Source organism: Promicromonospora sp. AC04, from assembly GCF_003058225.1.
In the GTDB taxonomy this organism is placed as follows: Bacteria; Actinomycetota; Actinomycetes; order Actinomycetales; family Cellulomonadaceae; genus Promicromonospora.
In genome coordinates this window covers 457,827-513,452 of sequence record NZ_QBUG01000002.1, presented here as the reverse complement: position 1 = coordinate 513,452, position 55,626 = coordinate 457,827, and the positions used below count along the sequence as shown (strand labels likewise).

At 69.1% G+C, this 55,626-nt stretch carries 61 protein-coding genes (2 of these 61 running past the window's edge); 53 read left to right on the top strand and 8 right to left on the bottom strand.

Annotated features, from left to right (window positions below; translation table 11 throughout):
- From rpoB to rplQ, 37 genes are all read left to right on the top strand, one after another.
- Window positions 1-2,286 carry the 3' portion of a DNA-directed RNA polymerase subunit beta gene (rpoB, locus tag C8K30_RS07815; RefSeq protein WP_108492307.1) on the top strand. Its footprint begins 1,227 nt before the window's first position, so only the last 2,286 of its 3,513 coding nucleotides appear in the window; its start codon lies beyond the left edge, outside the window; it ends in the stop codon at window positions 2,284-2,286.
- Window positions 2,287-2,364: 78 nt separating this feature from the next.
- Window positions 2,365-6,249 (top strand): DNA-directed RNA polymerase subunit beta', encoded by a 3,885-nt coding sequence (locus C8K30_RS07810; protein WP_108492306.1) that lies wholly within the window; start codon window positions 2,365-2,367, stop codon window positions 6,247-6,249.
- 427 nt (window positions 6,250-6,676) lie between these two features.
- Complete coding sequence (rpsL, locus tag C8K30_RS07805) at window positions 6,677-7,051, top strand: 30S ribosomal protein S12 (protein ID WP_108492305.1); 375 nt, start codon at window positions 6,677-6,679, stop codon at window positions 7,049-7,051.
- A complete protein-coding gene (gene rpsG / locus C8K30_RS07800; RefSeq protein ID WP_020016110.1) occupies window positions 7,051-7,521 on the top strand; it encodes a 30S ribosomal protein S7 in 471 nt (156 codons plus the stop codon). Before rpsL ends, rpsG begins: the two co-directional genes overlap by 1 nt.
- A 92-nt stretch (window positions 7,522-7,613) precedes the next feature.
- On the top strand, window positions 7,614-9,716 hold the full coding sequence (gene fusA, locus C8K30_RS07795) for an elongation factor G (protein WP_108492304.1): 2,103 nt from the start codon (window positions 7,614-7,616) through the stop codon (window positions 9,714-9,716).
- 122 nt (window positions 9,717-9,838) lie between these two features.
- Window positions 9,839-11,035 (top strand): elongation factor Tu, encoded by a 1,197-nt coding sequence (gene tuf / locus C8K30_RS07790; protein WP_108492303.1) that lies wholly within the window; start codon window positions 9,839-9,841, stop codon window positions 11,033-11,035.
- A gap of 528 nt (window positions 11,036-11,563) precedes the next feature.
- Entirely contained in the window at window positions 11,564-11,872 is a 309-nt protein-coding gene (gene rpsJ, locus C8K30_RS07785; RefSeq protein WP_019146773.1) for a 30S ribosomal protein S10, read from the top strand.
- A 14-nt stretch (window positions 11,873-11,886) separates the two neighbouring features.
- A complete protein-coding gene (gene rplC / locus C8K30_RS07780) occupies window positions 11,887-12,540 on the top strand; it encodes a 50S ribosomal protein L3 (protein WP_108492302.1) in 654 nt (217 codons plus the stop codon).
- A gap of 5 nt (window positions 12,541-12,545) precedes the next feature.
- Window positions 12,546-13,238 carry a 50S ribosomal protein L4 gene (gene rplD, locus C8K30_RS07775; protein WP_108492580.1) on the top strand — a complete coding sequence of 231 codons (693 nt, stop codon included), beginning with the start codon at window positions 12,546-12,548 and terminating at the stop codon, window positions 13,236-13,238.
- On the top strand, window positions 13,235-13,537 hold the full coding sequence (rplW, locus tag C8K30_RS07770; protein WP_020016115.1) for a 50S ribosomal protein L23: 303 nt from the start codon (window positions 13,235-13,237) through the stop codon (window positions 13,535-13,537). The genes rplD and rplW overlap by 4 nt, the downstream gene beginning before the upstream one ends.
- A gap of 31 nt (window positions 13,538-13,568) precedes the next feature.
- Window positions 13,569-14,405 carry a 50S ribosomal protein L2 gene (gene rplB / locus C8K30_RS07765; RefSeq protein ID WP_108492301.1) on the top strand — a complete coding sequence of 279 codons (837 nt, stop codon included), beginning with the start codon at window positions 13,569-13,571 and terminating at the stop codon, window positions 14,403-14,405.
- A 14-nt stretch (window positions 14,406-14,419) separates the two neighbouring features.
- Window positions 14,420-14,701, top strand: a complete 282-nt coding sequence (gene rpsS, locus C8K30_RS07760) for a 30S ribosomal protein S19 (protein ID WP_108492300.1) — start codon at window positions 14,420-14,422, stop codon at window positions 14,699-14,701.
- A 67-nt stretch (window positions 14,702-14,768) separates the two neighbouring features.
- A complete protein-coding gene (rplV, locus tag C8K30_RS07755; protein ID WP_108492299.1) occupies window positions 14,769-15,128 on the top strand; it encodes a 50S ribosomal protein L22 in 360 nt (119 codons plus the stop codon).
- Window positions 15,128-15,964: a 30S ribosomal protein S3 gene (gene rpsC, locus C8K30_RS07750; protein ID WP_108492298.1), complete on the top strand. Its 837-nt coding sequence runs from the start codon at window positions 15,128-15,130 to the stop codon at window positions 15,962-15,964. Before rplV ends, rpsC begins: the two co-directional genes overlap by 1 nt.
- Before the next feature lie 2 nt (window positions 15,965-15,966).
- Window positions 15,967-16,383, top strand: a complete 417-nt coding sequence (gene rplP, locus C8K30_RS07745) for a 50S ribosomal protein L16 (RefSeq protein WP_108492297.1) — start codon at window positions 15,967-15,969, stop codon at window positions 16,381-16,383.
- Window positions 16,383-16,622, top strand: coding sequence for a 50S ribosomal protein L29 (rpmC, locus tag C8K30_RS07740; RefSeq protein WP_108492296.1), 240 nt, complete (start codon window positions 16,383-16,385; stop codon window positions 16,620-16,622). The genes rplP and rpmC overlap by 1 nt, the downstream gene beginning before the upstream one ends.
- A 4-nt stretch (window positions 16,623-16,626) precedes the next feature.
- Window positions 16,627-16,917, top strand: coding sequence for a 30S ribosomal protein S17 (gene rpsQ / locus C8K30_RS07735; RefSeq protein WP_108492295.1), 291 nt, complete (start codon window positions 16,627-16,629; stop codon window positions 16,915-16,917).
- Window positions 16,918-17,053: 136 nt separating this feature from the next.
- The gene (gene rplN, locus C8K30_RS07730; protein ID WP_108492294.1) at window positions 17,054-17,422 is read left to right on the top strand and encodes a 50S ribosomal protein L14; all 369 of its coding nucleotides are present in this window, start codon (window positions 17,054-17,056) and stop codon (window positions 17,420-17,422) included.
- 2 nt (window positions 17,423-17,424) lie between these two features.
- Window positions 17,425-17,766, top strand: coding sequence for a 50S ribosomal protein L24 (gene rplX / locus C8K30_RS07725; RefSeq protein WP_108492293.1), 342 nt, complete (start codon window positions 17,425-17,427; stop codon window positions 17,764-17,766).
- Complete coding sequence (gene rplE, locus C8K30_RS07720; RefSeq protein ID WP_020016125.1) at window positions 17,766-18,338, top strand: 50S ribosomal protein L5; 573 nt, start codon at window positions 17,766-17,768, stop codon at window positions 18,336-18,338. The genes rplX and rplE overlap by 1 nt, the downstream gene beginning before the upstream one ends.
- Window position 18,339: 1 nt before the next feature.
- The gene (locus C8K30_RS07715) at window positions 18,340-18,525 is read left to right on the top strand and encodes a type Z 30S ribosomal protein S14 (RefSeq protein ID WP_021480434.1); all 186 of its coding nucleotides are present in this window, start codon (window positions 18,340-18,342) and stop codon (window positions 18,523-18,525) included.
- Window positions 18,526-18,598: 73 nt separating this feature from the next.
- Complete coding sequence (rpsH, locus tag C8K30_RS07710) at window positions 18,599-18,997, top strand: 30S ribosomal protein S8 (RefSeq protein ID WP_026365832.1); 399 nt, start codon at window positions 18,599-18,601, stop codon at window positions 18,995-18,997.
- A 21-nt stretch (window positions 18,998-19,018) separates the two neighbouring features.
- Window positions 19,019-19,555 (top strand): 50S ribosomal protein L6, encoded by a 537-nt coding sequence (rplF, locus tag C8K30_RS07705; protein ID WP_108492292.1) that lies wholly within the window; start codon window positions 19,019-19,021, stop codon window positions 19,553-19,555.
- Between the two features lie 2 nt (window positions 19,556-19,557).
- The gene (gene rplR / locus C8K30_RS07700) at window positions 19,558-19,929 is read left to right on the top strand and encodes a 50S ribosomal protein L18 (protein WP_108492291.1); all 372 of its coding nucleotides are present in this window, start codon (window positions 19,558-19,560) and stop codon (window positions 19,927-19,929) included.
- Window positions 19,930-19,960: 31 nt separating this feature from the next.
- Window positions 19,961-20,617 (top strand): 30S ribosomal protein S5, encoded by a 657-nt coding sequence (gene rpsE / locus C8K30_RS07695; protein ID WP_108492290.1) that lies wholly within the window; start codon window positions 19,961-19,963, stop codon window positions 20,615-20,617.
- Window positions 20,617-20,799 carry a 50S ribosomal protein L30 gene (rpmD, locus tag C8K30_RS07690; protein WP_020016131.1) on the top strand — a complete coding sequence of 61 codons (183 nt, stop codon included), beginning with the start codon at window positions 20,617-20,619 and terminating at the stop codon, window positions 20,797-20,799. The genes rpsE and rpmD overlap by 1 nt, the downstream gene beginning before the upstream one ends.
- 2 nt (window positions 20,800-20,801) lie before the next feature.
- Window positions 20,802-21,254, top strand: a complete 453-nt coding sequence (gene rplO / locus C8K30_RS07685) for a 50S ribosomal protein L15 (protein WP_108492579.1) — start codon at window positions 20,802-20,804, stop codon at window positions 21,252-21,254.
- Window positions 21,255-21,468: 214 nt separating this feature from the next.
- The gene (secY, locus tag C8K30_RS07680) at window positions 21,469-22,770 is read left to right on the top strand and encodes a preprotein translocase subunit SecY (protein ID WP_108492289.1); all 1,302 of its coding nucleotides are present in this window, start codon (window positions 21,469-21,471) and stop codon (window positions 22,768-22,770) included.
- Between the two features lie 80 nt (window positions 22,771-22,850).
- A complete protein-coding gene (locus C8K30_RS07675) occupies window positions 22,851-23,408 on the top strand; it encodes an adenylate kinase (protein ID WP_108492578.1) in 558 nt (185 codons plus the stop codon).
- Window positions 23,409-23,411: 3 nt separating this feature from the next.
- Complete coding sequence (gene map / locus C8K30_RS07670) at window positions 23,412-24,299, top strand: type I methionyl aminopeptidase (protein WP_108492288.1); 888 nt, start codon at window positions 23,412-23,414, stop codon at window positions 24,297-24,299.
- A gap of 54 nt (window positions 24,300-24,353) precedes the next feature.
- Window positions 24,354-24,815 carry a hypothetical protein gene (locus tag C8K30_RS07665; RefSeq protein ID WP_146197380.1) on the top strand — a complete coding sequence of 154 codons (462 nt, stop codon included), beginning with the start codon at window positions 24,354-24,356 and terminating at the stop codon, window positions 24,813-24,815.
- A gap of 295 nt (window positions 24,816-25,110) precedes the next feature.
- Complete coding sequence (gene infA / locus C8K30_RS07660) at window positions 25,111-25,332, top strand: translation initiation factor IF-1 (protein ID WP_020016137.1); 222 nt, start codon at window positions 25,111-25,113, stop codon at window positions 25,330-25,332.
- A 128-nt stretch (window positions 25,333-25,460) separates the two neighbouring features.
- The gene (gene rpmJ / locus C8K30_RS07655; protein ID WP_003956441.1) at window positions 25,461-25,574 is read left to right on the top strand and encodes a 50S ribosomal protein L36; all 114 of its coding nucleotides are present in this window, start codon (window positions 25,461-25,463) and stop codon (window positions 25,572-25,574) included.
- Window positions 25,575-25,757: 183 nt separating this feature from the next.
- Window positions 25,758-26,132 carry a 30S ribosomal protein S13 gene (rpsM, locus tag C8K30_RS07650; RefSeq protein WP_108492286.1) on the top strand — a complete coding sequence of 125 codons (375 nt, stop codon included), beginning with the start codon at window positions 25,758-25,760 and terminating at the stop codon, window positions 26,130-26,132.
- A 75-nt stretch (window positions 26,133-26,207) separates the two neighbouring features.
- Complete coding sequence (gene rpsK, locus C8K30_RS07645; protein ID WP_020016139.1) at window positions 26,208-26,612, top strand: 30S ribosomal protein S11; 405 nt, start codon at window positions 26,208-26,210, stop codon at window positions 26,610-26,612.
- Between the two features lie 181 nt (window positions 26,613-26,793).
- Complete coding sequence (locus tag C8K30_RS07640; RefSeq protein WP_108492285.1) at window positions 26,794-27,810, top strand: DNA-directed RNA polymerase subunit alpha; 1,017 nt, start codon at window positions 26,794-26,796, stop codon at window positions 27,808-27,810.
- Between the two features lie 55 nt (window positions 27,811-27,865).
- The gene (rplQ, locus tag C8K30_RS07635; RefSeq protein WP_108492284.1) at window positions 27,866-28,402 is read left to right on the top strand and encodes a 50S ribosomal protein L17; all 537 of its coding nucleotides are present in this window, start codon (window positions 27,866-27,868) and stop codon (window positions 28,400-28,402) included.
- 69 nt (window positions 28,403-28,471) lie between these two features.
- Here the strand turns inward: rplQ and C8K30_RS07630 are convergent, their stop codons facing one another.
- A complete protein-coding gene (locus C8K30_RS07630) occupies window positions 28,472-29,233 on the bottom strand; it encodes an ROK family protein (protein ID WP_108492283.1) in 762 nt (253 codons plus the stop codon).
- A 38-nt stretch (window positions 29,234-29,271) separates the two neighbouring features.
- On the opposite strand from C8K30_RS07630, the gene truA reads away from it, so the two are divergent.
- Window positions 29,272-30,189, top strand: a complete 918-nt coding sequence (truA, locus tag C8K30_RS07625) for a tRNA pseudouridine(38-40) synthase TruA (RefSeq protein WP_108492282.1) — start codon at window positions 29,272-29,274, stop codon at window positions 30,187-30,189.
- Window positions 30,190-30,269: 80 nt separating this feature from the next.
- Here the strand turns inward: truA and C8K30_RS07620 are convergent, their stop codons facing one another.
- Entirely contained in the window at window positions 30,270-30,695 is a 426-nt protein-coding gene (locus C8K30_RS07620) for a DUF5709 domain-containing protein (protein WP_108492281.1), read from the bottom strand.
- A gap of 282 nt (window positions 30,696-30,977) precedes the next feature.
- Between C8K30_RS07620 and rplM the strand changes: the two genes are divergently transcribed.
- The 4 genes from rplM (at window position 30,978) to C8K30_RS07600 (ending at window position 34,459) form a co-directional block, all read left to right on the top strand.
- Entirely contained in the window at window positions 30,978-31,427 is a 450-nt protein-coding gene (gene rplM, locus C8K30_RS07615; protein WP_108492280.1) for a 50S ribosomal protein L13, read from the top strand.
- A gap of 44 nt (window positions 31,428-31,471) precedes the next feature.
- Window positions 31,472-31,957, top strand: coding sequence for a 30S ribosomal protein S9 (rpsI, locus tag C8K30_RS07610; RefSeq protein ID WP_108492279.1), 486 nt, complete (start codon window positions 31,472-31,474; stop codon window positions 31,955-31,957).
- A 214-nt stretch (window positions 31,958-32,171) separates the two neighbouring features.
- Window positions 32,172-33,536 carry a phosphoglucosamine mutase gene (gene glmM / locus C8K30_RS07605; RefSeq protein ID WP_108492278.1) on the top strand — a complete coding sequence of 455 codons (1,365 nt, stop codon included), beginning with the start codon at window positions 32,172-32,174 and terminating at the stop codon, window positions 33,534-33,536.
- Window positions 33,537-33,718: 182 nt separating this feature from the next.
- Complete coding sequence (locus C8K30_RS07600) at window positions 33,719-34,459, top strand: DedA family protein (RefSeq protein ID WP_108492277.1); 741 nt, start codon at window positions 33,719-33,721, stop codon at window positions 34,457-34,459.
- Here the strand turns inward: C8K30_RS07600 and coaA are convergent, their stop codons facing one another.
- Window positions 34,460-35,455 carry a type I pantothenate kinase gene (gene coaA, locus C8K30_RS07595; protein WP_108492276.1) on the bottom strand — a complete coding sequence of 332 codons (996 nt, stop codon included), beginning with the start codon at window positions 35,453-35,455 and terminating at the stop codon, window positions 34,460-34,462.
- A gap of 123 nt (window positions 35,456-35,578) precedes the next feature.
- On the opposite strand from coaA, the gene glmS reads away from it, so the two are divergent.
- The 3 genes from glmS (at window position 35,579) to C8K30_RS07580 (ending at window position 38,848) form a co-directional block, all read left to right on the top strand.
- Window positions 35,579-37,480 (top strand): glutamine--fructose-6-phosphate transaminase (isomerizing), encoded by a 1,902-nt coding sequence (gene glmS, locus C8K30_RS07590; RefSeq protein WP_108492275.1) that lies wholly within the window; start codon window positions 35,579-35,581, stop codon window positions 37,478-37,480.
- A gap of 65 nt (window positions 37,481-37,545) precedes the next feature.
- Window positions 37,546-37,911 (top strand): pyrophosphatase, encoded by a 366-nt coding sequence (locus C8K30_RS07585; protein ID WP_108492274.1) that lies wholly within the window; start codon window positions 37,546-37,548, stop codon window positions 37,909-37,911.
- Window positions 37,912-37,981: 70 nt separating this feature from the next.
- A complete protein-coding gene (locus tag C8K30_RS07580; RefSeq protein WP_199230392.1) occupies window positions 37,982-38,848 on the top strand; it encodes an alpha/beta fold hydrolase in 867 nt (288 codons plus the stop codon).
- 368 nt (window positions 38,849-39,216) lie between these two features.
- Here the strand turns inward: C8K30_RS07580 and C8K30_RS07575 are convergent, their stop codons facing one another.
- The gene (locus tag C8K30_RS07575) at window positions 39,217-40,845 is read right to left on the bottom strand and encodes an RNA-guided endonuclease TnpB family protein (RefSeq protein WP_158280957.1); all 1,629 of its coding nucleotides are present in this window, start codon (window positions 40,843-40,845) and stop codon (window positions 39,217-39,219) included.
- Between the two features lie 118 nt (window positions 40,846-40,963).
- Between C8K30_RS07575 and C8K30_RS07570 the strand changes: the two genes are divergently transcribed.
- The gene (locus tag C8K30_RS07570; protein ID WP_108492272.1) at window positions 40,964-41,314 is read left to right on the top strand and encodes a holo-ACP synthase; all 351 of its coding nucleotides are present in this window, start codon (window positions 40,964-40,966) and stop codon (window positions 41,312-41,314) included.
- Between the two features lie 141 nt (window positions 41,315-41,455).
- On the opposite strand, the gene C8K30_RS07565 is transcribed toward C8K30_RS07570, so the two are convergent.
- Window positions 41,456-42,508: a TIGR03560 family F420-dependent LLM class oxidoreductase gene (locus C8K30_RS07565; protein WP_108492271.1), complete on the bottom strand. Its 1,053-nt coding sequence runs from the start codon at window positions 42,506-42,508 to the stop codon at window positions 41,456-41,458.
- Between the two features lie 96 nt (window positions 42,509-42,604).
- On the opposite strand from C8K30_RS07565, the gene C8K30_RS07560 reads away from it, so the two are divergent.
- The 4 genes from C8K30_RS07560 (at window position 42,605) to C8K30_RS07545 (ending at window position 51,836) form a co-directional block, all read left to right on the top strand.
- Complete coding sequence (locus C8K30_RS07560; RefSeq protein ID WP_108492270.1) at window positions 42,605-44,356, top strand: bifunctional ADP-dependent NAD(P)H-hydrate dehydratase/NAD(P)H-hydrate epimerase; 1,752 nt, start codon at window positions 42,605-42,607, stop codon at window positions 44,354-44,356.
- Between the two features lie 413 nt (window positions 44,357-44,769).
- Complete coding sequence (locus tag C8K30_RS07555; protein ID WP_146197379.1) at window positions 44,770-47,031, top strand: helix-turn-helix transcriptional regulator; 2,262 nt, start codon at window positions 44,770-44,772, stop codon at window positions 47,029-47,031.
- Between the two features lie 363 nt (window positions 47,032-47,394).
- Entirely contained in the window at window positions 47,395-50,340 is a 2,946-nt protein-coding gene (locus tag C8K30_RS07550) for a choice-of-anchor G family protein (RefSeq protein ID WP_146197378.1), read from the top strand.
- Window positions 50,341-50,471: 131 nt separating this feature from the next.
- On the top strand, window positions 50,472-51,836 hold the full coding sequence (locus C8K30_RS07545) for a copper amine oxidase (RefSeq protein WP_108492267.1): 1,365 nt from the start codon (window positions 50,472-50,474) through the stop codon (window positions 51,834-51,836).
- A 15-nt stretch (window positions 51,837-51,851) separates the two neighbouring features.
- On the opposite strand, the gene C8K30_RS07540 is transcribed toward C8K30_RS07545, so the two are convergent.
- Both C8K30_RS07540 and C8K30_RS07535 read right to left on the bottom strand, forming a co-directional pair.
- Window positions 51,852-52,613 (bottom strand): class I SAM-dependent methyltransferase, encoded by a 762-nt coding sequence (locus tag C8K30_RS07540; protein ID WP_108492266.1) that lies wholly within the window; start codon window positions 52,611-52,613, stop codon window positions 51,852-51,854.
- A gap of 90 nt (window positions 52,614-52,703) precedes the next feature.
- A complete protein-coding gene (locus C8K30_RS07535; protein ID WP_158280956.1) occupies window positions 52,704-53,180 on the bottom strand; it encodes a GNAT family N-acetyltransferase in 477 nt (158 codons plus the stop codon).
- A 168-nt stretch (window positions 53,181-53,348) separates the two neighbouring features.
- Between C8K30_RS07535 and C8K30_RS07530 the strand changes: the two genes are divergently transcribed.
- Window positions 53,349-53,627, top strand: a complete 279-nt coding sequence (locus C8K30_RS07530) for a hypothetical protein (protein ID WP_108492264.1) — start codon at window positions 53,349-53,351, stop codon at window positions 53,625-53,627.
- A gap of 74 nt (window positions 53,628-53,701) precedes the next feature.
- Here the strand turns inward: C8K30_RS07530 and C8K30_RS07525 are convergent, their stop codons facing one another.
- Window positions 53,702-54,184 (bottom strand): glutathione peroxidase, encoded by a 483-nt coding sequence (locus tag C8K30_RS07525; RefSeq protein ID WP_108492263.1) that lies wholly within the window; start codon window positions 54,182-54,184, stop codon window positions 53,702-53,704.
- A gap of 79 nt (window positions 54,185-54,263) precedes the next feature.
- Between C8K30_RS07525 and C8K30_RS07520 the strand changes: the two genes are divergently transcribed.
- Both C8K30_RS07520 and alr read left to right on the top strand, forming a co-directional pair.
- Window positions 54,264-55,331: a pseudouridine synthase gene (locus C8K30_RS07520; RefSeq protein ID WP_108492262.1), complete on the top strand. Its 1,068-nt coding sequence runs from the start codon at window positions 54,264-54,266 to the stop codon at window positions 55,329-55,331.
- Between the two features lie 52 nt (window positions 55,332-55,383).
- Window positions 55,384-55,626, top strand: partial view of an alanine racemase gene (gene alr, locus C8K30_RS07515; protein WP_108492261.1) — the beginning only. It continues 993 nt past the right edge of the window; only the first 243 of its 1,236 coding nucleotides appear in the window; its start codon is at window positions 55,384-55,386; its stop codon lies beyond the right edge, outside the window.

The following is a 55,626-nucleotide window of genomic DNA, read 5'->3' as shown; positions in this document are numbered from 1 at the left end:
AACATCCGTCCGGTCGTCGCGTCGATCCGTGAGTTCTTCGGCACGTCGCAGCTGTCGCAGTTCATGGACCAGAACAACCCGCTGGCCGGCCTGACGCACAAGCGTCGCCTGAACGCGCTGGGCCCGGGTGGTCTGTCGCGCGACCGCGCCGGCATGGAGGTCCGTGACGTCCACCCGTCGCACTACGGCCGCATGTGCCCGATCGAGACCCCTGAGGGTCCGAACATCGGTCTGATCGGCTCGCTCGCGTCGTTCGGTCGCATCAACCCGTTCGGCTTCATCGAGACGCCGTACCGCAAGGTCGAGAACGGCAAGGTCACCGACAACATCGAGTACCTGACGGCCGATGACGAGGACCGCTACATCATCGCGCAGGCGAACACGCCGCTGCTCGAGGACGGCACCTTCGTCCTCGACCGCGTCCTGGTCCGCACCAAGGGTGGCGAGACCAATGACATCCCGGGCGCCGAGGTCGACTACATGGACATCTCGCCGCGCCAGATGGTGTCGGTCGCGACGGCCCTGATCCCGTTCCTCGAGCACGACGACGCCAACCGCGCCCTCATGGGTGCGAACATGCAGCGCCAGGCCGTGCCGCTGGTGCGGTCCGAGGCCCCCGTGGTCGGTACCGGCATGGAGCGCCGTGCGGCGGTCGACGCCGGCGACGTCATCGTGGCGACCAAGCCCGGTGTGGTCACCGAGGTCTCGGCCGACCTGGTGCTCGTGGCGAACGACGACGGCACGACGGGCTCGTACCGCGTGCACAAGTTTGTGCGCTCGAACCAGGGCACGAGCTACAACCAGCGCGTGCTGGTCGACGAGGGTGCGCGGGTCGAGGTCGGCTCCGTCCTCGCCGACGGCCCGGCCACGGACGAGGGCGAGCTCGCGCTCGGCCGCAACCTGCTCGTCGCGTTCATGTCGTGGGAGGGCCACAACTACGAGGACGCGATCATCCTGTCGCAGCGCCTCGTGGAGGACGACGTCCTCTCCTCGATCCACATCGAGGAGCACGAGGTCGACGCTCGCGACACCAAGCTCGGCCCCGAGGAGATCACGCGGGACATTCCGAACGTCTCCGAGGAGGTCCTCGCGGACCTCGACGAGCGCGGCGTGATCCGCATCGGTGCCGAGGTCGGCGCGGGCGACATCCTGGTCGGCAAGGTCACCCCCAAGGGTGAGACCGAGCTGACCCCGGAGGAGCGCCTGCTGCGGGCGATCTTCGGCGAGAAGGCGCGCGAGGTGCGCGACACCTCGCTCAAGGTGCCCCACGGCGAGTCCGGCACGGTCATCGCGGTGCGCGAGTTCAACCGGGAGGACGGCGACGAGCTGCCCGCCGGCGTGAACCAGCTGGTGCGCGTGTACATCGCGCAGCGCCGCAAGATCACGGTCGGTGACAAGCTGGCCGGCCGCCACGGCAACAAGGGCGTCATCTCGAAGATCCTCCCGCAGGAGGACATGCCGTTCCTCGAGGACGGCACGCCCGTCGACGTCATCCTCAACCCGCTGGGTGTGCCGGGCCGCATGAACGTGGGCCAGGTGCTGGAGACCCACCTCGGGTGGATCGCCAAGCAGGGCTGGGACGTCTCGCTGGCCGACGACAAGGGCGGGGAGTGGCTCGAGAGCCTCCCCGAGGTCGCTCACACGAGCGAGCCGGGCCGCCCCGTCGCCACCCCGGTGTTCGACGGCCTGGAGGAGGTCGCGCTCCGCGGTCTCTTCGGGGCCACCCTGCCGAACCGGGACGGCCAGCGCATGGTCAACCAGGACGGCAAGGCGATGCTCTTCGACGGCCGCTCCGGCGAGCCGTTCCCGGAGCCCGTCTCCACCGGCTACATGTACATCCTGAAGCTGCACCACCTGGTCGACGACAAGATCCACGCGCGCTCGACCGGCCCGTACTCGATGATCACGCAGCAGCCGCTGGGTGGTAAGGCGCAGTTCGGTGGTCAGCGGTTCGGTGAGATGGAGGTCTGGGCACTCGAGGCGTACGGCGCCGCGTACACGCTCCAGGAGCTGCTCACCATCAAGTCCGACGACGTCCCGGGCCGTGTCAAGGTCTACGAGGCGATCGTCAAGGGCGAGAACATCCCCGACTCGGGCATCCCGGAGTCCTTCAAGGTGCTCCTCAAGGAGATGCAGTCGCTGTGCCTGAACGTCGAGGTGCTCTCGAGCGACGGTGTCTCCATCGAGATGAAGGAGTCCGACGACGAGGTGTACCGCGCCGCTGAGGAGCTCGGGATCGACCTCTCGCGGCGGCCCAACGCCGCCTCCAGCGTCGACGAGATCTGACACCGGTCCGCGCCCGTTGCACCGGGCGCGGACCTGGACACCACGAGGATTTTCGAGAACTTCAGGAAGTAGGACATCTTGCTCGACGTCAACGTCTTCGACGAGCTGCGTATCGGCCTCGCCACGGCCGAGGACATCCGTGCCTGGTCGCACGGTGAGGTCAAGAAGCCAGAGACCATCAACTACCGCACCCTCAAGCCGGAGAAGGACGGGCTCTTCTGCGAGAAGATCTTCGGTCCCACCCGCGACTGGGAGTGCTACTGCGGCAAGTACAAGCGCGTGCGCTTCAAGGGCATCATCTGCGAGCGCTGTGGTGTTGAGGTCACGCGCTCCAAGGTGCGCCGTGAGCGCATGGGCCACATCGAGCTCGCCGCGCCCGTCACGCACATCTGGTTCTTCAAGGGTGTGCCGTCCCGCCTGGGCTACCTGCTGGACCTGGCACCGAAGGACCTGGAGAAGGTCATCTACTTCGCGGCCTACATGATCACGTCGGTCGACGACGAGGCCCGCCAGGAGGACCTGCCCAACCTGCAGAACGAGATCGATCTCGAGAAGAAGGAGATCTCCGACCGCCGGGACAACGACATCAACACCCGCGCCCAGAAGCTCGAGGCCGACCTGGCCGAGCTCGAGGCCGAGGGTGCCAAGGCCGACGCGCGCCGCAAGGTGCGCGACTCCGCCGAGCGCGAGATGGCTCAGCTGCGCAAGCGCGCGGACCAGGAGCTGGACCGCCTCGAGCAGGTCTGGGACCGGTTCAAGAACCTCAAGGTCGCCGACCTCGAGGGCGACGAGATGCTGTACCGCCAGCTCCAGGACCGCTACGGCACCTACTTCGAGGGTGCGATGGGCGCGAACGCGATCCAGCAGCGCCTGCAGAACTTCGACCTGGACGCCGAGGCCGAGTCGCTGCGCGAGACCATCCGCTCGGGCAAGGGCCAGCGCAAGACCCGCGCCCTCAAGCGCCTCAAGGTCGTCAACGCGTTCCTCACGACCACCAACTCGCCCACGGCGATGGTGCTCGACGCCGTCCCGGTCATCCCGCCGGACCTGCGCCCGATGGTGCAGCTCGACGGTGGCCGGTTCGCGACGAGTGACCTGAACGACCTGTACCGCCGCGTCATCAACCGGAACAACCGCCTCAAGCGGCTCCTGGACCTGGGCGCGCCGGAGATCATCGTCAACAACGAGAAGCGGATGCTCCAGGAGGCCGTGGACTCGCTGTTCGACAACGGCCGTCGTGGTCGCCCGGTGACGGGCCCCGGCAACCGTCCGCTGAAGTCGATCTCCGACATGCTCAAGGGCAAGCAGGGCCGGTTCCGCCAGAACCTGCTCGGCAAGCGCGTCGACTACTCGGGCCGTTCGGTCATCGTCGTCGGCCCGCAGCTCAAGCTGCACCAGTGCGGCCTGCCCAAGCAGATGGCGCTCGAGCTGTTCAAGCCGTTCGTCATGAAGCGGCTCGTCGAGCTCAACCACGCGCAGAACATCAAGAGCGCCAAGCGCATGGTCGAGCGCACCCGCCCCGTGGTCTGGGACGTGCTCGAAGAGGTCATCACGGAGCACCCGGTGCTCCTGAACCGTGCGCCGACGCTGCACCGCCTGGGTATCCAGGCGTTCGAGCCGCAGCTCGTCGAGGGCAAGGCCATCCACCTGCACCCGCTCGTCTGCGGCGCGTTCAACGCCGACTTCGACGGTGACCAGATGGCCGTGCACCTGCCCCTGAGCGCCGAGGCGCAGGCCGAGGCCCGCATCCTCATGCTCTCGAGCAACAACATCCTGAAGCCGTCGGACGGCCGTCCGGTGACCATGCCCTCGCAGGACATGATCATCGGTCTGCACCACCTCACGAGCGACCGTCCGGGCGCCGTGGGCGAGGGGCGCGCGTTCGGCTCCGTGGCCGAGGCCATCATGGCCTTCGACCGGGGCGAGCTGGACATCAACGCCAAGATCCGGCTGCGGATGTCCGACCTGGTGCCGCCGCTGAAGGACTTCGAGGCGCCCGAGGGCTGGGAGCAGGGGCAGCAGCTCCTGTTCGACACCACCCTCGGCCGGTACCTGTTCAACGAGGCGCTGCCCGTCGACTACCCGTACGAGAACGGGATCGCCGACAAGAAGCGTCTCTCCACGATCGTCAACGACCTCGCCGAGCGTTACCCGAAGGTGGAGGTGGCCGCGGCGCTGGACGCGCTGAAGGACGCCGGCTACCGGTGGGCCACGCGCTCCGGTGTCACGATCGCAATCTCCGACGTCGCGGCGCCGACCGTCAAGGGCGAGATCCTCGACGAGCACGAGGCTCGGGCCCTCAAGGTCCAGCAGCAGTTCGACAAGGGTCTGATCACCGACGACGAGCGCCGTCAGGAGCTCATCGAGATCTGGACGCAGGCGACCGACAAGGTCGCGTCGGCCATGCGGGTCAACCTCGAGAGCAACGCGCGCAACACAGTGATGCGCATGGTGGGCTCGGGTGCTCGTGGTAACTGGATGCAGGTCCGTCAGATCGCCGGTATGCGCGGCCTCGTGGCGAACCCGAAGGGCGAGATCATCCCTCGTCCGATCAAGTCCAACTACCGTGAGGGCCTGTCCGTCCTCGAGTACTTCATCGCGACGCACGGTGCCCGTAAGGGTCTGGCCGACACGGCCCTCCGTACGGCGGACTCGGGTTACCTGACCCGTCGTCTGGTGGACGTCTCGCAGGACGTCATCATCCGCGAGGACGACTGCGGTACGGAGCGTGGCCTCACGCTGCCGGTCGCTGAGAAGCTCGCGGACGGCTCGCTCGTCCCGGACGACCGCGTCGAGACCAGCATCTACTCGCGTACCTTCGCGACCGACGTGGTGGACGCCGACGGCAACGTCATCGCGACCGCCGGGTCGGACGCCGGCGACGTCATCATCGACCAGGTGATCGCCGCGGGTATCTCCAGCGTCAAGGTCCGTTCGGTCCTGACCTGCGAGTCCCGTGTCGGTACCTGCGCCAAGTGCTACGGCCGCTCCCTGGCCACGGGCCTGCTCGTGGACATCGGCGAGGCCGTCGGCATCATCGCGGCGCAGTCGATCGGTGAGCCGGGCACGCAGCTGACGATGCGTACCTTCCACACCGGTGGTGTGGCTGCCGCTGAGGACATCACGCAGGGTCTGCCGCGTGTCACGGAGCTCTTCGAGGCCCGCACCCCCAAGGGTGAGGCGCCGATCGCGGAGTACACGGGTCGCGTGACGATCGAGGACACCGAGCGGACGCGTCACCTCGTGCTGACGCCGGACGACGGCGGCGAGGAGATCAAGTACCCGGTCACCAAGCGTGCGCGCCTGAAGATCGCGGACGGCGACCACGTGACGGTCGGTACCCAGCTCGTCCAGGGTGCTGTCGACCCGAAGAAGGTGCTGCGGATCCTCGGCCCGCGTGCCACCCAGACGCACCTGGTGGACCAGGTCCAGGAGACCTACCGCAGCCAGGGCGTGGACATCCACGACAAGCACATCGAGGTCATCGTGCGGCAGATGCTGCGTCGCGTGACCGTGCTCGACTCGGGTGACTCGCAGCTGCTGCCGGGTGAGCTCGCGGAGCGCATGCGCTTCGAGGACGCCAACCGCAAGGCCGTGTCGGAGGGTGGCCAGCCGGCCGCCGGCCGTCCGGAGCTGATGGGTATCACGAAGGCCTCGCTCGCCACCGACTCGTGGCTCTCGGCGGCCTCCTTCCAGGAGACCACCCGGGTGCTCACCGAGGCGTCGATGAGCGGTCGCCGTGACCCGCTGCTGGGCCTCAAGGAGAACGTCATCATCGGTAAGCTCATCCCGGCCGGTACGGGTCTGCCCCGCTACCGCAACGTCGAGGTCGAGCCCACCGAGCAGGCCAAGGCCGAGCTCTACCCGAGCTTCGGCTACGACGAGATCGACTTCCCGACCCTCGGTATGGGCTCGGGCGAGGCGATCCCGCTGGAGGACCTGGACCTCGGCGACTTCCGCTGATCCGGTCCGCTGACCGTTAGGTAGAGAGCGCCTGCCCGCCCTCCGCACGAGGTAAGCCTCGTACGGCGGGCCGGGCAGGCGCTCTGCTTGGCGGCTTCGGGTGCATCTCACACCCGATTCGTTTTGACCCCCCGTTAACACGTGGGTATTCTTAGAATTCGTGCCCGCGCCGTCGGGCCGCACCTCTTGAAGGCCGCCGCAGGGTGGCTTCGGAAGCGGCCGATGTGAGTGCGCAGGCATCCCGGTGAAATCCTCCCGGGGCACGTCGTGCCCCGATGGTGGAACCGGGCCATCGAGCCGGTGGTAAGTGGCGCAGCAGTCCCCGTGGGGCTGTGGGTGCCGCATGCAATCGGCACGCACAAGCCAGAACCATTGACGGGGACGCCGGCAGGGCGTCGCCGAAGCTCAAGAAGACGACGGAGACGTAGTGCCTACGATCCAGCAGCTCGTCCGCAAGGGGCGCACCTCGAAGGTCACGGCGTCCAAGACGCCGGCCCTTCATGCCTCCCCTCAGCGGCGCGGTGTGTGCACTCGCGTGTACACCACCACCCCCAAGAAGCCGAACTCGGCGCTCCGTAAGGTCGCGCGCGTGAAGCTCTCCTCCGGTACCGAGGTCACCGCGTACATCCCCGGCGTCGGCCACAACCTGCAGGAGCACTCGATCGTGCTCGTGCGTGGCGGCCGTGTTAAGGACCTCCCGGGCGTGCGGTACAAGATCGTCCGCGGCGCGCTCGACACCCAGGGTGTCAAGGGTCGCAAGCAGGGTCGGAGCAAGTACGGCGCCAAGAAGGAGAAGAGCTGATGCCCCGCAAGGGTCCGGCCCCGAAGCGGCCGCTCATCGTCGACCCGGTCTACGGGTCCCCGGTTGTCACGCAGCTGATCAACAAGGTCCTGCTCGACGGCAAGAAGTCGACCGCCGAGGCGATCGTCTACGGCGCCCTCGAGGGCGTCCGTGCCAAGACCGACGGCGACCCTGTCGTGGTGCTCAAGCGCGCGCTCGACAACGTCCGTCCGGCTCTCGAGGTGCGCTCCCGCCGCGTCGGTGGCGCCACCTACCAGGTGCCGGTCGACGTGCGCCCGACGCGTGCCACCACGCTCGCGCTGCGCTGGCTCACCGACTTCTCCCGCGCTCGTCGCGAGAAGACGATGACGGAGCGCCTCATGAACGAGATCCTCGACGCGTCGAACGGTCTCGGTGCCGCGGTCAAGCGCCGCGAGGACATGCACAAGATGGCCGACTCCAACAAGGCCTTCGCGCACTACCGCTGGTAGTAGCTTCCGAGCGGCCCCGGTGACCCCGGGGCCGTCGGTGGACGCATAACCGCCGGCCCCCAGCCCACCTTCAGACCAAGGGGTAAGACACCGTGGCACTCGACGTGCTGACCGACCTGAACAAGGTCCGCAACATCGGCATCATGGCCCACATCGATGCCGGAAAGACCACGACGACCGAGCGCATCCTGTTCTACACGGGTGTGAACTACAAGATCGGTGAGACGCACGACGGTGCGTCGACGATGGACTGGATGGAGCAGGAGCAGGAGCGCGGCATCACGATCACGTCCGCCGCGACGACCTGCTACTGGAAGAACAACCAGATCAACATCATCGACACGCCGGGCCACGTCGACTTCACGGTCGAGGTGGAGCGTTCGCTCCGCGTGCTCGACGGCGCGGTTGCCGTGTTCGACGGCAAGGAGGGTGTCGAGCCCCAGTCCGAGACGGTCTGGCGCCAGGCGGACAAGTACGACGTCCCGCGCATCTGCTTCGTCAACAAGATGGACAAGCTCGGTGCCGACTTCTACTTCACCGTCGACACGATCATCAACCGCCTCAAGGCGAAGCCGCTCGTCATCCAGCTCCCGATCGGTGCTGAGAACGACTTCGAGGGCGTCGTCGACCTCATCGAGATGAAGGCGCTCACGTGGCGCGGCGACACCAAGATGGGCGAGGAGTACGAGGTCGAGGACATCCCGGCCGACATGGTCGAGAAGGCTGAGCAGTACCGCGCTCAGCTCATCGAGGCCGTCGCCGAGGCCGACGACGAGCTGCTCGAGAAGTTCCTGGGTGGCGAAGAGCTCACGATCCCCGAGATCAAGAGCGGTATCCGCAAGCTCGTCATCACCTCCGCGGCCTTCCCGGTCCTGTGCGGCTCGGCGTTCAAGAACAAGGGCGTCCAGCCCATGCTCGACGCCGTCATCGACTACCTCCCGTCGCCGCTCGACGTGCCGGCCGTCCAGGGCCACGACGTCAAGGACGCCGAGAAGATCATCGAGCGTCGTCCGGACGAGACGGAGCCGTTCTCGGCCCTCGCGTTCAAGGTCGCCACGCACCCGTTCTTCGGCAAGCTGACCTACGTCCGCGTCTACTCGGGCAAGGTCGCGCAGGGCGCCGCTGTGCAGAACTCGACCAAGGGCAAGAAGGAGCGCATCGGGAAGCTCTTCCAGATGCACTCCAACAAGGAGAACCCGGTCGAGGAAGCTCACGCGGGCCACATCTACGCGTTCATCGGGCTCAAGGACGTCACCACCGGTGACACCCTGTGCGACCCGGCGAACCAGGTCATCCTCGAGTCGATGAGCTTCCCGGAGCCGGTCATCGACGTGGCCATCGAGCCGAAGACGAAGGCCGACCAGGAGAAGCTGTCGACCGCCATCCAGAAGCTCGCGCAGGAGGACCCGACCTTCCGCGTGCGGCTGGACGACGAGACCGGCCAGACCGTCATCGGCGGTATGGGCGAGCTCCACCTCGACATCCTCGTCGACCGCATGCGTCGCGAGTTCAAGGTCGAGGCGAACGTCGGCAAGCCGCAGGTCGCGTACCGCGAGACCATTCGCCGCGTCGCGGAGAAGGTCGACTACACGCACAAGAAGCAGACCGGTGGTTCCGGCCAGTTCGCCAAGGTCCAGGTGACCTTCGCACCGCTGGAGACGACGGAGGGCGAGCTCTACGAGTTCGAGAACGCCGTCACCGGTGGCCGCATCCCGCGCGAGTACATCCCGTCGGTGGACGCTGGTATCCAGTCGGCCATGCAGCAGGGTGTGCTGGCAGGCTTCCCGGTCGTCGGCGTCAAGGCGTCGCTGATCGATGGTGCGTACCACGACGTCGACTCCTCGGAGATGGCGTTCAAGATTGCCGGTTCGATGGTCTTCAAGGAAGGCGTCAAGCGCGCCGACCCTGTCCTGCTCGAGCCGGTCATGGCCGTCGAGGTGCGTACGCCCGAGGAGTACATGGGCGACGTGATCGGCGACATCAACTCTCGACGTGGCATGATCCAGTCCATGGAGGACGCGACCGGCGTCAAGGTCGTTCGCGCCCAGGTGCCGCTCAGCGAGATGTTCGGCTACATCGGTGACCTTCGGTCGAAGACCCAGGGTCGCGCGGTGTACTCGATGCAGTTCGACAGCTACGCCGAGGTTCCCAAGGCGGTTGCCGAAGAGATCATCAAGAAGACCCGGGGCGAGTGAGTCCCCACAGGTCGACCCGCACAACCAACCTGTAGGAAAAACCGCACGCCCCGCAGTTGTAGGCTTCTTGGCCGAGCATCTGCAACGTTCGGAACATCTACCCAAGTCCCAGGAGGACCCCAGTGGCTAAGGCCAAGTTCGAGCGGACCAAGCCGCACGTCAACATCGGCACGATCGGTCACGTCGACCACGGTAAGACGACGCTGACCGCGGCGATCTCGAAGACGCTTGCGGACAAGTACCCGGAGCTCCCGGCAAACACGGTGCGCAAGTTCGACGAGATCGACGCCGCGCCGGAGGAGAAGCAGCGCGGTATCACGATCAACATCGCGCACATCGAGTACGAGACGCCGAAGCGCCACTACGCGCACGTTGACGCCCCGGGTCACGCCGACTACATCAAGAACATGATCACCGGTGCCGCCCAGATGGACGGCGCGATCCTGGTGGTTGCCGCCACCGACGGCCCGATGGCCCAGACGCGTGAGCACGTGCTGCTCGCCCGTCAGGTCGGCGTGCCGTACCTGATGGTGGCGCTCAACAAGTCCGACATGGTCGACGACGAGGAGATCCTCGAGCTCGTCGAGATGGAGGTCCGTGAGCTGCTGTCGTCGCAGGAGTTCGACGGCGACAACGCCCCGGTCATCCGCGTCTCGGGCCTCAAGGCTCTCGAGGGCGACCCGGAGTGGGTCGAGAAGATCGTCGAGCTGATGGACGCCGTCGACGAGAACATCCCGGAGCCGGTGCGGGACCTCGACAAGCCCTTCCTCATGCCGATCGAGGACGTCTTCACGATCACCGGTCGTGGCACCGTCGTCACCGGTAAGGTCGAGCGTGGCACCCTGGACATCAACTCCGATGTCGAGATCGTGGGTATCCGCGTCCCGCAGAAGACCACCGTCACGGGCATCGAGACGTTCCACAAGCAGATGGACCAGGCGCAGGCCGGCGACAACACCGGTCTGCTCCTGCGTGGCATCAAGCGCGAGGACGTCGAGCGCGGCCAGGTCGTCGTGAAGCCGGGTTCCATCACCCCGCACACGAACTTCGAGGCTCAGGTCTACATCCTGGGCAAGGACGAGGGTGGCCGTCACAACCCGTTCTACTCGAACTACCGTCCGCAGTTCTACTTCCGCACCACGGACGTCACCGGCGTCATCACGCTGCCCGAGGGCACCGAGATGGTCATGCCCGGCGACAACACCGAGATGACGGTCGAGCTCATCCAGCCGATCGCCATGGAGGAGGGTCTGGGCTTCGCCATCCGCGAGGGTGGCCGCACGGTCGGTTCAGGCCGTGTCACCAAGATCCTCAAGTGATCCTGGAGCACAGACTCGTCTGACGGAAGTCAGCTGAACGATGGGGCCCGGGTGCTTCGGCATCCGGGCCTCATCGCGTAGTAGTGGGCATCACACCATCCTCCGTTTGGTACATGCCCAGTCGTATGGCAAGATTGCATAGTTGCCTGTCACAGGCGTGCTCTTTCAAGTGTCGAACAGTGTGCAGAACCGCAGTCCTTGGTCCCGGCTCGCTCGGGATCAGCAGAGGCTGGAGCGGTCACCCTCCCGGGGAGAAACCGGGTGAGGGGTCGCGGGGTTTATCGCCTGCTGTTCGATGTGTACAGGGCGCCCCGCGGAGCACACATCCTTCGGATTTCCGGAGGCACTGTTCCGAGCAGGCTCGGCAAACGTCGTGGTCGGTCCCGGCTGTACAGCCAGGACAAGATCACTTCCCAACGGCCCCGGCACCAGCAATGGTGTTCTGCGCCCGGCTGTGCCGCTTTAAGCGACACGCCCGAGTGCGTGGGTCGGACAGTAGCGGTTCGAGAGAGAGAGTCAGACGACGCCATGGCGGGACAGAAGATCCGCATCCGGCTCAAGTCCTACGACCACGAGGTGATCGACAGTTCGGCGCGCAAGATCGTCGACACGGTCACTCGCGCTGGTGCGACGGTCGTGGGTCCGGTGCCGCTGCCGACGGAGAAGAACGTCTTCGTTGTGATCCGGTCGCCTCACAAGTACAAGGACAGCCGCGAGCACTTCGAGATGCGTACGCACAAGCGGCTCATTGACATCATCGATCCCACGCCCAAGGCCGTCGACTCGCTCATGCGACTCGACCTGCCGGCGGACGTGAACATCGAGATCAAGCTCTGAGGCTGGAGGACATCATGACCAACCAGCAGAAGAACGTGACCGCGTTGCTCGGGACCAAGCTCGGTATGACCCAGCTCTGGGACGAGGCAGGCCGCCTCGTGCCGGTGACCGTGGTCTCCGTGGGCACCAACGTGGTGACCCAGATCCGCACGGTGGACGCCGACGGTTACGCAGCTGTTCAGCTCGCAACCGGCCAGGTCGACCCCCGCAAGGTCACCAAGCCCCTCAAGGGCCACTTCGAGAAGGCCGGCGTCACGCCGCGTCGTCACGTGGCCGAGATCCGCACCGAGAACGCTGACGAGTTCACGCTCGGCCAGGAGATCACTGCCGACGCCTTCGAGGCCGGCGCTCTGGTCGACGTGGTCGGTACCACCAAGGGCAAGGGCACCGCCGGCGTCATGAAGCGTCATGGCTTCCACGGTGTTGGCGCCTCGCACGGTGCGCACCGCAACCACCGCAAGCCCGGCTCGATCGGTGGCGCTTCGACGCCGTCGCGAGTCTTCAAGGGCATGAAGATGGCCGGTCGGATGGGTAACGCCCGTCAGACCACCCAGAACCTGACCGTTCACGCGGTCGACGTCGAGAAGGGTCTGCTGCTCGTCAAGGGCGCGGTTCCCGGCCCCAAGGGTGGCGTCGTCCTCGTGCGTAACGCCGCGAAGGGAGCGTGAACCCGATGACCGCTCTGACTGTCGACGTCCTGGACGCCAAGGGCAAGAAGTCCGGCACCGCCGAGCTTCCCTCTGAGGTGTTCGACGTCGCCGTGAACATCCCGCTGATCCACCAGGTCGTCGTTGCGCAGCGCGCCGCGGCGCGCCAGGGTACGGCCTCCACCAAGACCCGCGGTGAAGTCCGCGGTGGTGGGCGCAAGCCGTACAAGCAGAAGGGCACCGGCCGCGCCCGCCAGGGTTCGACGCGCGCCCCGCAGTTCGCCGGTGGTGGCGTTGTCCACGGCCCGCAGCCGCGCTCGTACGACCAGCGCACCCCGAAGAAGATGAAGGCCGCCGCGCTGCGCGGTGCGCTCTCGGACCGCGCTCGTAACGGTCGCGTGCACGTCGTTGCCGGCTTCGGCATCGAGGGTGTCCCGTCGACCAAGACGGCGCTCGCCACGATCAAGACGCTGACGGCGCGCGCGCACGTGCTCGTCGTGACCCTGCGCGACGACGAGGCCACGGTCAAGTCCCTTCGCAACGTGCCCGAGGTGCACCTCCTGGTCGCTGACCAGCTGAACACCTACGACGTGCTCGTCTCCGACGACGTCATCTTCACCGAGGGTGCGCTTGCCGCGTTCCTCGAGGGCCCGACCAAGGGTGCGAAGGCTGTCGCCACGGAGTCCGAGGCCGAGACCGCTGAGGAGACCGCCAAGTGAGCGTCACCGTGAAGGACCCGCGCGACATCCTGCTCGCGCCGGTCGTCTCCGAGAAGAGCTACAACCTTCTCGACGAGGGCAAGTACACCTTCATCGTGGACCCGAGCGCCAACAAGACCGAGATCAAGATCGCCATCGAGAAGGTCTTCAGCGTCAAGGTCGCGTCGGTGAACACGATTAACCGCAAGGGCAAGACGCGTCGCACGCGTTTTGGCCTCGGCAAGCGCAAGGACACGAAGCGTGCGATCGTCACCCTCCGCGAGGGCACGATCGACATCTTCGGCGGTCCGGTCGGCTGAGCTGACGAGAGACGATTGAGGACAGGTTTCCATGGGAATCCGTAAGTACAAGCCGACGACGCCCGGCCGCCGCGGCTCCAGCGTCGCCGACTTCGTCGAGGTCACGCGCTCGCAGCCGGAGAAGTCGCTGATCCGCCCGCTGAGCAAGACTGGTGGCCGTAACAACACTGGTCGTATCACGACGCGTCACAAGGGCGGCGGCCACAAGCGCGCCTACCGCGTCATCGACTTCCGTCGTCACGACAAGGACGGCGTGCCTGCGAAGGTCGCTCACATCGAGTACGACCCCAACCGCACGGCGCGCATCGCGCTCCTGCACTACGCCGACGGCGAGAAGCGCTACATCATCGCGCCGAACAAGCTGTCGCAGGGCGACCGCATCGAGGCCGGTGCAGGCGCCGACATCAAGCCCGGCAACAACCTGCCGCTGCGCAACATCCCGACCGGTACGGTCATCCACGCCATCGAGCTCCGGCCCGGCGGCGGTGCGAAGATCGCCCGTTCGGCTGGTGCGTCCGTGCAGCTCGTTGCCAAGGACGGCCCGTACGCGCAGCTGCGCATGCCGTCCGGCGAGATCCGGAACGTCGATCTGCGCTGCCGCGCGACGATCGGCGAGGTCGGCAACGCCGAGCAGTCGAACATCAACTGGGGCAAGGCCGGCCGCATGCGCTGGAAGGGCAAGCGCCCGACCGTGCGTGGCGTCGCCATGAACCCGGTGGACCACCCCCACGGTGGTGGTGAAGGCAAGACGTCCGGTGGACGCCACCCGGTCAGCCCCTGGGGCCAGGCCGAGGGTCGTACCCGCCGTCCGAACAAGTCGAGCGACCGGATGATCGTCCGTCGCCGTCGTACCGGCAAGAAGCGCTGATAGGAGCCTGAAACATGCCTCGTAGCCTGAAGAAGGGCCCCTTCGTAGACGACCACCTGCAGAAGAAGGTGGACGTCCAGAACGAGAAGGGGACCAAGACAGTTATCAAGACCTGGTCCCGTCGGTCGGTAGTCACGCCCGACTTTCTCGGTCACACCTTTGCCGTGCACGACGGTCGCAAGCACGTCCCGGTCTTCGTGACCGAGGCGATGGTCGGCCACAAGCTCGGCGAGTTCGCTCCCACGCGGACCTTCCGCGGCCACGTGAAGGACGACAGGAAGGGTCGTCGCCGCTGAGGCGTGGGGTTCTCCTCACCACAGCAGTGATGACCTGGACTGTCTGAGAAAAGGAAGCAGGACAGCAATGGAAGCCAAGGCGCAGGCGCGGTTCGTCCGTGTCACGCCCCAGAAGGCCCGGCGCGTCGTGGACCTCATCCGTGGCAAGCAGGCCTCTGAGGCCGTCGCGGTGCTGAAGTTCGCACCGCAGGCCGCCAGTGAGCCGATCCGCAAGGTCGTGGAGAGCGCGATCGCCAACGCTCGGGTGAAGGCCGACCGCGCGAGCGAGCGCTTCGACGAGGGCGACCTGTTCGTCTCCGTCGCGCTCGTGGACGAGGGGCCGACGCTCAAGCGTTTCCGCCCCCGGGCTCAGGGACGTGCAACGCGCATTCTCAAGCGCACCAGCCACATCACCGTGGTGCTCGCCGACAAGGAAGGGGCCCGATAGTGGGACAGAAGGTTCACCCGCACGGGTACCGCCTCGGCATCACCACCGACCACCGGTCGCGTTGGTTCGCCGACAGCACCAAGCCCGGTCAGCGGTACCGCGACTACGTCCGTGAGGACGTGCAGATCCGCAAGCTCATGGGCACTGGCCTCGAGCGTGCCGGCATCTCCAAGGTCGAGATCGAGCGCACCCGCGACCGCGTCCGCGTGGACATCCACACGGCGCGTCCGGGCATCGTGATCGGCCGTCGAGGTGCTGAGGCCGACCGCATCCGCGGTGAGCTCGAGAAGCTCACGGGCAAGCAGGTTCAGCTCAACATCCTCGAGGTCAAAAACGCGGAGATCGACGCGCAGCTCGTTGCTCAGGGCATTGCCGAGCAGCTGGCCAGCCGTGTCTCGTTCCGTCGTGCGATGCGCAAGGGCATGCAGTCCGCCCAGCGTGCCGGCGCGAAGGGCATCCGCGTGCAGGTCTCCGGCCGCCTCGGCGGCGCCGAGATGAGCCGTTCGGAGTTCTACCGCGAGGGCCGCGTGCCCCTGCACACGCTCCGGGCGTACATCGACTACGGCTTCTACGAGGCCCGCACCACCTTCGGCCGCATCGGCGTGAAGGTGTGGATCTACAAGGGCGAGACCACCGAGAAGGAGTTCGCCGCTCAGCAGGCTGCAGCCGCGCCCCGTCAGGGCCGTGGCCGTGGCGAGCGTCCTGAGCGTGGCGAGCGCGGCGGCGAGCGTCGCGGCGGTCGTCGCAACGAGCGTCCGGCCGAGCGCAGCGCCGAGTCCGCCCCCGCGGCGGAGGCAGCTGCTGCTCCGGCCGCAGAGACCGGAACGGAGGCCTGACCATGCTGATCCCGCGCAGGGTCAAGCACCGCAAGCAGCACCACCCGTCGCGCTCCGGTGCGGCCAAGGGTGGTACCCAGATCGCGTTCGGCGACTTCGGCATCCAGGCTCTGGAGCCGGCGTACGTCACCAACCGCCAGATCGAGGCGGCGCGTATCGCAATGACTCGCCACATCAAGCGTGGCGGCAAGGTGTGGATCAACATCTACCCGGACCGTCCGCTGACGAAGAAGCCTGCCGAGACCCGCATGGGTTCCGGTAAGGGTTCGCCGGAGTGGTGGGTCGCCAACGTCAAGCCGGGCCGGATCCTTTTCGAGCTGGCCGGTGTCGACGAGTCCCTTGCACGTGAGGCCATGCGCCGCGCGATGCACAAGCTCCCGATGAAGTGCCGTTTCGTGGTGCGCGAGGGTGGTGTCTGATGGCTATCGGTACGCAGGGGCTTGCCCCCATCGACCTGGATGGCATGGACGACGAGGCTCTCGTCGCCAAGCTGAAGGAAGCCAAGGAGGAGCTGTTCAACCTCCGCTTCCAGTCGGCGACCGGCCAGCTCGAGAGCCACGGTCGTCTCAAGGCCGTGCGTCGTGACATCGCCCGGATCTACACGATCCTGCGTGAGCGCGAGCTCGGCATCCGTACGGCTCCGAGCGTGAGTGAGTGAGGCAATGAGCGACAACACGACTGCCGCTGCGGCCCCCGAGGCCCAGCGCGCGACGCGTAAGGTGCGCCGTGGCTACGTGGTGAGCGACAAGATGGACAAGACCATCGTGATCGAGGTCGAGGACCGGGTTAAGCACCCGCTCTACGCCAAGGTCATCCGTCGCACCACGAAGGTCAAGGCACACGACGAGCAGAACAGCGCCGGCATCGGCGACCTGGTCGTCATCATGGAGACCCGCCCGCTGTCCGCTACCAAGCGGTTCCGGCTCGTGGAGATCCTCGAGAAGGCCAAGTAAGGACTTCTATCCCGGCTGGGACGGTGCGTGACACACGTACGCGTGCCGTCCCGGCCAGCACAGCAACTATCCGTTCGGCCAGGCTCGCCGGAAACAGTCCGCGCGAGAACCAGTTCGACGACAGGAGTTCACTCAAATGATCCAGCAGGAGTCGCGACTTCGGGTCGCCGACAACACGGGTGCCAAGGAGATTCTCTGCATCCGCGTTCTCGGTGGCTCCGGCCGTCGCTACGCCGGAATCGGCGACACCATTGTCGCCACCGTCAAGGACGCAATCCCGGGCGGCAACGTGAAGAAGGGCGACGTCATCAAGGCCGTCGTCGTCCGGACCGCCAAGGAGCGCCGCCGTCCCGACGGTTCCTACATCAAGTTCGACGAGAACGCCGCCGTCATCCTGAAGGCCGACGGCGAGCCGCGCGGCACCCGCATCTTCGGCCCGGTGGGTCGCGAGCTGCGTGACAAGCGGTTCATGAAGATCATCTCGCTGGCTCCGGAGGTGCTCTGACCATGGCGAAGATCAAGAAGGGCGACCAGGTCATCGTGATCTCGGGTCGCGACAAGGGCAAGACCGGCCGCGTGCTCGAGGTCCTCAAGGACTCCGACCGCCTCGTGGTCGAGGGTGTTCAGCGAGTCACGAAGCACACCAAGGTGGGTCAGTCGCAGCGCGGCACCCGCACCGGTGGCATCGAGACGGTCGAGGCGCCGATCCACGTGAGCAACGTGATGATCGTCGACCCGGAGACCAAGAAGGGCACCCGCGTCGGGTACCGAGTCGAGCAGGTGGAGCGCGACGGTCGTACCAAGACCGTCCGGATCCGCGTTGCGAAGCGCTCCGGGAAGGACATCTGATGACCGAGACGACCATCGAGGCCCCGGCCCAGCCGCGCCTCAAGCAGAAGTACCGCGAGGAGATCCTCTCGGCGCTGATCGAGGAGTTCGGCCACAAGAACCTGCACCAGGCCGGCGGTCTCACGAAGATCGTCGTGAACATGGGTGTCGGCGACGCGGCCAAGGACTCGAAGCTCATCGAGGGCGCGATCCGCGACCTCTCGGCGATCACCGGTCAGAAGCCGCAGGTCACCAAGGCTCGTAAGTCCATCGCGCAGTTCAAGCTGCGCGAGGGCATGCCGATCGGTGCGCACGTCACGCTCCGCGGCGACCGCATGTGGGAGTTCCTCGACCGCCTGCTGTCCACCGCTCTGCCGCGTATCCGCGACTTCCGCGGCCTGTCGCCCAAGCAGTTCGACGGCCACGGCAACTACACCTTCGGTCTCACGGAGCAGTCGATGTTCCACGAGATCGACCAGGACAAGATCGACCGGGTCCGCGGTATGGACATCACGGTCGTGACGACGGCGACGACCGACGACGAGGGCCGCTCTCTGCTGCGCCGTCTCGGCTTCCCCTTCAAGGAGAACTGACATGGCGAAGAAGGCCCTGATCAACAAGGCGGCCGCCAAGCCGAAGTTCGCGGTCCGCGCCTACACCCGGTGCCAGAAGTGCGGTCGCCCGCACTCCGTCTACCGCAAGTTCGGCCTGTGCCGCATCTGCGTGCGGGAGATGGCCCACCGCGGCGAGCTTCCCGGCGTCACCAAGAGCAGCTGGTAACACAACTACGCCGTAGGTCCGTCCAGCCACACGAGGCAGTTCGGATACCCCGGCGAGGAAGGGCAAGAGCCCGATGACTATGACCGACCCGATCGCAGACATGCTGACCCGTCTGCGTAACGCGAACTCGGCGCACCACGACACGGTCACCATGCCGTCGTCGAAGCTGAAGACGCACATCGCTGAGATCCTGCAGGCCGAGGGCTACATCGCCGGCTGGTCCGTGGAGGACGCCCAGGTGGGCAAGTCCCTCACGCTCGAGCTGAAGTACGGCCAGAACCGGGAGCGCGCCCTTGCCGGCGTGCGCCGGATCTCGAAGCCCGGCCTGCGCGTCTACCGCAAGTCCACCGAACTGCCCAAGGTCCTCGGCGGCCTGGGCGTGGCGATCCTGTCCACGTCCTCCGGCCTGCTGACCGACCGTCAGGCACAGGCCAAGGGCGTCGGCGGCGAAGTCCTCGCCTACGTCTGGTAATCCGGAAAGGAGAAAACGCCAATGTCTCGAATCGGCAAGCTTCCCGTTCCGGTCCCAGCCGGCGTGGACATCACTGTCAGCGGCGCGCTCGTGACCGTGAAGGGCCCCAAGGGTTCTCTCGAGCACAACGTGCCCGCACCCATCAATGTCGCCCAGGAGGACGCCCAGCTCGTGGTGTCCCGTCCGGACGACGAGCGGAACTCCCGTGCGCTGCACGGCCTCACCCGCACGCTGATCGCCAACATGATCACGGGCGTGACCGAGGGCTACGAGAAGAAGCTCGAGATCGTCGGTACTGGTTACCGCGTCGTGGCGAAGGGTTCGAGCCTCGAGTTCGCGCTCGGTTTCAGCCACCCCGTTGTCATCGAGCCCCCCGCTGGTGTCACGTTCGCTGTCGAGAGCCCCACCAAGTTCTCGGTCTCGGGCATCGACAAGCAGCAGGTCGGCGAGGTCGCAGCGAACATTCGCAAGATCCGCAAGCCCGAGCCCTACAAGGGCAAGGGCGTGCGCTACGCCGGCGAGAACGTCCGCCGCAAGGTCGGAAAGGCTGGTAAGTGACGATGGCTATCAAGATCCTGGGCAAGGGCAAGTCCGTCGCTCGCCAGCGCCGTCACCTGCGCCTGCGCAAGAAGATCACCGGCACCGCCGTTCGTCCGCGTCTGGTCGTCACCCGTTCCTCGCGCCACATGGTGGCGCAGGTCGTGGACGACAGCGTGGGCAAGACCGTCGCCTCGGCGTCGACCCTCGAGGCCGACCTGCGTGCGTTCGACGGCGACAAGACGGCCAAGGCCCGCAAGGTCGGCGAGCTCGTCGCCGAGCGTGCCAAGGCTGTCGGCGTCGACACCGTCGTGTTCGACCGCGGCGGCAACAAGTACCACGGTCGCGTCGCTGCTGTGGCTGACGGCGCCCGCGAGGGCGGTCTGGCCCTGTGATGACCAACGCACGGAAGAAGAGGACTCTCTGATGGCTGCAGGGCAGCGCAGCGGCGCCCCCCAGGGTGCCGCCACCGAGAACAAGGACCGTAACGACGGCCGCCGTGGTGGCGGACGTCGCGACGACCGTCGTGGAGGGCGCGAGGAGAAGAGCGCCTTCGTCGAGAAGGTCGTCTCCATCAACCGCGTCGCCAAGGTCGTCAAGGGCGGCCGTCGCTTCAGCTTCACCGCGCTCGTCGTGGTGGGCGACGGTGACGGCACCGTCGGTGTCGGCTACGGCAAGGCCAAGGAAGTGCCCGCGGCGATCGCCAAGGGTGTCGAGGAGGCGAAGAAGAGCTTCTTCCGCGTTCCTCGCATCCAGGGCACCATCCCGCACCCCATCCAGGGTGAGGCCGCTGCCGGCGTCGTGTTCCTGCGTCCGGCTTCGCCGGGTACCGGTGTTATCGCCGGTGGTCCGGTGCGCGCCGTGCTGGAGTGCGCCGGCATCCACGACGTGCTGAGCAAGTCGCTCGGTTCGTCGAACGCGATCAACATCGTGCACGCCACGGTCGCGGCCCTGCAGGGCCTCGAGGAGCCGGCTGCTGTTGCCGCTCGTCGTGGGCTCCCGCTCGAGGACGTGGCCCCGGCCGCGCTGCTCCGCGCGCAGGCCGCCGGTCGTGCCGAGTCGACTGCAAAGGCGGGTGCGTGATGGCTCGACTCAAGGTGACTCAGACCAAGTCCGCCATCGGCGGCAAGCAGAACCAGCGTGACACGCTGCGAACCCTCGGCCTCAAGCGGATCGGCGACACCGCCGTGAAGGAGGACCGTGCGGAGATTCGTGGCATGGTCAAGACGGTGGCGCACCTCGTCGCCGTCGAGGAGGTCGAGTGATCATGGCGGACAACAAGCCGCTGAAGATGCACCACCTCCGTCCGGCCCCCGGCGCCAAGACCGCGAAGACCCGTGTGGGTCGCGGTGAGGGCTCGAAGGGTAAGACGGCAGGTCGTGGTACCAAGGGTACGAAGTCTCGTTACCAGGTGCCCGCAGGCTTCGAGGGTGGGCAGGTGCCTCTGCACATGCGCCTCCCGAAGCTGCGTGGGTTCAAGAACCCGTTCCGCGTCGAGTTCCAGGTCGTGAACCTGGACAAGCTTTCCGCGCTGTTCCCCGAGGGTGGCTCCGTCACCGTCGAGGACCTCGTCGCGAAGGGTGCGGTCCGCAAGGGCCAGCCCGTGAAGGTGCTCGGCAACGGCGAGATCACCGTCAAGCTCGAGATCGCGGTCGACCGCGTCTCGACGTCCGCCAAGGAGAAGATCCTGGCGGCCGGCGGTACGGTCTCGGAGGCCTGAGACAGCTGGCAGGGCCGGCGGCGCGTGATGCGCGGCCGGCCCTGTGTGCTCTCTTGAGTATTCCCGGAGCGAAACGTGGTCCACCGGACCCCGTGAGCAACGTAGAATCCGACACGGTCTGGCCGCACCGTTGTGGTCTGGCCCACGTTCGACACACCTCGCCGGCGTCCTGCCGACGACACGAGATCCCGCAACGGCGGGCCAGGAGGATAGGGTGCTCAGCGCTTTCGGCCGGGCTTTCCGGACGCCAGACCTGCGGCGCAAGCTGCTGTTCACGATCGCGATCATGGCGATCTTCCGGCTCGGGTCGTTCATCCCGACTCCCGGTGTGGACTATCAGAACGTGCAGCAATGTATCGGTGAGCAGGGAGAGAACACTCTGCTCGGCCTGATCAACGTCTTCAGCGGCGGCGCACTGCTGCAGCTGTCGATCTTCGCCCTCGGGATCATGCCGTACATCACGGCGAGTATCATCGTGCAGCTGCTTCGCGTGGTCATCCCTCGCTTCGAGGCCCTGCACAAGGAGGGTCAGTCGGGCCAGACCAAGCTGACCCAGTACACGCGCTACCTGACGATCGCCCTCGCGATCCTGCAGTCCACCACTGTCATCACGACGGCGCGCCAGGGCCTGCTCTTCCAGGGCTGCACCGTGGCGACCGAGGTGATCGCGGACGACACCATCCTGACCTCGATCTTCATGGTCATCACCATGACCGCCGGCACCGGCCTCGTCATGTGGCTCGGCGAGCTGATCACCGAGCGCGGCGTCGGCAACGGCATGTCGCTCCTGATCTTCACGTCGATCGCCGCGAGCTTCCCGACGTCGCTGTGGTCGATCGCCGGTGGCGCCAACGGCGTCGTGAACTTCACCATCATGATCCTGGTCATCATCCTGGTGATCGGCCTCGTGGTGTTCGTCGAGCAGTCGCAGCGCCGCATCCCGGTGCAGTACGCGAAGCGCATGGTCGGCCGCCGCATGTACGGCGGCACCAGCACGTACATCCCGATCAAGATCAACATGTCCGGCGTGATCCCCGTGATCTTCGCGGCGTCGATCCTCGCCATCCCGGGCCTGCTCGCGCAGTTCGGCGACCAGACGTCCGAGTGGGTCATCTGGATCTCCAACAACCTGGTCCAGCAGTCGTCGCCGCTGTACATCGCGGTGTACACGCTGATGATCATCTTCTTCTGCTTCTTCTACACCTCGATCACGTTCAACCCGGACGAGGTCGCGGACAACATGAAGAAGTACGGCGGCTTCATCCCCGGCATCCGTGCCGGCCGCCCCACGGCGGAGTACCTCGACTTCGTGATCACCCGGATCACCTCCGCCGGTTCCCTGTACCTCGCGCTGATCGCGCTGATCCCGACGCTGGTGCTCGTCTTCCTGGGCGTCAGCACCAACCTGCCCTTCGGCGGTAGCTCGATCCTCATCGTGGTCGGCGTCGGGCTGGAGACGGTCAAGCAGATCGACTCCCAGCTGCAGCAGCGCCACTACGAAGGATTCCTCCGTTGAGCCAGACTCCCAACACCACCTCTCGCCGCGAGCTGCACGCTCGTCCGGACCAGGAGGGCCAGGTCACGCGCCTGGTCATCATGGGTCCGCAGGGTGCGGGAAAGGGCACGCAGGCAGCCCGCCTCGCTGAGGTCTTCGGGATCGTCCCGATCTCGACGGGCGACATCTTCCGCACGAACATCGCGGGGGAGACCGAGCTGGGCAAGCTTGCGCAGGAGTACACGAACAAGGGTGACCTGGTCCCGGACGAGGTCACCAACGACATGGTCCGCGACCGCCTCGCGGAGCCCGACGTCAAGCAGGGCTTCATCCTCGACGGGTACCCGCGCAACGCCGCCCAGGTGGCGGAGCTCGACGGGATCCTCGCCGGCCTCGGCTGGGAGCTGGACGGCGTCATCGAGCTGACGGCGGACCGCGCCGAGCTCCTGAGCCGCATCGCGAAGCGCGCCGAGGTAGAGGGACGGGACGACGACACCGAGGAAGCCATCACCCGGCGCCTCGACATCTACGCGGAGCAGACGGCCCCGCTGACCGCGGCCTACGGGGAGCGCAACCTGCTGGTGCAGGTCGACGGGCTCGGCGAGATCGCCGAGGTCACCGACCGCATCGTGGCTTCGCTCGCGACCCAGCTGGGCTGACTCTTGGTCTTCGGCCGGGAGCGGATCGAGTACAAGACGCCGGACCAGGTGCGCCACATGCGGCGCGCCGGTCTGGTGGTCGCAGACACCCTCGCCGCGGTCCGTGCGGCCGCCCGGCCCGGCCTGACCACCGCCGACCTGGACGCGATCGCCGCGAGGACCATCGACGCCGCCGGCGCGACGCCGTCGTTCCTGGGCTACCAGGGCTTCCCGGCGGTCATCTGCACATCGGTCAACGACGAGGTCATCCACGGCATCCCGGGCAGCCGGGTGCTCGCCGCGGGTGACCTCGTCTCGATCGACTGCGGCGCGATCATCGAGGGCTGGCACGGCGACTCGGCCATCTCGTTCGTCCTGGGCGCCGAGGGCGCCCTGGACCACACCCTGCCCGACGGCGACCTGGTCGCCGCGGGCGCGGACCTCGCCGACGTCGCGCTCGTCCGGGCGACGGAGGCCGCCATGTGGGCGGGTATCGCGACCCTGGCGTCCGCCAAGCGGCTGAACGCCGTTGGTGAGGCCGTGGAGGCCGCCGTCGAGCTGGCGGGCGAGTTCCAGGGCGTCGAGTACGGCATCGTCGAGGAGTACGTCGGGCACGGCATCGGCAGCGCCATGCACCAGCCGCCCGACGTGCACAACTACCGGACATCGGGATCAGGCCCGCGGCTGCGGTCCGGGATGTGCCTCGCCATCGAGCCGATGATCACGCGCGGCGGGTCCGACACCAGCGTCCTGGAGGACGACTGGACGGTGGTCACCGTCGACGGGTCCCGTGCGGCGCACTGGGAGCACTCGACGGCGGTCATGGAGGACGGCATAGTCGTGCTGACGGCGGTCGACGGGGGAGCGGAGCGCCTCGGTGTCCTCGGCGTGAAGCCGGTAGCGCTCGACTGAGAAACTTCACCCGGGGGCTATTTAACTGCGAGTCAGTTGGCTACGATCGGCCCCGTGACCGATGAAGCCCACACCCTGCCCGCAGCCTCCGGTTCTCCGGTGTCCGGCGAGGACACCAAGCTCCGCGGAGACACCACCTACGCGGCCCCGGCGCACGCGGGGCCGGGGCGGGCGCATGGGCCCTGGTACACGCGGATCCTCCCGGCCGTGGGCCGGGGCTTCAAACGGTTCGGGCGCTGGCTCGCCGTATGGAGCCGTCGCCTCGCGCCCAGTCCGTTCCTCTGGGTCGGCATCGTGCTCGGGTTCGGCACCTCGCTCCTGCTGTGGGAGTCGGTCCTGCTGCTCGGCGTCGTGGTCTGGCTGCTCGGCGTGTGGCTCTGGATCGCGCGCGGGCGCACGGTGCTCGTCGCGCTCGGCCTGGGCATCGTGCTGGGCTGGCTGCCGATGCTGTTCTTCTTCGTCAACAGCCTGCCGCACACGATGGTGGGCCTCCCCGGGGTCGAGTACGACCTCTGAGCGGTCCTCCGTGGCGAGGCTCACGGCTCGCGCGGCCGCCGTCGTCGTCCTTGCGCTTTGAATGCTTTCCGAACTGACGTAAGATAGATCGCTGGGTGTAGTCCGCTCAACGCCGCCAGTTCTTCAAAGGGTGCCATTGGCGCCTGCCGGTCCCCGCGCATGCGGGGCGCAGGCCGAGGCACACGAGGTAGGCGGCACACGGACACACACGACATCCACACCCGACTGTCGGCCTCGCAGGGTTCCTGCGGTGCCGTGGGCGTGGAAGCAGTCACGACGAGAGTTAGCGGAGGATATGGCAAAGAAGGACGGTGTCATCGAGATCGAGGGCAGTGTGATCGAGGCTCTGCCGAACGCGATGTTCCGCGTCGAGCTGTCGAACGGTCACAAGGTTCTCGCGCACATCTCGGGCAAGATGCGTCAGCACTACATCCGGATCCTCCCTGAGGACCGTGTAGTGGTTGAGCTCAGCCCGTACGACCTGTCCCGCGGCCGGATCGTCTACCGCTACAAGTAGTCAGTCCCCGATCCGGGGTTACGTCACTCGCGGCCTTGCCGGAGGTGACGTCGCCGCACGATCGACCACCCACGACACTGCTGCGTGCGCACCGGGAGACCGGACGTGCGTGGTGGAGGAAAAACTCGATGAAGGTCAAGCCGAGCGTCAAGAAGATCTGCGACAAGTGCAAGGTGATTCGCCGGCACGGTCGCGTCATGGTGATCTGCGACAACCTGCGCCACAAGCAGCGCCAGGGCTGATCACGCCCCGGGCATCCGCCCGGTTCGGTGGCTGAGGCCACCACCAGCGCACCACCTCGAACCTCTCGCAGCGGGCAACGCCCGCAGGGAGGGGAACCCTCGGTCCGGAGGCCGGGGCCCGCGTGAGACGCGGGATGGCGGTGCGGTAGACCTCCGACGAGCAGTACAGGAGCCGGAAGGCACATGGCACGTCTTATCGGCGTCGACCTCCCCCGCGACAAGCGGCTTGAGGTTGCGCTCACTTACATCTTCGGTGTGGGTCGTACCCGCGCTCAGGAGACCCTGGCCGCCACGGGCATCAGCCCGGACGTCCGCGTGAAGGACCTCGGCGACGCCGAGCTCGTTGCGCTGCGTGACTACCTCGAAGGCAACTTCAAGCTCGAGGGTGACCTCCGGCGTGAGGTTGCTGCCGACATCCGCCGCAAGGTCGAGATCGGCACCTACCAGGGCATCCGCCACCGTCGCGGCCTGCCGGTGCGTGGTCAGCGCACAAAGACCAACGCGCGTACCCGCAAGGGTCCCAAGCGCACCGTCGCGGGCAAGAAGAAGGCCCGCTGATAGCAGTCCGTGGAGCGGTCGGCTCATCGAGCTGAGACCGCCCCGGTCCGATCAGACCAGGAGATTACAGAACAGATGCCTCCCAAGACTCGCGCCGCCGCCGGCCGCAAGCCGCGCCGCAAGGACAAGAAGAACGTCCCGCTCGGCCAGGCGCACATCAAGTCCACCTTCAACAACACGATCATCTCGATCACCGACCCGTCCGGTGCCGTGGTGTCGTGGGCCTCTGCCGGCCACGTCGGCTTCAAGGGCTCCCGCAAGTCCACCCCGTACGCCGCGCAGATGGCTGCCGAGTCGGCCGCTCGCCGCGCGCAGGAGCACGGCGTCAAGAAGGTCGACGTCTTCGTGAAGGGCCCGGGTTCCGGTCGCGAGACCGCCATCCGCTCGCTCCAGGCGACCGGCCTCGAGGTCGGCTCGATCCAGGACGTGACGCCCCAGGCGCACAACGGCTGCCGCCCCCCGAAGCGTCGCCGCGTCTGATGTTTGTTGCGCCAGGTGGTGACCGCGGCCCGAGGGGCTGCGGTCACCACCTGATCGCGACATCGGCTCACCGCTCGCGGTGAGCATTCGCTCGGCCGGTGACAGAGATCCGTCCGAGCCGCGAGAGATCGCAAGGCCGTGATGCGTCATATAGCGGACGCACACTGAAAGGACACCCACAGTGCTCATCGCACAGCGCCCCACGCTGACCGAAGAGGTCATCTCGGAGAGCCGTTCCCGCTTCTCCATCGAGCCGCTCGAGCCTGGCTTCGGCTACACGCTCGGCAACTCGATGCGTCGCACCCTGCTGTCGTCCATCCCGGGCGCGGCCGTCACGTCCATCCGTATCGACAACGTGCTGCACGAGTTCAGCACCGTGTCGGGCGTGAAGGAGGACGTCACCGAGATCATCCTCAACATCAAGAACCTCGTCGTCTCCTCGGAGAACGACGAGCCCGTCGTGATGTACCTGCGCAAGCAGGGCGCCGGCACCGTGACCGCCGCGGACATCGTTCCGCCGGCGGGCGTCGAGGTGCACAACCCCGACCTGCACATCGCCACCCTGAACGACAAGGGCAAGCTCGAGATCGAGCTGACCGTCGAGCGGGGCCGTGGGTACGTGTCCGCCGCGCAGAACAAGCAGTTCGACGCGGAGATCGGGCGCATCCCGGTCGACTCGATCTACTCGCCGGTCCTCAAGGTCACGTACAAGGTCGAGGCCACCCGAGTCGAGCAGCGCACCGACTTCGACAAGCTCATCGTCGACGTCGAGACCAAGCAGGCGATCACGCCTCGCGACGCGCTCGCATCGGCTGGCAAGACCCTGGTCGAGCTGTTCGGCCTGGCACGTGAGCTGAACGTAGAGGCCGAGGGCATCGAGATCGGCCCGTCGCCGACGGACACCGCGCTGGCCGCGGACCTGGCGCTGCCGATCGAGGAGCTCAACCTCACCATCCGTTCGTACAACTGCCTCAAGCGTGAGGGCATCCACCAGGTGGGCGAGCTCGTGGCTCGCAGCGAGGCGGACCTGCTCGACATCCGCAACTTCGGTGCGAAGTCGATCACCGAGGTCAAGGAGAAGCTGGCCGAGCTGGGCCTCAGCCTCAAGGACTCGCCGCTGGACTTCGATCCGGCCGGCGCTTCGTACTTCGAGGGTGGCGACTCCGCGGCCTACAGCGGCGACGAGCAGTCGTACTGACGTCCCGCGCCCGGCCTAGGCCGGGCGCGCGGAACCACTTCCAAGGAGACAAGTAATGCCTACCCCCACCAAGGGTCCGCGGCTCGGCGGTAGCCCGGCTCACGAGCGCCTGATTCTCGCGAACCTGTCGACCTCGCTCTTCGAGCACGGCCGCATCACGACCACCGAGACCAAGGCCAAGCGCCTGCGTCCGCTGGCTGAGCGCCTGATCACGTTCGCGAAGAAGGGCGACCTGTCCGCCCGTCGCCGCGTGCTCACGGTCGTTCGTGACAAGGGCGTGGTGCACACGCTCTTCACCGAGATCGCCCCGGCCATGGCCGAGCGCAACGGTGGCTACACGCGCATCACCAAGATCGGCACCCGCAAGGGCGACAACGCGCCGATGGCGGTCATCGAGCTCATCACCGAGCCCGTGAGCCCCAAGCAGGCCGTCGTCAAGGAGGCCACCAAGGCCGCCGAGAAGGCTGCGCCCGTGGCTGACGAGCCGGTCGAGGACGCCGTCGTCGAGGAGACCCCGGCCGAGGACGTCAAGGACGCCCCGGTCGAGGACGCTCCCGCCGAGGAGACCACGGAGGACAAGAAGGAGGCCTGAGCCTCCTTCTCTCCCTGCACGACGCCGGGCCGCACCTTCCCTACGGAAGGTGCGGCCCGGCGTCGTCGTTCAGGTGGATGGTGGGAGGTCCCAGGCTCGCGCGCCGCCCACCAGCGCGGCGGAGTTCGGCACGATGACGACGTCGTCGCCGAGGCGGGCGAGGGCCGACGGCGTGATGCACCGCGAGTTGCCGCCCCCGATGTAGAGCCGGTCCCAGTGGAAGACGGGCCGCAGCCCGTCGACGACGGTGACCACACGCCGCGACCACAGCCCGTCCCCGAGCCGACGTCGTTCGGGCTCACCGATGTACTGGTCGTACGTGAGGTTGCGGCGCACCGGGGCGTGCGACCACTCCAGGTGCGGTGCGATGCGCCCGCCGTGGAACATCGCCGTCCCGAGGCCGGTGCCCAGCGTGATCACGAGCTCGAGACCCGACGCCGCGACCACGCCCGCGCCGTGCACCTCGGCGTCGTTCAGGACGAGCGCGGGGAGCCCGAGGCGTTGCGCGACCGCTGCCTGCATGTCGAAGCTGCGCCACGCGTCGACGAGAGCGGGCACGACACGCGAGCGTGGCCCCGACCGGGTGATGTAGTGCGGCGTGTGCACGACGACGCCGCTGCGGATCATGCCGGGCATGCCGACCGTGACCCGCGCGGCCGCGGGGAGGTCGGTGGCGATCTTCGCGATCGTGTCGACGAGCAGCTCGGGCGGCAGCGGGTAGGGCGTAGGCACGCGGACGGGTGCTGCGTGGGCGGTCCCGGACGAGTCGAGGACGGCGGCCTTGATCCCGCCACCGCCACAGTCGACCGCGAGGGTGAGGGTGTCTGCCATGACGTCACTTTACGAACCTTCGCGGGGGATCGGGGAAGATGACTTTCGTGAACGAATTCATCAGGGTCCGGCTCGACCTCGCCTACGACGGGACGGACTTCGCCGGCTGGGCGCGCCAGCCGGGCCTGCGCACCGTGGAGGGCGCCCTCGAGGACGGTCTCGCGCGGGTCCTGCGCAGCGAGCAGCGCGGCCGGCCGACGCCGCGGTTCACGGTCGCCGGCCGCACCGACTCGGGTGTCCACGCGCGTGGCCAGGTGGCGCACGTCGACATCGAGGCCGCCGACTGGGCCGGGCTGCCCGGCCGTGCGGGGCGTTCCGGTCGCACCCCCGAGGAGGCTCTGGTGTCCCGCCTGACGGGCGTGCTCCCCGGCGACGTCGTCGTGCGCAGGGCCGCACCGGCCCCCAGGGGCTTCGACGCGCGCTTCTCCGCGCTGCGCCGCCGCTACACCTACCGGATCGCCGACGACGTCGCGCTGCGCGACCCCCTGCGCCGCAGGCACGTCCTGTGGACCCGCAAGCCGCTCGACGTCGCAGCGATGGACGCCGCCGTCCGCCCGCTCACCGGCGTGCGCGACTTCGCCTCCTACTGCAAGCCCCGGCCCGGGGCCACGACCATCCGCGAGCTGCAGCGCATCGCCTGGGAGCGGCCCGCCGAGGGGCCCGACGCCGGGCTCGCCGTCGCGCACGTCGTCGCCGACGCGTTCTGCCACAACATGGTGCGCGCGCTCGTGGGCGCGTCGATAGCGGTGGGGGAGGGACGCCGCCCCGTGAGCTGGCCCGCGGTGCTCCTGGCGAGCCGACGGCGGGACGCGGGCGTCTTCGTCGTGCCGCCCGAAGGCCTGTGCCTGGAGGAGATCACGTTCCCGCCGGACGCCGAGCTCGCGGCCCGAGCCGACGCTGTCCGGACGAAGCGGATGGACGAGGACGTCTGGGACGAGCAGGTCCCGGCGAAGTAGAACTGTGGCGAGATCGAACCACGGCTTCCGCCAGGTTCCATCTCGCCACAGCTCTACTTCGCTGCCGTTCTATCTCGGCGTCATGGCTCCTCGACCCAGTGGACCGCGGCCTCCTCGGCGCTCGCCCCCGCGCCGTCGATGCCCGCGTCCATGCCGTACAGGTCGTTCTGGCGGGTGCCGTCCTCGGCCGCGTAGCTGCCCGGGTCCGCGTCGGGGTCGGAGATGAGCCGTCCCGCGCGGGACGTGTCGGCGCGGTCGAGCGGGTCGACCTGCCAGATGTCCGGCTCCTCCTCGTTGAGGCGCTGGTCGATCGGCTCGCCGTGCCGCTCCTCCCACGAGGTCTCGCCCCAGTGGTTCTTGCGGGGGCGGTCGGGCGGGGAGTAGCCCTCGTCGAGCGCGTCCTTCAGGCCCCGGCTGTAGAGGCTGTCCTCGGACGAGAGCTGGTCGCTGTCGCCCTCTGCGATCCCGTCCGGTCCGGGCATCGTGGCTGGGGTTTCCTCGGTCATGCTCCTACCGTGGCACCAGTTCGGCGCGAACGCCACAGGCAGACGTGTCGAACCTCATGCCCACTTTCCTGCCCGGTTGGCGCCCACGCTTTGACCCCTGGGGAAACTGGCAGGTACTCTAATGAGTCGTTGTGCTTTGTCACCGACGTCCTGCGTCAGCAGCGAGCCCACTCGCGTGCCGACGAACGGCCCGGACGTCATTCTGACCCCCGCGCACAACGACCTGACTCTTCGGGCGCTGCTTCTCGCCCGACGACACCGAAAACGAAAAGGTTACGAACCGTGCGTACGTACACCCCCAAGCCCGGCGACGTCCAGCGCGACTGGTACGTCGTCGACGCGACCGACGTCGTCCTGGGCCGCCTGGCAAGCCAGGTCGCCATTCTGCTGCGCGGGAAGCACAAGCCGACCTTCGCCCCGCACGTCGACGGTGGTGACTTCGTCATCATCATCAACGCGGACAAGGTCGCGCTGAGCGGCAACAAGCGTGAGACGAAGCTTGCCTACCGCCACTCGGGCTACCCGGGCGGCCTCACTGCCACCCCGTACGGCGAGTTCCTGGACACCAAGCCGGAGCGCGCCATCGAGAAGGCCGTGCGCGGCATGATCCCCAAGACCTCGCTCGGTCGGACGCAGATGACCCACCTGAAGGTCTACGCAGGCTCTGAGCACCCGCACACGGCGCAGCAGGCCAAGCCGTTCGAGATCACCCAGGTTTCGCAGCAGGCCTGACGCCGCTGCCGGATCGCAACGCTGAAGGACGCGAGGACACCACAGTGGCCGAGACCACCGTCGAAATCGAGCAGGGCGCAGAGACGCCCAGCAACTACACCACCGAGACTGCTGCGCCCGCAACGCGCGGTTCGTCCATCACCGCCCCGGGCCAGGCCCTCGGGCGCCGCAAGGAGGCCGTGGCGCGCGTGCGCCTCGTCCCCGGTACCGGCACCTGGAAGGTCAACGGCCGCACCCTCGAGGAGTACTTCCCGAACAAGGTGCACCAGCAGCTGGTGAACTCCCCGCTGCAGCTGGTCGAGGTCGAGGGCCGCTTCGACGTCATCGCCCGTATCACGGGTGGCGGCACGTCGGGCCAGGCCGGTGCGCTGCGCCTGGGCATCGCCCGTGCGCTGAACGCCATCGACGAGGACGCGAACCGCGCCGAGCTGAAGAAGGCCGGCTTCCTCACGCGTGACGACCGCAAGGTCGAGCGCAAGAAGGCCGGTCTCAAGAAGGCCCGCAAGGCTCCGCAGTACTCGAAGCGCTGATCCAAGCGCTTGGCTGGGTGGCCCCGCCGAACAGTGTCGACACTGTTCGGCGGGGCCATCTGTGTTGCCAGGCTGACGACAAGCCGGAACGCAGGTCCGGGCCGAGAACGGGCCCCGGAGCCGCGTTTCCGCTCGAGGAAGCGCGGCCGACAGCACGGTCGGCATGCGCGGGAGCCCGCTACGGTGGGATCCGGACGATCTGAGGAGAACCGGCATGGGCAGGCTGTTCGGCACCGACGGAGTTCGGGGCCTCGCCAACAGGGACATCACGGCGGAGCTGGCGCTGGAGCTGGGCGCCGCCGCCGCGCGGGTCCTGACGGCGCAAGGTGAGCTGCTGGGCCCGCGACCGCGGGCCGTCGTCGGGCGGGACACGCGCGCTTCGGGCGAGTTCCTCGCCGGCGCGGTCGCTGCGGGTCTCGCGTCCGCCGGCGTGGACGTGGTGATGCTCAACGTGCTGCCCACGCCCGCGCTGGCCTATCTCGTGACCGAGCTGGAAGCCGACCTCGGCGTCATGGTCTCCGCCTCGCACAACCCGATGCCGGACAACGGCATCAAGTTCTTCGCCCGCGGCGGGCTCAAGCTCGACGATGCCGTCGAGGACGCCATCCAGGCCACCCTCGGCGACGACTGGGAGCGCCCGACGGGCGCCGGCGTCGGGCGCATCCGCACGGACGGCCAGGCGGCCGCCGAGCGCTACGTGCGGCACCTGACCGACAGCGTCGGCACCACCCCGGACCACCGGCCCCTCGAAGGGCTGCGGATCGCGCTCGACTGCGCGAACGGCGCCGCCAGCGAGGTGGGCCCGGAGGCGCTGCGCGCCGCGGGCGCCGACGTCGTGGTGATGAACGCCAGCCCGGACGGCCGGAACATCAACGAGAAGTGCGGCTCCACGCACCCGGAGCAGCTGCAGGCCGTCGTCGTGGCGTCCGAGGCGGACTTCGGCGTCGCGTTCGACGGCGACGCCGACCGCTGCCTCGCCGTCGACCACACCGGCGCCATCGTGGACGGCGACCAGATCCTCGGGATCCTGGCCACCGCGCTCAAGGAGGAGGGGCGCCTGCCGGGCGACACCCTGGTCGTGACGGTGATGAGCAACCTCGGCCTGATCCTCGCGATGCGGGAGCGGGGCATCACGACGGTGCAGACCGCCGTCGGCGACCGGTACGTGCTGGAGGAGATGCGGGCCAAGGGCTTCGGCCTGGGCGGCGAGCAGTCGGGCCACATCATCCTGGCCGACCACGCGACGACCGGCGACGGCGTCCTGTCGGCGCTGCATCTCGCGGCGCGGGTCAAGGCGTCGGGCAAGCGACTGGGTGATCTTGCGGGTGAGATCGAGCGCCTGCCGCAGACGCTCGTCAACGTGCGTGGCGTGGACAAGTCCCGGGCCGGTACGGACGAGGGCGTCCAGACGGCCGTGGCCGACGCGGCCGCGCGGCTCGGCGACACCGGCCGGGTGCTCCTGCGCCAGTCGGGCACGGAGCCGCTGGTGCGCGTCATGGTCGAGGCCCCGGCCCAGGACGAGGCGGACAAGGTCGCGGAGGACCTCGCCGCCGTCGTGCGGGAGCGGCTCTCACTGTAGGTAGCTCGCGCCGCCGCAGTGGCGAGGCAGGCGTGAACGGCCCGTGAATCCTTGGAAGCGGGGTTCTACCAGGGGGTCCCCTGATGCGATTCAGGGGTACCCCTTGCGTAGGCTGGCACTAGGCACTATGAGGTGCCGCACTTTCACCCCGGGTAGTGCCCGGCCGAGACTTCCGAGGTCCCGTGCTCGAACTCATCTCCACACTGCTAGGCGCCACCGAGGCCTGGATCCTCGCGATGGCTGCCTCGCCGTGGATCTACCCGGCCATGTTCGCGTTCGCGACCATCGACGGCTTCTTCCCGCCGCTGCCGAGCGAGTCGGTGGTGATCACGCTGGCGGTCTCCGCGCACAGCACGGGCACGCCCTGGATGTGGCTCGTGCTGGTCGCCGCGGCGGCCGGTGCGTGGGTGGGCGACCAGATCGCGTACCAGATCGGGCTCATGATCGGCACCGACCGCGTGCCGTTCCTGCAGTCGCCGCGCGGACGCCGGGCCGTGGCCTGGGCGGAGCGCGCACTGGCCCGCCGCGGAGCCTCGTTCATCCTGGCGGCACGTTACATCCCGATCGGCCGCGTGGCAGTGAACATGACGGCGGGCGCCGTCGGCTACCCGCGACGCCGGTTCATGGTCATCGCCGCGATCGCGGCGGTCATGTGGGCCCTCTACTCGGCAGGTATCGGCCTGGTCGCCGCGCAGTGGCTCGGTCACGACCCGCTGCTGGCCATCGGCATCGGCGTGGTGCTGGGCGTGGTGATGGGCTTCATCGTGGACAAGGTGGTGGGCTGGTTCTCGCACCGGCATCTCGACGAGACGCCGGACGACGCCGACCAGAAGGTCGCCGTCCCGGCGGGCGTCCCCGAGGTCGTCGCCGAGCTCGCCGTCCCGGCCGACGACGACGCGGGCAAGCCCGCGGGCGACCGCTGACTAGAGCTTGCGCAGGCGGACCCGCTGCACCGCATGGTCCGAGCCCTTGGTGAGCACCAAGGTCGCGCGGCCCCTCGTGGGCAGGATGTTCCGCTCGAGGTTGGGCGCGTTGATGGACTCCCAGATCTTCAGGGCCCGGTCCGTGGCCTCCTGGTCGGAGAGCGACGCATACCGCTTGAAGTAGGAGTCCGGCTTGGTGAACGCGGTGCGGCGCAGCTCGAGGAACCGGTCCACGTACCACTGGCGGATGTTCCGCGTGCGGGCATCCACGTAGATCGAGAAGTCGAAGAAGTCGCTCACCGCGACGGTCGACTCGTCGACGGCGGACGGCCGGGCCGGCTGCAGCACGTTCAGGCCCTCGACGATGAGCACGTCGGGCTTGCGGACCACCACCTCCAGCTCGGGCACGATGTCATAGATGACGTGCGAGTACACGGGTGCGCGCACCTCGGCCTGGCCGGCCTTGATCCGGGACAGGAACCGGATCAGGGCGCGCCGGTCGTACGACTCCGGGAAGCCCTTGCGCTCCATCAGTCCCCGCCGCTCGAGCTCCGCGTTCGGGTAGAGGAACCCGTCGGTGGTGATGAGCTCGACGCGCGGCGTCTCGGGCCATCGGGCGAGCATCTCGCGCAGGACGCGCGCCGTCGTCGACTTCCCGACCGCCACCGACCCGGCCACGCCGATGACGTACGGGGTGCGGGGCGGGTCCTCGTGCAGGAAGGTCGACGTCGCGTCGTGCAGGCCGCCGGTGGCCTGCACGTAGAGGTTGAGCAGGCGCGACAGGGGGCGGTAGATCGCGTCGACCTCGGCCAGGTCGATCGGGTCACCGAGTCCGCGCAGGCGCTCGACGTCGTCGTCGGTCAGCGGCAGCGGGGTGGATGCCGAGAGGCGGCTCCAGGCCGCACGGTCGAGATCCACGTAGGGTGAGGACGGGGCGAGGGCGAGCAGGTGCTCACCGAGGTCCGTCGTCGAGAACTGTGACACCACCTGCAGCATTGTGCCCCACCTGGCGCGGGGAATCGCCACCCGTCGCGGTTCGGCTGCCCGTGGCGGGCGGCACAGCCGCCCTGTGAGCCCCGTCATGCGGGGCGGACGAGAACCCTCGTTAGACTCGCCCGCATGTGTGGGATCGTTGGTTACACGGGAACTGCAGCGACTATGGCGGACGGCGACGCCCGGGGTGCTGCCTCGCCGTCGGGCACGCCACTCGACGTTGCCATCGAGGGACTGCGCCGCCTGGAGTACCGCGGCTACGACTCGGCCGGCGTGGCGCTCGTGGCGCCCGGGCTGGACGGCGTCGCGTGGGCCAAGAAGTCCGGCAAGCTCGCCAACCTGATCGAGGTCCTCGACCACGACCCCCTGCCCGAGGCCACCGCCGCGATCGGGCACACGCGCTGGGCCACGCACGGCGGCCCCACCGACGCGAACGCCCACCCGCACCTGGCCGACGGCGACCGGCTCGCCGTGATCCACAACGGTATCGTGGAGAACTTCGCCCAGCTCAAGGCTGAGCTGCTGCTCGACGGCGTGACGTTCCGCTCCGAGACCGACACCGAGGTGGCGGCTCACCTGGTGGCCAAGGCGTACCGCGAGACGGGGAACCTGACGGAGGCCATGACGGCCGCCGCAGGCCGCCTCGAGGGCACGTTCACGCTGCTCGCTGTGCACGCCGACGCTCCCGAGACCGTGGTGGGCGCCCGGCACGACTCCCCGCTCGTGGTGGGGCTCGGCGAGGGCGAGAACTTCCTGGGGTCCGACGTCGCCGCGTTCATCGCGCACACCAAGGAGGCCCTCGAGCTGGGTCAGGACCAGGTGGTGACCATCACGCCGACGTCCGTGACCGTGACGGACTTCGACGGCAAGCCCGCCGAGGCCAAGCGCTACACCGTGGACTGGGACGCGGCCGCCGCGGAGAAGGGCGGCTTCGCGTCCTTCATGGACAAGGAGATCCACGACCAGCCGCAGGCCGTCGCCGACACGCTGCTCGGCCGCACGGACGCCGCGGGCGCGCTCGTGCTGGACGACCTGCGCATCGACGAGTCGATCCTGCGCGCGGTGAACAAGATCATCGTGATCGCCTGCGGCACGGCCGCCTACTCCGGGCACGTGGCCAAGTACGCGATCGAGCACTGGTGCCGCATCCCCGTCGAGGTCGAGCTGGCGCACGAGTTCCGCTACCGCGACCCGATCGTCGACGAGCGCACCCTGGTGGTCGCCGTGACTCAGTCCGGCGAGACCATGGACACCCTGATGGCCGTGCGGCACGCGCGGGAGCAGGGCGCCAAGGTGATCTCCATCGTCAACACCCACGGCTCCACGATCCCGCGCGAGTCCGACGCCGTGCTGTACACGCACGCCGGCCCGGAGATCGCCGTCGCCTCCACCAAGGCGTTCCTGGCGCAGATCACCGCCGCCTACGTGCTCGGCCTGTACCTGGCGCAGCTGCGCGGCAACAAGTTCCCCGACGAGATCGCCACGCTGCTCGACGAGCTGCGGGACATGCCGCGCAAGATCCAGACGGTCATCGAGCGCGGCGAGTACGTGCGCGCGACCGCCCGGTCGATGGAGAAGTCCGACAAGGTGTTGTTCCTGGGGCGGCACGTCGGGTTCCCGGTGGCCCTGGAGGGCGCGCTCAAGCTCAAGGAGCTCGCCTACATCCACGCGGAGGGCTTCGCCGCGGGCGAGCTCAAGCACGGGCCGATCGCGCTGATCGACGAGGGGCAGCCCGTGTTCGTGGTGGTGCCCTCGCCGCGCGGCCGCGACTCCCTGCATTCCAAGGTGGTCTCCAACATCCAGGAGATCCGGGCGCGCGGCGCCCGCACCCTGGTGATCGCGGAGGACGGCGACGACGAGGTGCGCAAGTACGCCGACGAGATCTTCTGGATCCCGCAGGCACCCACGCTGCTCCAGCCGCTGCTGGCCGTGGTGCCGCTGCAGATCTTCGCGATGGCGCTGGCGACGGCGAAGGGCCTGGACGTGGACCAGCCGCGCAACCTCGCGAAGTCGGTGACGGTCGAGTAGCCGATCGTGGCCCGGGCCGCCGGCCCGCAAGTGGTGAGCGCACCCGTTGTGGCACGCTCGGCGGCGTGGACCTCAACAAGCTCTCTGACCTCTCCGACGAAGTCGAGATCATCAGCCGCGTCTACGCGCGGGTGCACGGCGTGGAGCGCACGGACGACTGGCTCGTGCTGAAGCTGCACGAGGAGGTCGGCGAGCTCACCCAGGCGTTCCTCAACCTCTCCGGCCGTTCCCGGGACCGTGGCCTGTCCGACGACGAGACGCGTGATGCGTTCCGCGGCGAGGTCGCGGACGCCCTGGCGCAGCTGTTGCTCGTCGCCCGGCGGTTCGACGTCGACCTGTCCGGGGAGCTGGAGCGCAAGTGGTTCCGCTGGGGACACCTGGTCCGGCCGGAGGACACCGCGGGTATCCGGGATGTCGGTGACCCCGTCTAGGGTCTGGGTCTGACGGGCCGGACACCGCAGTGGCCCAACGAACCGCAGTGGCCCAATGAGAGGAGCACGGATGGCGTACGTGGAGGTCGACGGGGTCCGGGTGCACTACGTGGAGCACGGGTCATCGACGGGTCCCGGGGTGAGCACAGCGGTCATGATTCACGGGTTCCCGGTGGACCACCGGATCATGACCGGTGCGTTCGAGCCGGTCTTCGCGGACCGGCCGGGCTGGCGTCGTATCTACGTCGACCTGCCGGGCATGGGCCGGACGGCGGCGCCCGACGTCGGGAGCACCGACGACGTCTTCCGGATCCTGCGTGGAGCGGTCGAGGCGCTGGTGCCCGAGGGCGCGTACGTCGTCGTCGGGCAGTCGTACGGCGGGTACATGGCGCGGGGGCTCGTCGCCGCCGACCCGGAACGGGTGGCGGGCCTGGCCACCGTCGTGATGCTGGTCGAGCCGCGCCACGAGCTGCGGCAGCTCCCGGGGCGCCGGGTGCTGGTTCGTGACTCGGGGCTGGTCGAGCGGATCGGGGTTGAGGCGCTCGAGGCGGAGGAGGTCCTCGTGGTGCAGACCGAGGAGACGTGGGAGCGGGCGCGCCAGGAGGTGGACCCCGGACTTGCCATTGCCGACCCGGTGGTGACCGCGCGGATCGGGGCGAGCTATGCGGGTACCTTCCCGGTCGAACCCGCGCCGTTCGACAAGCCGGCGCTGATCGTCGTCGGGCGCCAGGACTCGATGACCGGCTACCGCGACGCGTGGGACCTCTTGGAGCACTACCCGCGGGCGACGTTCGCCGTGCTGGATCGCGCGGGGCATGCACTGAACATCGAGCAACCCGGGCTGTTCGAGGCGCTCGTGGGCGAGTGGCTCGACCGCGTCGAGGAGGCGCGCCGAGCCGCCCGGCCTGAGTCGGACCGCCTGAGTCGGACCGCCTGAGTCGGACGGCGGCGCTTGAGCCGGCGCGCCAGCAGGGGCGTCAGCTCGACGCGGCGACGAACACCAGCAGCGTGACGATCGCGGCGATCACGACGCCGAAGACGACGACCATGATCACGGGGAAGGGGAGCTTGTCGTCGTCCTCCGTCATGGCTACCTCCTACGCATGAAAAGTGGCGCGCTGCCGGTACGATGCAGGCGCCACCTTTACCTCTGCATTACGGTATCAGGGTGCCCCAAAGCGGTCATCTCGCGCAAGACCCGGGGCGGAACAGGCGGATGGACCAGGCGGCGGCCGACGGGGACCTACGGCGTGTTTCACAATGGAGATGGTCTGTGAAGCACCGCCCTTCTCGGGCGTCCAGAGTTCAGGCCGCGGGTGCGGTCTGACTGGTTCCCACGTCATTCAGTCCCTTGCCGCCACGGTCGCGAGAACCGGGGTGGGTGGGGGTGTCCTGTCGGTGGGCGTTGTTGACGGGGCCGGCTGCCTGACGGTCCCCGACCCGGGCTGCATCGCGCCCCGCATCGCTCGCAGCAGCAGTGCTTGCTGTTGTGGTGGTGGGGGTGTGGTTCTCGGCCCAGGCGGCGAGATTGAGTGCGGCATTCAGATCCCGGTCCATGACATGCCCACACGTACCGCACGCGAAGACGCGGTCCTTGAGTGTCAGGGCCTTGCGGAGGGTGCCGCAGGACGAGCAGGTCTTGGACGACGGGAACCACCGGTCCGCGAGCATGACGTGTCCGCCGCGCCAGGCCTGCTTGTAGGTGACCTGCCGGGCCAGCTCACCCCATGCCGCGTCCGAGATGGCGCGGGACAGCTTGCGGTTGCTCGTCATGCCGGTGATGTTCAGGTCTTCCAGGACCAGCTGGGCGTGGTTCTTGACCAGCTGGTTGGACACCTGATGCAGATAGTGGTTTCGACGGTCGCGGATCCGGGCGTACTGCCGTCCCAGACGCACGACAGCCTTAAGGCGGTTCTTCGATCCTCTCTTCTTCCGGGACGCGGCCCGGGACAGACGGCGCAGGCGGGGCAGGCCTCGCCGCAACGCGCGCTGGTTGGTGACCCGCAGGACCTCGGTACCGTCGGACGAGCCGGCGACCGCCAGGTCATGCAGGCCACGATCCACCCCTACCCATCCCTGCTCACCCTGGGCCTTGCCGTGCTGCGTGTTGTCCTGTCCGACGTCGATGTCCGTGGGCCGGTCAGGCTGGGGCGTGTGCCGCGCCGCAGGATGGAGATCGGCGGCCTCGACGGTGATGGAGATCCACCACCGGTTCACTCCCCGGGACACCGTCACCGACAGGATCCGGGCCCGGCCCGTAGCGATCATCCTGCGCAACCGCCGCGTGTCCTCCCGCACCCGCAACGTCCCGATCTTCGGCAACGTCACCGACCGCGCACCATTTCCGCCCTGACCACCTTTGTTGCCGACGCGGATGCTCGACCGGCCACCGGTGGTCTTGTTCCGGATCCGGAACGACCCACCCGCATGGCTCTTCTTCTTGAACCGCGGGAACCCGACCCGTGGCCCCTTCCGGGCCCCGGTCCGTGAGTCTTTGCACGCCTTCAGCCCGCGGCCCAGGTCGACGGCGGCTTCCTCGAACACCTGCGCCAGGACCTGGTCGCGCCATACCAGACCCGTGACCACCAGGTCCGTGGTCCCGTCAGGACCGACGACGAACCGGCGCCCCGCAGCCTCGGACCGCTTCCACGCGTTGAACGCATTGATCAGATCGAAGCCCGACCACGGCACCCCCGGCCCACCGCGAGAGTCGTCAATGTCGGAGGGAGCACCATCGTCGTCGGACGCCGCCCCCGAGCCGGGCCCCGAACCAGGCGCCGAGCTCTGCTCGCGGTCGGCCATGGCGCGCGCGTCCTTGTGCAGCCGCAACGCCTGGTTGAACGCGAACCGGGCCGCCCCGACATGCCGCGACAGCACACGCTCCTGCTCGACCGACAGGTCGAGACAGAACCGGAACGACGTGTGCCTTGCCATGGCCGCCATCCTGCCACCGACCCATCACCAAGCCGCACACCTGTTCTATACGCCGGGACGAACCAGCCAACCACCACCGGACCGCAACCCATTCCGAAACACGCCCTAGGCTGAGGCCATGATCATCGGGACGGGCATCGACGTGGTCGACGTGGACCGGTTCATGGACACCCTCGACCGCACGCCCCGGCTGCGCGACAAGCTGTTCACGGAGGCGGAGCGCGAGCTGCCGCCGGCGTCCCTGGCTGCCCGGTTCGCGGCGAAGGAGGCCATCGCGAAGTCGCTCGGCGCCCCCGGGAACCTCAAGTGGCATGACGTCACGGTGCACCGCACGGTGGGCGGTCCGCCCCGGATCGACGCGAGCGGCACCGTTGCCGCCCGGGCCGCCGAGCTCGGTGTGCGCACCTGGCACATCACGATCTCCCACGATGCAGGCATCGCGTCGGCGATGGTGATCGCGGAGGGCTGAGCCGGCCCGTCGTCGGCTGCTGGATCTGAAGGTCCGCTTCGAGAACACGATCTGGCCCGGATTTCTCGGGAAACCCAAGCCCGATCGTGTTCTGGAAGCGGACCCTTCGAGATCACGCCGACGGGCGGCAGGAGGTCGGGACTACTGCTGGAGCTCCGGGATGACCTGCTTCTCGAAGAGCTCGAGGCCCGTCTGGTCGTAGGCCGCCTCCTGGAAGTACGTGATCGCGTACTCCAGGCCGCGCGCCCGCATGCTCTGCAGCCGCTCGGTGATCTGCTCGGGCGTCCCGGTCAGCAGCCCGCTCCGCCAGGTGTTGAGCTCCTGCTCGGCCTTCTCGGGGGCCCACTTGCGCAGGTGCGCCTCGATCCAGGCCAGGCGGTCCGCGACGTCGGCCTCCGTCTCGCCGATCACCACGTTGTAGTCGGCAGACCGGGTGATCTCGCCGAAGTCCCGGCCCACGTCCTTGCAGTGCGCCTCGAGCACGCTCGACTTGTGCGCGAACCCCTCGGGCGAGCCGTCGAAGTTGGTGTACTGGGCGTGCTGCGCGGCGATGCGCAGCGTCTTCTTCTCACCGCCGCCGGCGATCCACAGCGGGATCGACGGGACCTCGGCGCCGCCGTCGCCCACCGGGAGCTGCTGCAGCGGCTGCGGGTAGCACAGCGCGCCGTCGACCTGGTAGCGCTTGCCCTCGAACTTGCCCGAGGACCCGGTGCGCCACATGTTCGCCATGATCTGCACGCCCTCGTCGAGCGCGCGCAGGCGCTCGCCCGCGGACGGGAAGCCGTAGCCGTAGGCGCGCCACTCGTGCTCGTACCAGCCGGCGCCGATGCCCATCTCGACGCGGCCGCCCGAGATCGTATCGATGGTCGAGGCGACCTTGGCGAGGTGGGCCGGGTTCCGGTACGCCATGCAGGTGCACATCTGGCCCAGGCGGATGCGCTGCGTGGCTGCCGCGAACGCGGCCATGAGGGACCAGGCCTCGTGCGTGGCCTCGGTGGTCACCTGGGGGACGGTGTGGAAGTGGTCGTAGACCCATGCCGACTCCCAGGCGAACTCGCCGCCGGGAACGGCTTCGCCGGCGGCCTGGTTCTCCGCGCGGTGCACAAGGGACAGCATGGAAGCCCACTGGTCGGCGGGCGCGATGTCGACCAGGTCGAGGCGCCAGCCCTGCGGGATGAATAGTCCGAATCGCATGTCCCGACCCTATGCCGACCGGGTTCCGGACGGGAGGGGCGGTCCAAAATGCCCGGGTGGTACCTCGGACGGCGAAGGAAGCGGCACTATAGGGCTGTGAAAGACGCGTGGAGCTCCGACGAGGTACGGAAGGCCGAAGAGCCGCTGATCGCCGCGGGCGAGCCGCTCATGGCCAGGGCGGCGTACGCCCTTGCCCAGGCGGTGCTCCGGGAGGTGGCGGCCCGGCCCGTCGACGGGCGCTCCACGGGCCGCCCGGCCGCCCGCCCGAACGGCGTTCGCCTGCGCGGCAGCCTCGGCTCCGACGGACTCCCCGGCACCGCCCGGATCCGCCCCGGCCGCGCGGCCGGCACCCGGAGCGACGTGCGCGGTGCGCGCGCTCTGCTGCTCGTCGGCCCCGGCAACAACGGCGGCGACACCCTGTTCGCCGGCGCGCACCTCGCCCGGCGCGGCATGACGGCGACGGCGGTCCTCGCGTCCACGAAGGCACACGAGGAGGGCCTCGCGGCGTTCGAGGCCGCGGGCGGGCACGTGGTGACGCTCGCCGACGTCCGGGTCCCGTCCGTAGTCCAGTCCGCCCTCGCGTCCGACGTCGTGCTGGACGGCCTGGTCGGCGTCGGCGCGCGGGGCGCGCTTCGGCCCCCGGCCGGCGGCCTCGTGCGCGCTCTCGCCGAGGCCCGCGAGGCGGCAGGGGAGCGGTGGCCGTACACGGTCGCCGTCGACATCCCGAGCGGCATCGGCGTGGACGACGGCGTCGTGCTCGGCCCAGTCCTGCGCGCGGACCGCACCGTGACGTTCGGCGCGCTCAAGCCCGGCCTGCTCCTGCCCCCGGCGGCCCACCTTGCCGGCGAGGTCGAGCTGATCGACGTCGGCTTCCCCACCGCTTCGGGGTCCGACCCGTGGGCCAGCGCTGCGCAGCGCGTGGCGATGGGCCGGCACGCGATGGGCGGCGACGACACCGGGTCGGGCAAGGTGCAGCGGCTGGAGCCGGCCGACGTGGCCGCCCTGTGGCCCGCGCCAACCGCCCACGACCACAAGTACACGCGGGGCGTGGTCGGCGTGATCGCGGGCACGGGCACCTACCCGGGCGCCGCGGTGCTCGCGACGTCGGGCGCCGTGCGCGCCGGAGCGGGCATGGTGCGCTACCTCGGCCCGGAGGCCGTCGGCACGCGCGTGCTGCTGGCCCGCCCGGAGGTGGTCGTCGCGGGCGGCCGGGTCCAGGCCTGGGTCCTGGGGCCGGGCGTCCCCGCGGTCGACCCGGAGAACGACACCGACGACGACGGCCAGGCCCGCCGGATCTTCGGGGCGCTCGCGGCCGTGACCGGGGTGCTGTCCGAGGACGTGACCGGCGGCCGGATGCCCGCCGTCATCGACGCGGGCGCGCTCACGATGCTGGAGCACCGGCTTCCGGCGTGGGCGGTCCTGACCCCGCACGCCGGCGAGCTGGCGGAGCTGCTGCAGGAGCTCGGGCACGACGTCGACCGGGCGGCCGTCGAGGCGCGGCCGTTGCACTGGGTGCGGACGACGCACCAGGCGACCGGCGCGACGGTGCTGCTCAAAGGCGCGATCACGGTGGTGGCCGGCCCGGGCGCCGCGTACGCGCAGGCTGACGCGCCGGCCTGGACCGCGACCGCCGGGTCGGGCGACGTGCTCGCGGGCATCCTGGGGGCGCTGCTCGCCGGCCGCTCCGCCGACGTCGTCGAGGACGAGACGCTCGCGGCTCGGCTCGCGGCCGCCGCGGTCCTCGTGCACGGCCGGGCGGCGGCGCGGGCGTCAGGGGGCGGGCCGGTCGCCGCGCTGGAGATCGCCCAGGCGGTGCCCGCTGTGCTCGCCGAGCTGCTGGGCGCCTGACGACGTCGCCCGCCCGGATACCGACAGGCAGGAAATGATCGGTCCGCCGGCGTGTCGCCAGAGCGCTTCTGAAGCGGCCATTGCGGACGCATTTCTGGAGCCTGCGCGTTTCTTGTACCCGCCCGAGATGCGCCAGGAAGAGCCGTAATTTCCCGTATCACACCCTCACCCTGCACGATTTATCTCTTGTCATAGACTCCCGTGGCGTCCCTTAGCGGTATTCATGTGAGTCGTGAATTGGGGTGTGCGTGCCATCGAGTTACGGGCCTTCCGTGGCCATGCCTACGGCGACGTCGTGGGCACGCAGGAGCCAGGCAGGCAGCAGGGGGAGGGACCACGTGGTCCACGGGCGTGATCGAGAGCTGCGGGTCATCGGGCACTTCGCAACCGACTTGGACCCGACGGTCCTTGTCGTGCGCGGACTGAGCGGGATCGGCAAGACGGCGACGGTGCTCCACGCGCTGAAGCTGGTCGGTGCGGGGTCGTCGGCGGTGCGGGTGGTCCGGCCGTGCTCGCCCCGGCCGTCGGCGCACGACCTGGAGAACAGGCGGCGCATCGACCTGTCGGCCTGGTCCCATCCCGACCACCCGGAGCACGGCTCCGACTTCGACGCGGCGGGGTTCCTCCGTGCGGTGTCAGCCTGGGCGGCCGACGGCGGTACCGGGCCGCGCGTGCTCTTCGTCGACGACGTCGGGGTGCTGACCGCGGAACGCGCGCGCTGGCTGCAGCACCTGGCGGACGAGGCGTACGGGCAGGACTGGCGGGTCATCGCCGCCGTGCGGAGCATCGCCGTCGAGCCGCTCTCCGACGACGTCGAGGTGCTCGAGCTGGGCCCGCTCGACAGGGGGTCCCTGCGGCGCGTGCTCGACATGGAGCTGAGCGTCCCGGTGGCGGCCGACGTCGTCGAGCACCTGCGCTGGTGGAGCGCGGGCAACCCCCGGCTCGCGCTCGAGCTGGCGGGCTCGCTGAGCGCCGCCGAGCTGCGCGGGGACGCCTCGTGGACCGGGCCCGACACCGTCGGCTCCGCGGCCCGGCGCGCCTACCGCGCGATGCTGGCCGGCCTCGACCCGGCGACGATGACCGCGCTCGCGGCCGTGCACCTGGGTGGCGTCGCCGTGGCCCGCAGGGACGGGCGCTCGACAGTGCGGCACCCGCTGCTGTCCCTGCTGTGCCGGGAGGCGCGCGGAGCGGACGGCCATGCGGACGGCCACGAGGCCTACGTCGTGGACCGGGGCGTGACCGGGCCCGGCACGGCGGCGAGCATCCTCGACGGGCTGCACCTGGACGAGCTGCCGGCCCGCCCCTGGGCGGTGGTCGCGGCGAGCCCCGACCCGCGCCTGGCGGCGCGCGCCGTCGGCGTGTCCCTGATGACGGGCCGTGCGTGGGCGGACCACCGCGACGGCCCGCTGACGCCGGACGGGGTGGGCCCGGAGTGGACGGACCACCTGTGGTGGCGCGACCCCGTGGGCGTCGACGGGGAGGCCCGCGCCGCGGGCGCACGCGTGGCGGTGACGCTGCTGCGCCTGGAGGACACCGGCGACCTGCCGGACCCGAGCGGGCTCCGCGCCGACCTGCGGCTGATCGGGGCCACACCCGGCCAGGACTGGGTGGGCGTCGACATCCAGGTGCGCGCCCTGCTGATGCTCGGCGACGTCGCGGGCGCCCGCAGCCTCCTCGCCGACCACTCCGGCGCGTCGTCGGGGAGCACGGTGGCGGAGATCGTGGCGCGCGACCTCGCGGCGGCCCGGGTCGCGGCGTTCGACGGGCGGGCCATCGACGTCCGGGCGCATCTCGCGCACGCGGCGGAGCTGCGCCCGTCGGTGGACGAGTGGCTGCCGGCCCGTGGGCTGCGCGCGTCGGCCGACGCGGTGGTCGACGGCACCGTCCCGGCGAGCACCATGCCCGCCCAGGCGGGCAGCTGGTCGGCGCGGGCGCTCGGCGAGTACGCCGCCGACCTCGGCGCGGCCCACCTCGTCGTCGGGCAGGCGGAAGGGGCCGTCGCGCTGCTGACCATCGCGCTCGAGCACTGCGCCTGGCCCTACCGGGGGCGCGTGCAGGTGCGGTGCGACCTCGTGGAGGCGGTCATGGCGTCGTCGCCGCCCGGTCAGGTGGGGCCACGTACCCAGCGGCTCCTCGAGCCGCCGGTCGCGCCCGAGGAACGGTCGGCGGCGGACGTCGCGGCCGCCTACTCCAGGCTCGGCGCCCTCCTGGCCGACGACGGCACGCCGTCGGCCACGTTCGAGGCCGCGTTGCACGCCCCGCCGGCGCCCATGTCGCCCTGGCAGCGCGTACGCATGCTGGTGGCGTACGGCCGGTACGCCGTGACGCGCGGGGGCCGGGCGACCGGCACCGCGATGCTCGACGAGGCCCGGACGCTGGTGCGCCTGGCCGGGATGGCCGGGTGGCTGCGGGGCATCGACGTGTTCCTCGCCGAGGCCGATGCGAGCGGTGGCACGGACCCCGAGTGGGAGGTGCTCGGCAGGCACGAGCGGGAGATGGTCCGGCTCGCGGTGCACGGTGCGACCAACTCGCAGATCGCGCAGGCGACGTTCGTGTCCGAGCGGACCGTCGTCAACCGGCTGCGCCGGGCGTACGCGACGCTCGGCATCCGGGATCGCAGAGATCTGGTGCGCCTGGCCGAGACCAGGCCGCCGGCCTGGCTCGTCAGCGGGTAACGCACCAACGCAGAATTTCACCCGCTATTGCCGCTACTTTTCACCCGGCATTTCGGACGTCCTTCACTTCTCTCCGCCGATACGCGTGTGGCTGCAATGGTCGCGCCTCGGATCGGTTCGAGCGCACCCCGATTTGCGTTCCGTTGCGTCAGCGCACGATTACCGCCCTGCCTGGCAGGTCCCTGAGAACCGCTGTTCCCTAAGGGCCGGGAGCCGGTGTGTCTTGCGCCACCGCCCCGACGAACCGGACGTGATCACGTACCGATCCGGACGCTTTCTCTACTTGAAGCGCGATTGATTGAGGAGTGAGTTCTTTTGAACCGAACGCAAGTACCGTCACGCCGACGTCGGAGGGGTGGCGTCATGTTGCGCCGATCCCTGGTGACCGTCGCGGCGACGGCAGTCGTGGTCTCGGCCACCGGACTGCCTGCGGTCGCAGTGAACAACTACCCGGACGAGCCGGCCGAGGCCGCTGCGAGCGTCCTCGACTCGACGCTCTTCAAGAAGGCGCTGCTTGCAGCCGCTTACTCGGACGCCGGCTCCGAGTCGAACCCGGGTGCGAACGAGGGCAACCTCAACGTCGAGCTGCTCGGCTCGGAGCTCGTCCAGCTCGGTGACGTCGAGGTCCCCCTCGACGAGATCCTGGACTACGGTCAGCTCGGTGCGCTGGCCAGCAAGAGCGAGGCGTCGTCCGCGGTTGACGCGCACGCGGTGTCCGGCCTGCTCGGCGCGGACGGCGGCGTGACCCTGGACGGCGAGACCGAGGACTTCGGCAAGGCGTCCGTTGACGTCCTGTCGGCCGCGCGCCTGCTGGGCGTCGACGGCCTTACGGACCAGATCGTCGACCAGCTGCTGCTGGAAGTCGGCGCTGGTGCGGCTGAGGTCACCGCCGAGGACGGCGTGCTCCTGGACCAGGACGGCGTGAGCGGCCCCGGCCAGTACCGCGTCGGCGACGCGGACCTGTTCCTGCACTCCCCGGTCATCGAGAACGCTGCCTCGTCGATCTACGACATCGGCGGCACCATCGACACGACCGTCGAGAACCTCGTCAACGAGAACCTCGACAGCAGCGCGCTGACCGGCCTGTTCGACGCGGTCCCGGGTGTTCCGACGCCCACGATCACCGTGGACAGCAACATGCAGGAGAACCTGTTCCAGTCCGTCGTGGGGGAGCCGATCACCTCGGCGAACCAGCTGATCACCATCGACCTGTCGACCGGTCAGCTGGAGATCCACCTCGACAAGCTGGTGGACAACCCCGATGAGACCGAGGGCGGCCTCAACGAGCTGCCGCCGAACTACGAGCTCATCGACGACACGACCTACCCGCTGATCGCGGAGACCGTGCACGAGCTGATGCAGGAAGTCACCCGCATCCTCATCGGCGCGATCGAGGACTCGCTGAACTCGGTGACGATCAACCTCGCCTTCTACGAGGAGGGGCCGCTCGGCACCCTCGACGTGTCGTGGGCGCTCCCGCTGGCCGACGCCGTGAACGGCGACTTCCCCGAGGCCGTGAACAACAGCACGGGCACGATGGCCCCGATCGCCACGGTCCTGGTGAACACCATCAACACCACGGGCGGTGCGCTCGCGCCGATCCTTGGCCCGGTGTACGACCTGCTGATCAGCGACGAGGGTGACAACATCTTCGAGCTGCTGATCAACGACCTCAAGACGGACTCCATCACGGCTCCGGTCCGCGAGATGCTCTCGCCGGTCTTCGACGTGCTGGCGCAGGTCCTCTCGATCACGATCAACCGTCAGGTGACGGAGACCTCCGACGCCGTGACCCAGACCTCCACCGCGGCCGCGTCCGCAGCGGTGGTCACCTCGTTCGACCTGTCGGCACTGAGCATCGCCCTGCTGCCGGAGAACGAGGTCGCGCGGATCAACCTGGGCAACGCCGCTGTGCGTTTCCAGTCCGAGGACGACGGTTCGGGCGAGATCGACCCGACCCTCACGGTGAACCCGGGTTCTGTCGCGCCTGGTCAGTCGACCATCGCGACGGGCGAGGGCTACACGCCGGACTCGACCGCCACGGTGCAGCTGGAGGACCCCGAGGGCAACCCCGTGGGTGACCCGATCGCGGTCGACACGGACGCCGAGGGCGGCTTCACCGTCCCGGTCCCGGTTCCGGCGGACGCCGAGCTCGGCGACTACACGGTCGTCGGCACCGACGACACGACCGGTGAGGCCGCTGAGGCCCCGCTGGCCGTTGTCTCCGGTTCCGACATCTGCGCCATGGACCCGACGCTGACGGTCGAGCCGAATGCCGCCTACCCGGGCGACACCGTCTCGGTAGTGGGCCAGGGCTTCCCGGCCGGCGTCCCGGTCGTCGTGCAGCTGCGCGACGCCGAGGGCAACCCGGTCGGCGAGCCTGTCACGGTCACCCCTGACGAGGCCTGCGGCTTCATCACGGACCTGACCGTCCCCGAGGACGCCGAGCCCGGCGACCACGTGGTCGGCGCGGAGCCCGAGGACGGCAGCGAGGGTGCTGAGGCGCCGCTCGAGATCCTCGACCCGGGCACCAACCCGCCGGGCGACTGCTCGGACCCGGCCATCACGGCCGAGCCGAAGGTCGTCGCGGCGGGCGACGAGGTGACCATCACCGGTACGGGCTTCCCGGCCGGCGTGGACGTCACCGTTCAGCTCCAGGACACCGAGGGCAACAAGATCGGTGAGCCGGTCCACGTGACCGTCGACGAGGACTGCGGCTTCACCACGCCGATCACGGTCCCGGAGGGCACCCCGCCGGGCGTCATCATCGTGGACGCTCAGCCGGACGACGGCAGCGAGGGCGCGCAGACTCCGATCGTCGTCTCCGAGCAGCTCGGCGGTGGCGACGGCCGCGATCTGACGGCCCGCTTCGAAAAGCCGACCGCTGAGCAGGGCGACGAGCAGACGTTCTACGCCTCGGGCTTCGAGGAGGGTGAGGTCGTCGTCGGTCTCATCAACTCGGAGGCATTCGCCCTGCAGCCCCAGGCTGCGGACAGCGACGGCAACGTCCAGTGGACGTTCACGGTCGACGAGCGGCTCGACGTCGGTACCCACGAGGGCATCGCCGTCAGCACGGTCGAGGGTGACTCCGCGACTGCCACGTTCGACGTCGTCACGGAGACGGCCGCTGGGGCCGGCGACGGCGACGGCGGTGGCCTCGCCTCGACGGGTGCGAATGTGACGGCGCTCATCGCCGCCACGGTGCTGCTCCTCGGTGCCGGTGCGGTCATGATCAAGCGCCGGCGCGAGATCAGCCAGGCCTTCGCAACCGCGATGGGCCGGATGACGGACGACAAGCCCGCCGTCTGATGAGCTGAGTCTCTGACGCAGCAAGCAGGTGTCTTGACGCAGTAAAGACCGGCCCGGTGCGACTCGTCGCACCGGGCCGGTCTCGTCGGTAAGGGCCCACAGGGCCAGGAGCAAAGATCGAAGGGGGAGCCGTGCGCGAGGTGTCGCCGAAGCGGCGAGTGGTTCCGGCGATCGTCGCGGCAGCCGCCATCGTCGCGCTCGTCGTGGCCGCGATCATGGTGGTGGAACAGGCGCTGCCGGCCGCGCCGGCCCCGCGCGGCGAGGACTCGTCCGCGTCGCTCGGCGTGGACCTGAAGTGCCCGGAGAACGAACCGATCGCGCAGGAGCTCCTCGGTGGTTCCACGTGGACCATGTGCTGGCGGGTCGACGCGAGCCGGGGGCTCGTCCTCGAGGACGTGCACTTCACGCCCGCCGGGGACACGCCCGTGCAGGTGCTCGCCGAGCTGTCGATCGGGCAGCTCGAGGTGCCGTACGACACCGGCCTGCGCAACACAGAGGACATCACCACGCAGGGCTTCGGCGGCAGCCACATGATGACCCTCACCGAGACGGAGTGCCTGGGTGAGCGTCTTGAGGCGAACGTGCCGAAGATCGGCGACGGCTCGATGGGCGGCGGCGCCGAGCGCCGCTCCGTGCTGTGCCAGGAGGTGGTCGACGGCGGGATCGCGTACCGCAGCAGCGACACCGCGGGCACCGAGGTGGCCCGGCGCACCGATCTGCGGCTCGCGACCATCTCGAAGGTCGGCTGGTACGAGTACGTCAGCCAGTACACGTTCGGCGGCGACGGCAGCATCCGGTCCGACCTCGGCGCGACCGGCGACCTCTCGCCCGAGGACTACGGGGACGACCCGGCCCATGGCTGGCCGGTGGGCCCAGGGGAGACCGACTACGCCACGAGCCACTCCCACAACGCGGTGTGGCGGGTGCACTGGGCGCTCGGCGGGCAGGGCGGCCAGGTGGTGGAGCAGTACGACGCCGCGCCGACCGGCGAGCTGGGGCCGCGGTCGCCGCTCGTCGAGGGCGGGCTGACCCGGATCTCGCGCGAGGGCACGGCCGAGGCCGCGGACCGGCGCTGGTGGCGCGTGGTGAACCCCGACGTCCTCAACGAGGACGGGCACGAGATCTCGTACCAGGTGGACGCGGGCGCGACGACGCCGTTCGAGCTCACCCAGGACCACCGGCACGGCGGCGAGGCCGGCGGCGGCTACGCCATCGCGTTCACCGAGGCGGACGACTGCCAGCTGTTCGCCACGGCGAACAAGGAGGGGACCTGCGGGTCGGGCGTGCTCGACTTCGCGGAGGACGAGGCCGAGCTGTCCGACGTCGTCACGTGGGTCGCCGTCGGCTTCCATCACGTCGCGCGCGACGAGGACCAGAGCCCCATGGAGATGCACTGGCAGGGGTTCACCCTGACGCCGCGTGACCTGACGGCGCAGCGCGCCGACCCGCCGTCGGCCCGCGAGGGCGTGAACGGAAAGCCGACCGAGGCGCCCTGAGGAGCTTCGCCCCGCTCAGGGCCTGCGCGCCTCCACCAGCGTGCGGCGGCTGTGGCAGACGAACGAGCCGCGCTCCGCGATGTGGTCGTACAGGGCGCGCAGGCGGTCCTTGTACTTGTCGACGGAGAAGCCGGGAACGGTCCACAGGACCTTGCGCAGGAAGTGCACCACCGCGGCCAGGTCGAAGAACTCCACCCGCGTCAGCGCGTCATCGAGCCGCACGAGGTCGAGGCCGGCGTCGGCCACCCGGGTGCGGAGCCGGTCCAGGTACCGGGCGTCCTGGTCCTCCTGCGGCCCCATCAGGAACTCGTACAGCGCACGGTTGGAGCCCGCGCCGACCTCCTGGACCAGCAGCGTGCCGCCGGGCGCGAGCAGCCGTGCGGCCTCGGCGTAGGGGAACGAGACGGGGTGGCGGCTCACGACGAGGCCGAACGCGCCGTCGTCGAAGGGGAGCGAGGCGGCGCCGTCGTCGACCAGGGTCACGACGCCGTCGAACGGCGCCAGCGCGGTGGAGGCGAGCTCGTGGTTCGGCACCCAGGCCTCGGTGGCTCGCACGACGCCGGGCACGTGCGCCGCCAGGCCCAGGGCCTCCGCGAAGACCTCGCCGCCGCCCGTGTCGACGTCGAGGACCGCGTCGACCCGGCCCAGGCGCTCACCGCACAGCCGCACGTAGCCCCAGCCGGGGCGCTCCTCGGTGGCGCGGCCCGCGAACCAGGAGAAGTCCCAGCCGTCCGTGGGGACGGCCAGCCCCTCGGCGATCTCGTCGTCGAACGTCATGCCGCCGAAACTAACCTCGGAAATCCCCCGCTCACCAGCGGATATCCCCCGACCGCCGGGCGGGGCTGGTGGAGCCGTGGTCGGCCCGGGTCAGTCCCGGGGGAGGACCATCTCGACCTCGTCCGGGAACGGCGCGTAGTCCGCCGCCTTGGTGCGGCCCGTGCGGCGCCAGCCGAGGTGCTCGTAGAAGCCGATGGCCTGGTCGTTGTCGGCGAGGCACCACAGGCGGGGGTCGCTCATCTCGGCGACCGCCATGTCCATCGCCGCCCGCGCGAGGCCGGCGCCCCAGCGCGACGGGTGCACTGCCAGGTGCCGCAGCAGCCGCTCGTCGTGGGCGACGAAGCAGGCCAGGCGGGAGTGGTCGGCGCCGTCGTCGTCCAGCACGAGGACGCGGACGCCGGGCTCGGTGAGCGCCGTCTGCCACTTGGCCAGGACCTCGTCGGACGGGAACGGGTACATGCCCGGCGGGAAGATGTGGCCCAGCGCCGCGATCCCGGCGGCGCGCTCCACGTCGAGGAGCGCCTGCGCGTCCTCGGGCGTGGCCTGCCGGAATCGGTTCTGATCCATTGCCTCAGCGTACGGCCCAGCCTGTGCCATGGCACCACTGTTGCGATGTCCGTCTGTGGCCGTCTTGGGCCGGGCGAAAATTGGTGTGCAACATTTTCGCGAAGTGCTGTGACCTCGGTGCGGCTCGCGCGTCAAGGGTGCATGACAGATACAGCATTCAGTGCGGTGATGTCCCGCCTCTCGGCGCTCGACACGCTTTCGCTGCGAGTGAGTCAGGACTGGCTCGCGTTCGGCCTGGATCGGGTGGACGTGCTGGTCATCGACATTCTGACGGTCAGCGAGCTCACGGCCTTGCCGCTCGTGAGCAAGCACAAGCTCATTGCCGAGGATCCGGACCCGGGCAGGGAGCTGGGCCTGACCAGGATCTGGAAAGGCTGGCTCGGGGACGCCTCGGACGTGGTGCCCGTAGCGATGCGGCTCACGCTCGCGGCGGGCGGCGACGGCTGAGCCGCAGGCCCGACCGATACGAGCGGAGGCTGAGCCTGAGGCAGCCGGTCGCCGCCCGCGCGGCGGCCTGGACCTCAGCGCGGCAGGTGCGCTTCGATCTCGTCGATGATCGCCGGATCGTCCGGCAGGGTCTTCGGTGCGTACCGCCGCACGTCGCCACCGGGCAGGACCAGGAACTTCTCGAAGTTCCAGCGGATCTTGCCCGAGTGACCCGTGGCGTCCTCCGTCTTCTTGAGCTCGACGTAGAGCGGGTGCGCCTGGCGGCCGTTCAGCTTGATCTTGTCGAGCACGGGGAACGTGACGCCGTAGGTCATGGAGCAGAACTCGGCGATCTTCTCGTTCGAGCTCAGCTCCTGCAGGAACTGGTTGCTGGGAAAGCCCAGCACGGTGAAGCCCCGGTCCTGGTACTTCTTCTGCAGCTTCTCGAGGGTCTCGTACTGCGGTGCGAGGCCGCACCGCGAGGCCACGTTCACCACGAGCACTACGTCGTCCTTGTGGTCGGCGAGCGAGATCTCCGTGCCGTCCATCGTGTGGAAGGGAATGTCGTAGAGGGTCACCGGGCCATCCTCCACCCGTTGTGCGGGTCAACGGAACCCTTCGTGGAAGACTAAGGACCAGCCGGGTTAGGTTGACGGGGTGACCCACCCTGCGCCGGGCGCCCGGCGCACCCCCGGCCCCGCCAAGCACCGACCGCCGCTGCCCGTGCGGGACGGGCTAAACCCCACGCGGCTCGTGCTGCCGCACGACCCGGAGGTCGTCGTGCGGTTCCCGTTCGCGCTCGACTACCTCCTGGACCGGTTCCGCGGCGACGCGGACCGCCTGCTCGAGAAGCTCGCCCTCGGCGAGATCGTCACCGGCCACGGCGAGCCCCTCACTCCGACGACGCCGTACGAACCACGCGGCTTCCTCTACCTGTACCGCGACCCGCCCGCGCACGAGGACAGGATCCCGTTCGAGCCCGAGGTGCTCCACCGCGACGAGAACCTGCTGGTCGTGGACAAACCGCACTTCCTCGCGACGATGCCGCGCGGTCGATGGGTGCGCGAGACCGCCCTGGTCCGCCTCCGGGTCGCCCTCGACCTGCCCGAGCTCTCCCCGGCCCACCGGCTCGACCGCGGGACGGCGGGCGTGCTGGTCTTCACCGTACGGCCGGAGGTGCGCGGCGCGTACCAGGAGGCGTTCGCCCGCCGGAAGGTGCGCAAGGTCTACGAGGCGGTGGCGCCCCTCCCGTCGTCTGGCGCCGTCCTGCCGTCGGGGAGCCTTCCGCCGTCGGGCGACACGCTGCCGTCGGGCGGCACGCGGCCCGACGGCGCCCGGGTCGCCCTGGGCGAGCCCGTCACCCTCCGTAGCCGCATAGTGAAGCGGCGCGGCGTCACCCGCGCCGAGGAGGTCCCCGGGGAGCCGAACGCGGAGTCGCTCATCATCCTCACCGCCACTGACGAGGCCCGCGGGCTCGGCCTCTACCGCCTGGAACCGCACACCGGCAAGACCCACCAGCTGCGGCTGCACATGGCGTCGCTCGGGCTGCCGATCCTGCACGACCCGTTCTGGCCGGACCTCCGCGACACCGACCCGGACGACTTCGACCGCCCCCTGCAGCTCCTGTCCCGCTCGCTCGAGCTCACCGACCCGCTGTCCGGGCGCACCCGCCGCTTCGAGTCCCGTCGCACGCTCAGTGAATGGACGCACCGATCACCGGGGTGACCTGAGCGCCTGACACGTCCGCCGGGAACGCACAGGTGCAAGAATCGGTGGGATGAGCACCACCCCCGACTACCCCGCCCGCGCCGTCGTGGATCTGGACGCGATCCGCGACAACGTGCGCGCCCTGCGGACGATCGCACCGACCGCGCAGGTCATGGCCGTCGTCAAGGCCGACGCGTACGGCCACGGGCTCGCGCCCGCGGCCCGGGCGGCGCTCGCGGGCGGCGCGACCTGGCTGGGCGCGGCGCAGAGCCGGGAGGCGCTCGCGATCCGGGCCGCCGTCGGGCCCGGCCCG

Excerpts from the sequence above, each read along its gene's own strand:
- rpsG (WP_020016110.1), top strand. The coding sequence starts at position 7,051 with ATGCCCCGCAAGGGTCCGGCCCCGAAGCGGCCGCTCATCGTCGACCCG.
- rpsJ (WP_019146773.1), top strand. The coding sequence starts at position 11,564 with ATGGCGGGACAGAAGATCCGCATCCGGCTCAAGTCCTACGACCACGAG.
- rplC (WP_108492302.1), top strand. The coding sequence starts at position 11,887 with ATGACCAACCAGCAGAAGAACGTGACCGCGTTGCTCGGGACCAAGCTC.
- rplD (WP_108492580.1), top strand. The coding sequence starts at position 12,546 with ATGACCGCTCTGACTGTCGACGTCCTGGACGCCAAGGGCAAGAAGTCC.
- rplB (WP_108492301.1), top strand. The coding sequence starts at position 13,569 with ATGGGAATCCGTAAGTACAAGCCGACGACGCCCGGCCGCCGCGGCTCC.
- rpsS (WP_108492300.1), top strand. The coding sequence starts at position 14,420 with ATGCCTCGTAGCCTGAAGAAGGGCCCCTTCGTAGACGACCACCTGCAG.
- rplV (WP_108492299.1), top strand. The coding sequence starts at position 14,769 with ATGGAAGCCAAGGCGCAGGCGCGGTTCGTCCGTGTCACGCCCCAGAAG.
- rplP (WP_108492297.1), top strand. The coding sequence starts at position 15,967 with ATGCTGATCCCGCGCAGGGTCAAGCACCGCAAGCAGCACCACCCGTCG.
- rpmC (WP_108492296.1), top strand. The coding sequence starts at position 16,383 with ATGGCTATCGGTACGCAGGGGCTTGCCCCCATCGACCTGGATGGCATG.
- rpsQ (WP_108492295.1), top strand. The coding sequence starts at position 16,627 with ATGAGCGACAACACGACTGCCGCTGCGGCCCCCGAGGCCCAGCGCGCG.
- rplN (WP_108492294.1), top strand. The coding sequence starts at position 17,054 with ATGATCCAGCAGGAGTCGCGACTTCGGGTCGCCGACAACACGGGTGCC.
- rplX (WP_108492293.1), top strand. The coding sequence starts at position 17,425 with ATGGCGAAGATCAAGAAGGGCGACCAGGTCATCGTGATCTCGGGTCGC.
- rplE (WP_020016125.1), top strand. The coding sequence starts at position 17,766 with ATGACCGAGACGACCATCGAGGCCCCGGCCCAGCCGCGCCTCAAGCAG.
- C8K30_RS07715 (WP_021480434.1), top strand. The coding sequence starts at position 18,340 with ATGGCGAAGAAGGCCCTGATCAACAAGGCGGCCGCCAAGCCGAAGTTC.
- rpsH (WP_026365832.1), top strand. The coding sequence starts at position 18,599 with ATGACTATGACCGACCCGATCGCAGACATGCTGACCCGTCTGCGTAAC.
- rplF (WP_108492292.1), top strand. The coding sequence starts at position 19,019 with ATGTCTCGAATCGGCAAGCTTCCCGTTCCGGTCCCAGCCGGCGTGGAC.
- rplR (WP_108492291.1), top strand. The coding sequence starts at position 19,558 with ATGGCTATCAAGATCCTGGGCAAGGGCAAGTCCGTCGCTCGCCAGCGC.
- rpsE (WP_108492290.1), top strand. The coding sequence starts at position 19,961 with ATGGCTGCAGGGCAGCGCAGCGGCGCCCCCCAGGGTGCCGCCACCGAG.
- rpmD (WP_020016131.1), top strand. The coding sequence starts at position 20,617 with ATGGCTCGACTCAAGGTGACTCAGACCAAGTCCGCCATCGGCGGCAAG.
- rplO (WP_108492579.1), top strand. The coding sequence starts at position 20,802 with ATGGCGGACAACAAGCCGCTGAAGATGCACCACCTCCGTCCGGCCCCC.
- C8K30_RS07675 (WP_108492578.1), top strand. The coding sequence starts at position 22,851 with ATGGGTCCGCAGGGTGCGGGAAAGGGCACGCAGGCAGCCCGCCTCGCT.
- infA (WP_020016137.1), top strand. The coding sequence starts at position 25,111 with ATGGCAAAGAAGGACGGTGTCATCGAGATCGAGGGCAGTGTGATCGAG.
- rpmJ (WP_003956441.1), top strand. The coding sequence starts at position 25,461 with ATGAAGGTCAAGCCGAGCGTCAAGAAGATCTGCGACAAGTGCAAGGTG.
- rpsM (WP_108492286.1), top strand. The coding sequence starts at position 25,758 with ATGGCACGTCTTATCGGCGTCGACCTCCCCCGCGACAAGCGGCTTGAG.
- rpsK (WP_020016139.1), top strand. The coding sequence starts at position 26,208 with ATGCCTCCCAAGACTCGCGCCGCCGCCGGCCGCAAGCCGCGCCGCAAG.
- rplQ (WP_108492284.1), top strand. The coding sequence starts at position 27,866 with ATGCCTACCCCCACCAAGGGTCCGCGGCTCGGCGGTAGCCCGGCTCAC.
- C8K30_RS07630 (WP_108492283.1), bottom strand. The coding sequence starts at position 29,233 with ATGGCAGACACCCTCACCCTCGCGGTCGACTGTGGCGGTGGCGGGATC.
- truA (WP_108492282.1), top strand. The coding sequence starts at position 29,272 with ATGACTTTCGTGAACGAATTCATCAGGGTCCGGCTCGACCTCGCCTAC.
- C8K30_RS07620 (WP_108492281.1), bottom strand. The coding sequence starts at position 30,695 with ATGACCGAGGAAACCCCAGCCACGATGCCCGGACCGGACGGGATCGCA.
- glmM (WP_108492278.1), top strand. The coding sequence starts at position 32,172 with ATGGGCAGGCTGTTCGGCACCGACGGAGTTCGGGGCCTCGCCAACAGG.
- coaA (WP_108492276.1), bottom strand. The coding sequence starts at position 35,455 with ATGCTGCAGGTGGTGTCACAGTTCTCGACGACGGACCTCGGTGAGCAC.
- glmS (WP_108492275.1), top strand. The coding sequence starts at position 35,579 with ATGTGTGGGATCGTTGGTTACACGGGAACTGCAGCGACTATGGCGGAC.
- C8K30_RS07580 (WP_199230392.1), top strand. The coding sequence starts at position 37,982 with ATGGCGTACGTGGAGGTCGACGGGGTCCGGGTGCACTACGTGGAGCAC.
- C8K30_RS07575 (WP_158280957.1), bottom strand. The coding sequence starts at position 40,845 with ATGGCAAGGCACACGTCGTTCCGGTTCTGTCTCGACCTGTCGGTCGAG.
- C8K30_RS07570 (WP_108492272.1), top strand. The coding sequence starts at position 40,964 with ATGATCATCGGGACGGGCATCGACGTGGTCGACGTGGACCGGTTCATG.
- C8K30_RS07565 (WP_108492271.1), bottom strand. The coding sequence starts at position 42,508 with ATGCGATTCGGACTATTCATCCCGCAGGGCTGGCGCCTCGACCTGGTC.
- C8K30_RS07550 (WP_146197378.1), top strand. The coding sequence starts at position 47,395 with ATGTTGCGCCGATCCCTGGTGACCGTCGCGGCGACGGCAGTCGTGGTC.
- C8K30_RS07540 (WP_108492266.1), bottom strand. The coding sequence starts at position 52,613 with ATGACGTTCGACGACGAGATCGCCGAGGGGCTGGCCGTCCCCACGGAC.
- C8K30_RS07535 (WP_158280956.1), bottom strand. The coding sequence starts at position 53,180 with ATGGATCAGAACCGATTCCGGCAGGCCACGCCCGAGGACGCGCAGGCG.
- C8K30_RS07530 (WP_108492264.1), top strand. The coding sequence starts at position 53,349 with ATGTCCCGCCTCTCGGCGCTCGACACGCTTTCGCTGCGAGTGAGTCAG.